This window comes from Geobacter sp. (assembly GCF_027327745.1).
In the GTDB taxonomy this organism is placed as follows: Bacteria; Desulfobacterota; Desulfuromonadia; order Geobacterales; family Geobacteraceae; genus Geobacter.
This window is the reverse complement of the sequence record NZ_DAHVYG010000002.1, coordinates 1-56,981: the sequence shown is the minus strand read 5'-3', so window position 1 is coordinate 56,981 and position 56,981 is coordinate 1. Positions and strand designations below refer to the sequence as shown.

Genomic DNA, 56,981 nt, shown 5'->3' with positions numbered 1-56,981 from the left:
TCGGCCAGATACTGAAGGAGGGGGATCCCATCGTGACGCTTCAGGCCCTGGACCCGATCTACGTCGACTTCACCCTCCCCCAGCAGCAGCTTCCCCAGCTCCACAAGGGGCTCGCGGCGCGGGTGACCACCGATGCGCTGCCGGGCGAGACCATCGAGGGTCGGATCACCGCCATCAATCCCCAGGTGGACGCCGAGACCCGTAACATCAAGGTCCAGGCGACGGTGGGAAACCGCGCCGAGAAACTCCGCCCCGGGATGTTCGTCAACGTGGCGGTGGGGCTGCCGGTACGGCAGCAGGTGCTCGCCATTCCGGCCACGGCGGTCCTCTATGCCCCGTACAGCGATTCGGTCTTCGTGGTGGAGAATGCAAAGGAGGGAAAGGGGAAGGTGCTTCGCCAGCAGTTCGTGCGCCTGGGGACCAAGCGCGGCGACTTCGTCGCCGTCACCGGCGGGCTGAAGGAGGGGGAGGCCGTGGTGAGCACCGGGGTCTTCAAGCTGCGCAACGGCCAGGCGGTGGTGGTGGACAACCGGCTCAACCCTCCATTCCAGCAGGCGCCCCGGCCGGAGAACAACTGAGACGCCATGAAGATCACCGACCTCTTCATACGCCGTCCCGTGCTCGCCCTGGTGGTCAACCTGATCGTCGTCATCGCCGGGCTCCAGGCGATCCGCACCCTGAACGTGCGTCAGTACCCCCGCAGCGAGAACGCGGCGGTGACCGTCTCCACCGTCTACACCGGGGCCAGCGCCGACCTGGTGCGGGGCTTCATAACCACCCCCCTGGAGCGGGCCATCGCCGCCGCCGACGGGATCGAGTACATGGAGTCCCAGAGCACCCTGGGGCTCTCCACCATCACTATCCGCCTGAAGCTGAACTATGACGGGACTAAGGCCCTGGCGGAGATCAGCTCCAAGGTGGATCAGGTGCGCCGCGACCTCCCCCCCGAAGCCGAGGTGCCGGTGATCAACATCGAGTCGGCCGACAGTCGGTTCGCCTCCGCCTACCTCAGTTTCTCCTCCGACATCCTGAAGCAGAACGAGATCACCGACTACCTCGTGCGGGTGGTCCAGCCGCGGCTCTCGGCGATCCCGGGGGTGCAGCGGGCCGACATCCTCGGCGCCCGCACCTTCGCCATGCGGATCTGGCTGAAGCCGGAGCGGATGGCAGCCCTGAACGTCACCCCCACTCAGGTGCGCCAAGCCCTGGCGGCCAACAACTTCCTGGCGGCACTGGGACGGAGCAAGGGGGCCCTCATCCAGGTGAACCTCACCGCCGACACCAACCTGCACACGGTGGAGGAGTTCAAGCGGCTGGTGGTGCGGGAGGAAAACGGCACTCTGGTGCGGCTCTCGGACGTGGCGGACGTGGTGCTGGGGGCCGAGGATTACGACTCCGAGGTCCGCTTCTCGGGGCAGACCGCCGTCTTCATGGGGATCTGGCCCCTCCCCAACGCCAACTCCCTGGATGTCATCAAGCGGGTCAGGGCCGAGATGGCGGCGATCCGGAAGGACCTCCCCACGGGGCTCTCGGCCCGCGTCGCCTACGATGCCACCAGCTACATCGACAACGCCATCCGCGAGGTGCTGAAGACCCTGGGCGATACGCTCATGATCGTCGTGGTGGTGATCTTCCTTTTCCTCGGCTCCTTCCGCTCGGTCTTCGTCCCGGTGGTGGCTATTCCCGTGTCGCTCATCGGCGCGGTCTTCCTGATGCAGGCCTTCGGCTTCACCGTGAACCTCCTGACGCTCCTGGCCGTCGTCCTCTCGGTCGGTCTCGTGGTGGACGACGCCATCGTGGTGGTGGAGAACGTGGAGCGTCACCTGGGGGAGGGGAAATCCCCTCAGGAGGCGGCGTTCATCGGCGCCCGGGAGCTGGTGGGGCCGATCATCGCCATGACCATTACCCTGGCGGCGGTCTACCTCCCCATCGGCCTCCAGGGGGGGCTCACCGGCTCCCTCTTCCGGGAGTTCGCCTTCACCCTGGCCGGCGCGGTGACCATTTCGGGGGTCGTGGCCCTGACGCTCTCGCCGGTCATGTCGGCGAAACTCCTGAAGCCGGGGAGCGAAGAGCACGGCCTGGCGGGACGCATCGCCCGCGGCTTCAGCCGCCTGAAGGCCGCCTACGACCGCCGGCTCGACAAGACCCTGGCCGCCCGTCCGGCGGTCTACACCGTCTGGATCGTGGTGAGCCTGCTGACCGTGCCGATGTTCATCATGTCGGCCAAGGAGCTGGCGCCGACGGAGGACCAGGGGGTCATCTTCGGCATCCTCGACGCCTCGGCCGATTCCACCCTCGACCAGACGAGCCGCTATGCGGCCGCGGCCAACAGGGTCTTCCTGGGGATACCGGAGACCGACTTCACCTTCCAGATCACCTTCCCCAGCTCGGGGTTCGGCGGGATGGTCACCAAGCCGTGGGACGAGCGGAAGCGGACCGTCTTCCAGATCATGCCCGAGGTGCAGCGAAAGCTCGCGGCGATCCCCGGCATCCAGATGTTCCCGGTGACGCCGCCGGCCCTTCCCGGCGGGGGACAGTTCCCGGTGGAGTTCATCCTCGCCTCCACGGCCGAGACCGGGGAGATCCTCCGGTTCGCCGACAGGCTCAAGCAGAAGGCGATGCAGAGCGGGATGTTCGCCTTCCCGCCGATTATTGACGTGAAGATCGACCAGCCGGAATCCCGGTTCGTCATCGACCGGGACAAGGTGGCGGCCCTGGGGCTGAGCCTCGAACAGGTGGGGGGCGATATCGGCGGGATGGTGGGGGGAGATTACGTCAACCGTTTCGACATCTCGGGACGAAGCTACAAGGTGATTCCCCAGATCGAGCGGGTCGGCCGCCTCAACCCGGAGCAGCTCAAGTCGGTCTACGTCACCGGCCCCGGTGGCCAGCTCATCCCCCTCTCCACCGTCGCCACCCTCCGGGAGACGGTGGTTCCCCGCTCCCTCAACCGCTGCCAGCAGGTGGACGCCGTGAAGCTGAGCGGCGTCGCCATGCGCCCCCTGGACGAGGCGCTTCGCTTCCTGGAGGGGGAGGCGGCAAAGATCCTCCCGAAGGGGTACGTCCTCGACTACACCGGCGAGTCGCGGCAGCTGCGCACCGAGGGGAACAAGTTCCTCCCCGCCTTCGGCCTCGCCGTGGTCCTGATCTTCCTGGTGCTGGCGGCCCAGTTCAACAGCTTCCGCGACCCCTTCGTCATCCTGGCCGGCTCGGTGCCGCTGGCGATGTTCGGCGCGCTCCTCTTCACCTTCCTCAAGATGCCCGACCCCAACGTCCCGTTCTGGACCAAGGGGTGGACCACTACCCTCAACATCTACTCCCAGGTGGGGCTCGTGACCCTGGTGGGGCTGGTCTCCAAGAACGGCATCCTGATCGTCGAGTTCGCCAACAAGCTGCAGCTCCAGGGGCTGTCAAAGCTGGACGCCGTGCGCCAGGCGGCCATGACGCGCCTGCGGCCGATCCTCATGACCAGCGCCGCCACCATCGCCGGCCACTTCCCCCTGACGCTCGTCACCGGCGCCGGGGCAGCGGCCCGGAACTCCATCGGCCTGGTGCTGGTGGGGGGGATGTTCGTCGGCACCCTCTTCACCCTCTTCGTCGTCCCCTCCATCTACATGCTGGTGGCAAAGGACCACGGCCGGGACCGGGAGCGCTCTGTCCCCGTGAATCCGTGAGGCCGGGGAACCCGCCTTCGCTCCGTCGGGCTCCCCGGCCCACGTATTCAGGTTTCCGTCAGGCTTTCGGCCAGCTCGCGGTAGACCGCTTCCATGACCCCGTACTGCTGCCAGTGACCGGCGAGCTTTCGGGCGCATTCCGCCATCCCCACGAGGCCAGCCGCCGTGCCGCAGGCGACCAGGACGGAGAGCTCACCGCTGGCGGCCATGACGATCCCGGCCACGAAGAGGCTCAGGCTCGACAGGAAGAGGGCCGTCTCCATGTGCCGCAAGGGGGACTGGAGCATCCGCCCCAGCCGGGCGTAGGCCCGGGCATGGGAGCGCAGGCGCCGCAGGTACTCCTCCAGCTCTGCGCCGTTAAACCGGGCGCAGGCCCTTACCTGAAGGCGGCGCAGGGCGTGCCGGCTGGATGAGGTGAGGCGCTCGCGGTAGTAGTGTTCAAGTTCCGCGTCGATTATGATAGTGTCCATGGTCGTCTCCTTACTTCACCTTCCCTTACCTTTTTGTATCGACACGGACACCGTTTTGTCGAGAAAATCTTGTAAAACGCCATTCTGACTCCCTCCGGGCACCGGACGGAGATTCCCGTGGCACCATCACGATGGCGGGAGGAAAACACCATGACCGCACCGTTCAAGAACTATTTTTCCGCCGGCTCCGACGCCTACCGGACCTTCCGTCCGGGGTATCCGCCGGAGCTCTTCTCCTGGCTGGCGGGGCTTGCGCCGCGGCGCGAGGCGGCGCTGGACTGCGGCTGCGGCACCGGCCAGGCGTCGGTGGCCCTGGCGGAGCACTTTGCAAAGGTTTACGCCGCCGACCCGAGCGCGGCCCAGATCGAAAACGCCCTCCCCCATCCCCGGGTCGAGTACCGGGTGGCACCGGCGGAGGCGACCGGCCTGCCGGACCGCTGCGTCGACCTGGTGATCGCCGCCCAGGCGCTCCACTGGTTCGACTTCGACCGCTTCTACCCGGAGGTGATGCGGGTGGCGCGGGAGGGGGCCGTCTTCGCCGCCTTCACCTACGGGCTCCTCACCATCGACGGGGAGATCGACCGGGTGATCGGCCGCTTCTACCACGACACCATCGGCCCCTGCTGGCCCCCGGAGCGGGCCCACGTGGACGCCGGCTACCGGACGATCCCTTTCCCCTTCCCGGAGATTGAAGCCCCCGCCTTCGCCATGACGGCGGAGTGGGAACCGGCGCACCTCCTGGGATACCTGGAAACCTGGTCGGCGGTGAAAGAGTACCGGCGGATCGTCGGAAGCGATCCCCTGGCCCTCGTCGCCGACGAGCTTTCCGCCGCCTGGGGGGACCCGACGCGGGTGCGCCGCGTCTCGTGGCCGCTGGTCCTGCGGGTCGGGACCATCCACCCGGAGCATCGTCCATGATCCGTCGGCTCACCTTCGTCCTTCTCCTGACGATCCTCGCCGCCCTTCCCGCCGACGCCACCTCGCTGGAGCGGGGGATTCTCGACGAACTGAATGCGGCGCGCACCGATCCCCGCGCCTACGCCGGGTACCTGGCAGAGTACCGCTCCCACTTCAGGGGGAGCTACTATCTCCTCCCCGGGAGCCGGACCCGGATCGTCACCCGCGAGGGGACAAGGGGGGTGGACGAGGCGATCCGCTTTCTCCGGCGCCAGAGGCCCCTCCCCCCCCTCAGCTGGTCCGACGGGCTCGCCCGCGCAGCGGCGGAACTCGTGCGGGAGCAGGAAGCAAGCGGCTCTACGGGTCACGGCAGCGGCGACGCAGGGATGCGGAAACGGATCGACCGGCAGGGGGAGTGGAAGCGGACCATCGGCGAGAATGTGAGCTACGGCCCCGACGACCCTCGCACCGTGGTGATACAGCTGATCATCGACGACGGGGTGCCGGGCCGCGGTCACCGGAAAAACATCTACTCCCCCGCCTTCGGCGTAGCCGGCGTCGCCTGCGCCCCCCACCCCGTCTACGGCACCGCCTGCGCCATCGACTTTGCCGGCGGGTTCAAGGAAGAGTGAGGTTGAACGGGCAGGGAATGTTTTTCTCCACGGCAACCGTTGCAATCGGCCCGGCTGCCGCTAGAATTGCCTGTAAGTTAGAGTTGTTCCCGGAAGATGCGATAAAAGAGTGGCGGATGCGGGCGCTTGCCGCGAACGGCCGGCGGCGGGCGCCACGGAGGGAGCAGGCCATGAACAAAGGGATCGTCATCTTTTCCCACGGCAAGGAAAGCAGCCCGGGCGGAGCCAAGATTACCGCCCTGTCCGATGTGGCCCGGGAGCGGGGCTTTGCGACCGAGAGTCTCGATTTCACCGACCTTCCCAACCCGGACGGCCGGGTGCAGCGTTTCGTGGATCGCTACGCCCATGAAAAAAGGCCGATAGTCCTGGTCGGCTCCAGCATGGGGGGGTACGTGGCCACCGTCGCCTCCAGCACCGTGCAACCGGTGGGGCTTTTCCTGATGGCACCCGCCTTCTACCTACCCGGCTACGCGGTCCAGTCCCCGGCCCCCGTCGCCCAGAAGACCGTCATCGTCCATGGCTGGAACGACGACGTGATCCCGGCGGAGCACTCGATCCGGTTTGCCGGCCAGCACCGGGCCGAGCTCTTCCTGGTGGACGGCGACCACTTCCTCGCCGGCCAGCTCCCCTTCCTGGTCGAACTCTTCGGGCTGTTCCTCGACCGTCTGAACGACTCCCCCCGTTACTCCCTGGGGGTCGTCCGCGCCCTGCACCGCGGCCACCGGGCCGTTGTGTGACCCCGCCGCCCTTTCGGGGGGCAACGCCATGGGGCGCCCCGCCTAACGGGCAAGCATCTTCTCCACCTCCCGGTCCATGGACCATTTCCCGCCACCGACCTCTTTGATCCGGTTCTTATCCATTGGTAACGGTAATCACATGGCGCCCCGTTGGCAACGACGAAGGAGCAGTCACTTGATTATCGTCAGGGGCCATTTAGAATTGTTTAATTGCAGAGAAGAACGGAGGTTATCCCCATGACCATTCGCGAGCGGATCGAGGCGATATTCCCCACGCCGGAGCAGCTTGCCGGCCGAAACCGCCCGGAGCCGGTGGAGGTGCGGGAGTACCTGGTAAACGGGGAACTCCTCCGGTGGGAGGGGCCGACCCAGGAGGTCTTCTCCCCGGTCTGCGCCATGAAGCCCGACGGCCCCGAGCGGGTCAAGATCGGCAGTTTCCCCCTCATGGCCGAGGCCGACGCCCTCTCGGCGCTGGAGGCGGCGGCGGCCGCCTACGACAACGGGCGGGGGAAGTGGCCCACCATGACGGTGGCCGGCAGGATCGCCCACGTACAGCACTTCGCCGCCCTGATGAAGGAGCGGCGCGAGGAGGTGGTGCGGCTCCTGATGTGGGAGATTGGCAAGACCGCCGCCGACGCCGGCAAGGAGTTCGACCGGACGGTGACCTACATCGCCGACACCGTCGACGCCCTGAAGGAGCTCGACCGGGTCTCCTCCCGCTTCGTCATCGAGCAGGGGATCATCGGCCAGATCCGCCGCGCCCCCCTCGGGGTCGCCCTCTGCATGGGGCCCTACAACTACCCCCTCAACGAGACCTTCACCACCCTCATCCCGGCCCTCATCATGGGGAACACGGTGCTGCTCAAGCCGCCGCGCCACGGGGTGCTCCTCTTCGCCCCACTGCTGCGGGCCTTCCGCGACTCTTTCCCGCCGGGGGTAGTGAACACCCTCTTCGGCTCGGGGCGGACCATCACCCCTCCGCTCATGCGGACGGGACGGGTCGACATCCTCGCCTTCATCGGGACGAGCGGCGCCGCCAACGCCCTTAACAAGGAGCACCCGAAGCCCCATCGGCTCCGGTCGGTGCTGGGGCTGGAGGCCAAGAACCCCGCCATCGTCCTCCCCGACGCCGACCTGAACGTGGCGGTGGAGGAGTGCCTCGCCGGAAGCCTCACCTTCAACGGCCAGCGCTGTACCGCCATCAAGATCATCTTCGTCCACGAATCGGTGGCGGACCACTTCCTCGCCCTCTTCTCCCGGACCCTCGCCACCATCGGCATCGGCCTCCCCTGGGACCACGCGGTGATGCTCACCCCCCTCCCCGAACCGGGGAAGACGGTCTACCTCGCGGGGCTGGTCGACGACGCCCTGCGCCACGGCGCCCGGGTCATGAACGAAGAGGGGGGGACCGTCACCGGCACCTACTTCCACCCCGCCCTCGTCTATCCCGTCACGCCGCGAATGCGCCTCTACACCGAGGAGCAGTTCGGCCCGGTGGTGCCGGTGGTCCCGTTCACCGATACGGCGGAGCCGATCCGCTATATCGAGGAGTCGGACTACGGTCAGCAGGTGAGCATCTTCGGCCGCGACCCGCAGCTTCTGGCGACCCTCATCGACCCGCTGGTGAACCAGGTCTCCCGGGTCAACATCAACAGCCAGTGCCAGCGGGGCCCCGACGTCTTCCCCTTCACCGGCCGGAAGGATTCGGCCGTGGGGACCCTCTCGGTCTCCGACGCCCTGCGGGCCTTCTCGATCCGGACCCTGGTGGCGGCCAAGGAGAGCGAGCCCAACAAGGGGATCATCTCCGACATCGTGCGGGAGCACCGCTCCAACTTCCTCTCCACCGACTTCATTCTCTGACCCGGACGGAGGATCAGCAGACGATGCCGGAAGAATCACCACTACAGCAACAGACGGAAGAGCTGGCCATGATCATCGACAGGGTCGCCGCCATCCTCGGAAGGGCAAGGGATGCCTTCTTCCGCCGGAAAGCCTTGCCGGGCGAGGATTTCGGAAAGGAGCTGCACGACCTGATCGAGGAGATCGCCTTTACGGCGGTGCGGGAAGACGAGCGGGTGATCGGAATGCCGGTCAGGAGCAGGGGGAGGACCTTCCGCTACCAGAGCATCCTCACCCACCTGCACATGGTGATCGCGACGATCGTCAGCCTGGTGGAAGAGCTGCACGAGCAGACCGGGGAGGGGACTTCGCTCTGCGAAAAGGCGGTCGAGGAGACGGATCTCCTACTCGCGCAGCAGGAGATGATCCTCTGCACCCTCGGGGAGGCGGTCAGAAGCGGTCATGGGGGCCATCTTCACGCCGTCTGCCGGGGGTGCCGGGAATTGCTCCGTATTTGCCGGAAGTCGGCCACCGCCCACGAACGGCGCGCTGCGGGAGGGCTCTGCCTCCCCGGCGAAGCCATGCTCTTCCTGACGATTCTCGACCGGATGCGCTCGCTTGTTCACCACGAGGAGGAGACCGTCAGGCTCCTGGTCCGCTGGAAGGGAACGGGACGGGCCCCTGCGGGCATCGGCTGAGATCGGTGCCGGCCCCGGCGCCTTTACATCGCGCCATCTTCACCTATACTTTTCCCGACAACGCCATTTGCGGGAGTCCCTTCGTGCGTGACGCCATCGAAAAACTGGGCGCCGTCACCCTCTTCGTCGTCCGCGAGATGGGGCGGATGCTGATCTTCATCCTCTACTCCCTTTACATCATCGTCCGCGATCCGGGGAAGCCGATCCACATCTTCAAGCAGGTCCATTTCATCGGCGCCAAATCCCTCTTCGTCATCTTTCTCACCGCCGCCTTCACCGGCATGGTCCTGGGGCTCCAGGGGTACTACACCCTGGCCAAGTTCGGCTCCGAAGGGCTCCTCGGCTCGGCCGTGGCTCTCTCCCTCATCCGGGAGCTGGGACCGGTCCTCTCGGCCCTCATGGTGACCGGCCGGGCGGGAAGCGCCATTACCGCCGAGATCGGGATCAAGAAGATCACCGAGCAGATCGACGCCCTCAAGACCATGGCGCTGGAGCCGTTCAAGTACCTCGTCTCCCCCAAGGTGCTGGGGGCGCTGGTGGCGCTGCCGCTTCTCTGCGCCATCTTCGACGTGGTCGGGATCTACGGCGGCTACCTCGTGGGGGTGAAGCTCCTGGGGGTGAACAAAGGGGCCTACTTCTACCAGATGGAGAAGAGCGTCGAATGGAAGGACGTCTGGTCCGGGATCGTCAAGTCGGTCTCCTTCGGCGCCATCATCTCCTGGGTCTGCTGCTACAAGGGGTATTACGCCGGTCACGGCGCCGAGGGGGTCTCCCGGGCCACCACCGAGGCGGTGGTGATGGCGTCGGTGCTGGTGCTGGTGTGGGATTATTTCCTGACCTCGGTGATGCTCTGACGGGGGCTCGGGACTGGGAGCCCGGGGCTCGGATCCACTTATGATCAAACTCGTTGAGGTGGAAAAGTCGTTCGGCAGCCAGGTGGTTCTCGACCGGCTCTCGGTGGAGATCCCGCCCGGGAAGATCACCGCGGTGATCGGCCCCTCGGGGGAGGGGAAGAGCGTGCTGCTCAAGCATATGATCGGCCTGCTGCAGCCCGACGCGGGAAAGGTCTACGTCGAGGGGGAGGACATCACCGTCATGCGGCGGAGGGAACTGAACCGGGTGCGGGAGCGGTTCGGGATGCTCTTCCAGAACGCCGCCCTCTTCGACTCCATGAGCGTCTTCGAGAACGTCGCCTTTCCGCTGGAGGAGAAGACCCGGCTCTCCAGCTACGAGATCCGCGACAAGGTCCACGAGGCGCTGGAGCATGTGGGGCTCAGGGGGGTGGATGACAAATTCCCCGACGAGCTCTCCGGCGGGATGAAGAAGCGGGTGGGGCTTGCCCGGGCGCTGCTCCTCAACCCGCGGATCATCCTCTTCGACGAGCCGACCACCGGCCTCGACCCGATCATCTGCCGCGCCATCCACCAGTTGATCAAGGATACCCACAGCCGGTTCGGCTTCACGGCGGTGATCGTCTCCCACGAGATCCCGGAGATCTTCGACATCTCGGACTACGTGGCGATGCTCTACCGCGGCAGGATCATCGAGATGGGGACCCCGGAGGAGATCCAGCGCTCCGAACACCCGGTGGTGAAGCAGTTCATCAGCGGCAGCCTGGAAGGACCGATCCACTTCGTGTGAGGCCGTTTTCTTCCGAAGCTGCCGGGAAACATAAGCTTCCAAAGGTAATCATGATACAGGTGCAGCCATGAAAAGAATCACCCTTGAACTGATCGTCGGGCTCTTCGTCCTCGCCGGCCTCCTCTGCCTCTCCTGGCTCTCCATCAAGCTCGGCAAGATGGAGCTCGTGGGGGGGGATTACTACGAGGTGAGTGCCGAGTTCGACTCCATTTCCGGGCTCAAGGACGGAGCGTCCGTGGAGCTGGCGGGGGTGGAAGTGGGGCGGGTCGACCGGATCGATCTCGACCAGAAGACCGACCGGGCCCGGGTCCACCTGAAGATCCGGGTGGGGGTCAAGCTCCAGGACGACACCATCGCCTCGGTCCGCACCCGGGGGATCATCGGCGACAAGTTCATCAATCTCTCCCCGGGGGGGTCCGACAAGATCATCGCCAACAACGGCACGATTCTCGACACCGAGTCGTCCGTGGACCTGGAGGAGTTGCTCAGCAAATACATCCATGGAAAGGTTGACTGACGGAGGGAGACCATGAAGATGAAAGCATTATCGGCACTTGTCTGCGGCATGCTCCTTCTCGGCGCCACGGCCGGTCGTGCCGCCGGGACCGACGGGGGAAAGCGCGTCCTCGACCTCAACGACTGCATCAGGAATGCCCTCACCGTCGCCCCGGAACTGGGGGAATCCCAGGCGGACATCGATCTGGCCGCATCGAAGCTGGCTGAGGCGAAGGCGCACCGTTATCCCCAGGTCGATTTTCTCGGGCTCATCGGTCCCGTCCCCCAGGCGCGGGGAAACCAGGTTTCCTCTCCCGACAGCATCAACCAGACGGACCGGCTCACCTGGTTCACCCGGGGTGACGCGACCCTGGTGCAGCCCCTCTACACCTTCGGCAAGATCAGCGAGAGCATGAAGGCCGCAAGCCACGGGATCGAGGTGGACCGGGCGAAGAAGGAACAGCGGCGCAACGAGGTGACGCTGCAGGTGAAGGAGTACTACTACGGCCTCCTCCTCGCCCGGGAGCTGAAAGAGGTGGTGCTGGAGGTGCAGGAGGACCTGGACAAGGCGAGGAAGAAGGCCCGGGAATACCTCGACAAGGGTTCCCCCAACGTGGACGACCTGGATATCTACAAGCTGGACGCCTTTTCCGGGGAGGTCGCCAAGTACCTGGAAGAGGCGCGGAAAGGGGAAGAGCTCGCCCTTGCGGCGCTGCGCACCCGGATCGGGCTCCCCCCCGACGCGCCGTTCGACATAGCGACCGGGCGGCTCACCCCCGACGAGACGGTGACGGCTCCCCTGCCGACATACCTCGATGCGTCCCGGACCCAGCGCCCCGAGTACCGGCAGGTCAGGGAAGGGCTCCTGGCACGCCAGGCGCTCGTGGAGGCGGCAAAGGCGGCCTACTGGCCCGACTTCTTCCTCGGCGGCTACCTCTCCGCGGCCTATGCCGAGAAACGGGACCGGGTCAGCAACCCCTGGGTCCCCGACCAGTTCAACCACCTCTGGGGTGGGGTGGCCCTGGGGCTCAAATGGAAGCTCGACTTCGGGATCACCGGGGCCAAGGTGGCGGCGGAGCAGGCCCGGTACGACCGGCTCCTGAGCACCAGGACCTATGCGGAGACCAATATCCCCCTCCAGATCAGGAAGGCGTACCTCGAACTGCAGGAGGCGGAGAAGAGCATCACGGCGACGCGGGATGCCTACACCAACGCCAAGAAATGGGTCGTCGCCGCCCTGGCCAACTTCGATTTCGGCATCGGTCCCGCAAAGGAGATCTTCGACGGCCTGGAGAACTACGCCAAGATGCGCGGCGACTACTTCCGCTCCATCTACAACCAGAAGATGTCCCGGGCGAACCTGGATTATGCCATCGGCGCCTCGCCGCTCGAACAGAGATAGGGGGGATACCATGTCCATGAAATGGTTGCTGCTGCCGCTCCTCTTCCTCGGTTTCACCATCGGCACCCCTGCCTTCGGCCAGGGTTCGCCCACGGAGGTCGTAAAAAAGACCGTCGACGAGGTGATCCGGATCGTCTCCGACAAGGAGCTGAAGAAGCCCCAGAACGAACAGAAGCGCCGCCGGGAGCTCAAGCAGGCGATCGGCGCCATCTTCGACTACGGCGAGATGACCCAGCGTTCCCTGGCCCGCCACTGGCGGCAGCGGAGCCCCGCCGAGAAGAAGGAGTTCACGGAGCTCTTCGAGACGCTGCTGGAGAACTCCTATGCCGGCAAGATCGAATCGTACAACCAGGAAAAGGTGGTCTACGGCAGGGAGATCGTCCAGGGGAACAACGCCGAGGTCCGCTCCACGGTCGTCACCCCCAAGCGCGACGAATACTCCCTCGACTACCGGCTCATGAAAAAGGGGGAGAAGTGGATGGTCTACGACGTGGTGATCGAAGGGGTGAGCCTCGTCGCCAACTACCGGACCCAGTTCAACAAGATCATCATGAGCGAGGGGTACCCCGCCCTGGTGAAAAAGCTGCGGACCAAGAGCGAGGAGATCAAGGCGCCGTAGCGGATACCGCTTCCCTTCGAACGCCTTGCATTAATATTCCCGTTGGGCTAGAGTGTGACTGTTGCAATTTCGCCACAGTCACGGACCCCCAATGGAACACGACCAGCACCAGCAGGCACCGCTCGTCCCACCCCCGGAACGGGAACTGAAGAAGCGGCGGCGGGAGGGGATCATCGTAGTCCTCTCGCTCCTGCTCATCATCGCCCTGACCTGGGGCGAGATGCACCTCTCCTCGCTCAGCTCCGACGCGCCGATGGGGAGCAACATCCTCATCTTCGGCATCAGCAACGTCATCATCCTCCTGATCATCCTCCTCATCTATCTCGTCTTCCGCAACGTGGCCAAGATGCTGATGGAGCGGCGGGGGGCGGCCATCGGGCGAACGCTCCAGACAAAGCTCGTCATCGCCTTCATGGGGCTGTCGCTCGTGCCGACCATGCTCCTCTTCTTCGTCTCGGCCTCCTACGTCAACATGAGCATCCGCAACTGGTTCAACGACCAGATCGAGAGCTCCCTCGCCGAATCGCTGGAGGTGGCCCAGACCTACTACAGGAACTCCGCCACCAACGCCCTCTACTACGGCCGGCAGATCAGCGCCATCGTCCACGACCGACGGCTCCTGAACGAGGAGAACCTGCCGACCCTAAGGGAGCTGGTCCGCCAGAAGCAGAAGGAGTACAACCTCGGGATCGTGGAGGTCTACTCGGCCCAGAACGAGGAGCTGGTCCGGGCGGCCAACCCGGGGATTCCCGGCGGGGAGTTCACGACCCCTTCGTCGGAGGATATCAAGGCGGGGCTCAACGGCAGGGAGCTCACCCGGGTCAACACCATCGGCAAGGCCGACCTGATCCGCGGCATCGTCCCGATCTACTCCACCTGGAAGGCCGACGAGGTGGTGGGGGCCGTGGTGGTGAACTACTACGTCCCTTACTCCCTGGTGGAGAAGATGCGGGAGATCACCGGCTCTTACCAGGAGTTTCGCCAGCTCAAGCTCCTGAAGAACCCGATCCGCACCGGCTACATCCTGGCGCTCTTTCTCGTGACGGTGGTGATCGTCTTCCTGGCGGTCTGGTTCGGCCTCCACCTCGCCAACAGCCTCACCACGCCGATCAAGGAGCTGGCGGAGGCGACGCGGCAGGTGGCCGAAGGGAACCTGGAGGTGCAGCTCGGCCAGCGGACGAACGACGAGATCGGGATGCTGGTTGCCGCCTTCAACAAGATGACCGAGGACCTGCGCCTCAACCAGGCGGCCCTCCACCAGACCAACGAGGAGCTGCTCAAAAGCAACCAGGAGCTGGACGAGCGGCGCCGCTACATGGAGATCGTGCTCCGCAACGTCACCGCCGGGGTGATCTCGGTGGACCGGGGAGGTATCCTCACCACGGTCAACAAGTCGGCGGAGCGGCTCCTGCAGATCGACACGGAGCAGGTGCTGGGGCACAATTTCCGCGAGGTCCTCAAGGCGGAGCAGCTCGACATCCTGAAAGGGCTCCTGCGCGACATGGTCATGGCCAAGCAGGACACCATCAGCCGGCAGATCACCGTCCCGGTCCACGACACGAAGGCGACGCTCCTCTTTAACCTGACGCTGCTGCGGGACGAGAGCGGGGAATTCCTCGGGACGGTGGTGGTCTTCGACGACCTGACCCAGCTCATCAAGGCCCAGCGGATGGCGGCCTGGCGCGAGGTGGCCCGCCGCATCGCCCACGAGATCAAGAACCCCCTCACCCCGATCCAGCTCTCGGCTCAGCGGCTGCGCCGGCGCTACCTCCCCCGCTTCGGCGAGGAGGACACGGTCTTCGACGAATGCACCGCCATGATCGTCAAGTCGGTGGACGAGCTGAAGACGCTGGTGGACGAGTTCTCCTCCTTTGCCCGGATGCCGGCGGCGACCCCCTCCCCCAATGACGTCAACGGGATCATCCGGGAGGCGATCGCCCTCTACCGGCAGGGGCACCGCGCCATCTCCTTCGATTTCCGCGAGGAGGAGCGGCTCCCCCCCCTTCTCCTCGACCGGGACCAGATCAAGCGGGTCTTCATCAACCTTCTCGACAACGCCGTGGCGGCCATCGACGGCGAGGGGCGGATCGAGATCGAGAGCAGGTACAACCCGGAACTGAAGATGGCGACAATCACCGTGGCCGATACGGGACACGGCATCCCCCCCGAGGACAAGCCGCGGCTCTTCGAACCGTACTTCTCCACCAAGAAGACCGGGACCGGCCTCGGACTCGCCATCGTCAATACGATCATCGCCGACCATCACGGTTACATCCGGGTCCGGGACCACGAGCCCCGGGGGACGAAGTTCGTCATCGAGCTGCCGGTGACGGCGTAACTCAACAATTCACACCGAGGTTTTCCCATGAACGAAACCATACTCGTAGTCGACGACGAGCAGGACATACGCACGGCGCTGGCCGGCATTCTGGAGGACGAGGGGTATCGGACCTCCTTTGCGAAGGACGGGGTCGAGGCCCTGGAGAAGGCGAGGAAGGAGCGCCCCGACCTGGTCCTCCTCGACATCTGGATGCCGCGACTCGACGGGCTGGAGGCCCTCCAGAAGTTGCGGGAGCTCCACCCCTCCCTCACGGTGGTGATGATGTCGGGCCACGGCACCATCGAGACCGCGGTCAGGTCGACCAAGCTCGGTGCCTATGACTTCATCGAGAAGCCCCTCTCCCTGGAGAAGGTCCTGGTCACCGTCCGCAACGGCCTCGACACCCGGCGCCTGCGGGAGGAGAACGACACCCTGCGCGCCCTCGCCTTCAAGGGGCACGAGATGATCGGGGAGACGCCGGTCATGCGGCAGCTCCAGGAGCAGATCCGGCTCGTGGCCCCCACGGGAGCGTCGGTCCTGATCACCGGCGAAAACGGCACCGGCAAGGAACTGGTGGCCCGCGCCATCCACCATGCGAGCCCCCGCCGCGACCGCCCCTTCGTGGAGATCAACTGCGCCGCCATTCCGGAGGAGCTGATCGAAAGCGAGCTCTTCGGCCACGAAAAGGGGGCGTTTACCGGCGCCATCGCCCAGAAGAAGGGGAAGTTCGACCTGGCCAACGGCGGCACCATCTTCCTGGACGAGATCGGCGACATGTCGCTCAAGACCCAGGCGAAGGTCCTCCGCATCCTCCAGGAGCGGAAGTTCGAGCGGGTCGGGGGGGCGAAGACCATGGAGGTGGATGTGCGGGTGATCGCCGCCACCAACAAGGATCTGCCGGAGGAGATCCGGACCGGCAACTTCCGCGAAGACCTCTTCTACCGCCTCAACGTGGTCCCCTTCCACGTCGCGCCGCTGCGGGAACGGGCCGACGACATCCCGCTCCTGGTGGAGCACTTCCTCGACCTCTTCGCCCGCCGGGAGGGGCAGGAGCGCCGGACCATGCTCCCGGAGACGGTGGAGGCGCTCAAGCGCTACGACTGGCCCGGTAACGTGCGGGAGCTGCGCAACATCGTGGAACGGCTCGTCATCATGACCACCGGGCGGGTGATCACGCCGGGGCACCTGCCGGAGTCCGTCGCCGCCTCCCCCCACCACGGTGCGGCGGGACGCCCCGGCGGCGCCATGGAGACCTCGTCGCTGCGGGAGGCGCGGGAAGGGTTCGAGAAGGAGTTCATCATCCAGAAGCTGGAGGAGCACGGCTGGAACATCTCCAGGACCGCCGAGGCGATCGAGCTGGAGCGGAGCAACCTCTACCGGAAGATGAAGAGCTACGGCATCGACATGAAGAAGTAAGCCTGAATACGTGAGGCCAGGGAGCCTGACGGATTCAGGGTAAGGAGAGTAGACCATGGACGGATCCACTCACCCGCCGGCCGCCAGAAACGTAACGGCGCTCCTGGCGACGCTGGTCTTCGCCGTCTCCGTGGCGGCCTACGCCATTACGCTGCGAAACGGCTTCGTCTGGGACGATGTAGGAACGCTGACGGGGGGCGGGACAGCCGCCGCGGCCGGTGACCTCTGGGGAGTGATCGTTCGGGGGATCGGCGGCCCCATCGAGGGGAGCGGCTATTACCGCCCCCTGATCGGCATCCTCCACACCCTGGTCCGGATCGTCTTCGGGGACGGGCCCTGGGGGTTCCACCTGCTGAACGTGGCGGTGCACGCCGGCGTCGCGACGGCGGCATTCGGGGTCCTGCTGCGACTTCTTGCGGGAAACGGCACCCCCACCATGCGGGGCGGGATCCTCTCCTGCGCCGGCGCCCTCCTCTTCTCCCTCCACCCCGTTCACGCCGAATCCGTGGCATGGGCCTCGGGAATAACCGATCCGGCCTTCTCTCTCTTCTATCTCACAGCCTTCTGGTGTTATCTCAAGGCCCTCGGAGAGAGGGCGCACCCCGCGCGCCGGACCCGCTTCACCCTCATCTCCCTAGCCTCGTTCCTCCTTGCGACCCTCGCCAAAGAGCCGGGCTTCACCCTGCCGGCGCTGCTGCTCGCCCACGATCTTGCTTTTCCGGAGCGGCTCCCGTCCCGCTCTCCCTCGGGGTTCCTCAGACGTCACCTCCCCTATCTGGCGGTGGCGGCCCTCTCCCTGCTGCTTCGCGCCCATGCCCTGTCGGGCCTCAAACTCGGAGGGGAGAGCCAGCGTCTGGCCCTGGCCGGCAGCGGCGCGACGCTCGACACCGCCGGGTACCTCCTGAACGCCTTCCCCCTCTTCGTGAAGTACATCGCCACCCTCATCCTGCCAACAAACCTCTCCGCCTATTACGAGGTCCCCATGGTCGGCTCCCCGGCGGAGCCGTGGGCCATCCTCGCGCTTCTCGCCGCGCTCTGCTTCGCCCTATCCCTGGGGATCGCATGGCGCAGAAACCGCCCCCTCTTCTTCGCCCTGGCCGCCATGGTGATTCCGCTGCTCCCGGCACTCAACTTCCGCGCCACCGGCACCACCTCTTTCGCGGAACGCTACCTCTATCTCCCTGCCTTCGGGTTCGTGCTCCTCCTCGTCTTCCCGGCGGCGGAACTGTGGCGAAAAAAAGCGGAGAGTGGACGGTACCTCGCCGCGGCCGGCGCCCTGCTCCTGGCCGGCTATGGGGCGGTGACCGTCCCGCGCGGCACCGTCTGGCGCGACAACTACACCCTCTGGTCCGACACGGCAAGAAAGTTTCCCGGCAGCGCCATCGCCCGCTACAACCTGGCCCACGAACTGAAGCAGAGAGGGGAGCTGCGGGAGGCCATCGCCCAGTACCGGGCCGCCATCGAGCTGAGTCCCGGCCTGGCCGACGCCCATATGAACCTCGGAAACATTTACGCCCAGACGGGGTTTCCGAACATGGCGATCGACGAATACCGGACGGCACTTCGGATCAGGCCGGACTACGGGGAGGCGTGCTTCAATCTCGGCAGGGCCTGCCTGGTCCAGGGAAAAACCGGGGAGGCCATCGACGCCCTCTCCCGCTCAGTGGCCGCCGCCCCGGACAACCCCATGGCGCGCAATGCCCTCGGCATGGCGTTCCAGCAGGCGGGAGAGCGGGAGAGGGCAGTGGAACAGTTCCGGGAAGCCGTCCGGCTAAGCACGGCAGACCCCCGCTACCGCATGAATCTCGACAATGCCCTGGCCCGGCGCCGCTGAACGGGGCTGCCGGCAGAAGGGATAAATAAAGGGCCGCCCCCGGGGAGACGGCCCTTTTTTTCGTGCGGCGCACTTTCGGTACTTACGGCCGTTCGACCGCGCAGTCGATCACCGCGTCGACGCGGCGGTTCATCGCCCTTCCCGCCGGGTCGTCGTTGTAGCCGACGGGACGGGTCTCGCCGTACCCCTTGGCGGAGAGGCGTGATCTCTCGATGCCAAATTTCTCCACCAGGTAGTTCATGACCGCCTCGGCCCGGCGCTGGGAGAGCTTCATATTGTAGTCGGCACCGCCGACGTTGTCGGTGTGTCCTTCGAGAACCGCGGTGGTGGTCGGATGCTTCTTCATAAACTCGGCCACCGTGGCGATCTTCGCGTCGTACATCGGCTTGATGACGGCCTGGTCGTGGTCGAACTCGATGTTCAGGGTGATGCAGAGGTACTTGGGAAGCCGTGCATACTGTTCGGCTTCGATAAGGGCGCAGTCGATGATCGCCTCCATCCGGCGGTTTTTCTGGCGCCCCTCTTCCGTGGCGTTGTCGGCGATGGGCCTGGTGTAGCCGTACCCCTTGGCGGAGAGGCGGGATCTCTCGATGCCGTACTTGTCGACCAGGTAGTTGACGACGCTGTCGGCGCGGCGCCGGGAAAGATCCATATTGTACTCGTAGGTGCCGACGTTGTCGGTGTGTCCCTCGATCACCGCCGTGGTGGTCGGGTAGGTCTTCATGAAGTCGGCGACCCGTCCGATCTCCTCGTGGTACTCGGGCCGGATGTCGGCCTTGTCGATGTCGAACTCGATCTTGAGCGGGATGCAGTACTTGACCATCTCCTTCGGTGCCGGAGCGGGTGCCGGCGCCGCCGCAGGAGCGGGAGCGGGGGCCGGCGCCGGAACGGGGGGCGGCACCGCCGCCTTGACCGCGGGTGCCTCGCCGCCGAACTGGAAGTTCACGCCAACGGTGTACTCCCAGTTGCTCGTGGAGTGGTCCGTGACCAGAAGGTGGCGGGCGTCGCCCCGCAGGGCGATCATGTCGGTCACGTAGTACTTGAGCCCGCCCCCCCAGCCGAAGACCGCGTTGGTCCGGTCGTTGTACGGCGAGCCGAGCCTCGACGGGTAGTCGACGGTGATCCCGCCGAAACCGAGGGCGACGAACGGCACGAACCGGCTCTCGGGCATGAAGTGATAGAGCCCTTCGAGGCGGTAACTGTAAGCCTTGGTGTCGTTATCCCCGGCAACCCGCGTCAGCTCCGTGGCGTTGTAGTGGAAAAGCCCTTCGAGCGCCAGATGATCGGTGAAGTTGTATCCTCCCCTCACCCCGTAGATCGGCCGGGTCCGCAGGTGCTCGGTCCCGTCGAAGGTGTAGCCCCCAACGAACGGCTCTACGTAGAAAGAGCCGGTCTTTACCTCGGCGAAAGCCGTGGTGGCTAGACTCGCCAGCAGCAACGCCGCGCCTGCTATGGCTATCTTTCTCATCTTCATGCCCTCCATGTAACGTCAGATGCTCCCCTTGTGACGATTAAAACGCGATAATACATCAAGCCTAACTGATTGCCGGCAGTTGTCAAACGCCGCACCGTTTCTCCGACGCCTCCCTTCAGGACGAAGGGCCGAAAGTGATTGACAAGGAGAGAACCGTTCCGGTATGAATGGCCACGCATCTTACATCAGAGCGCCGCGAAGGAGACCCGGATGACCCTTCTCGACACGATCCTCGACGCGAACAGGAAATTTGTCCGTCCCGGAGCGTTCCCTCCCCTTCCGAAGAACCCGAAGAGGCAGTTTGCCATCTTCACCTGCATGGACACCCGTCTCGTGGATTTCCTCGAACCGGCCATGGGGATCAGGCGTGGCGACGCCAAGGTCATCAAGAACGCCGGCAACACGATCATCGACCCCTACGGCGGGGTGATGCGGAGCCTTGTGGCAGCCGTCTTCATGCTCGGGGTCGAGGAGATCTTCGTCATCGGCCACCAGGACTGCGGCATGGCCTCCGTGGACGCCGTCGACCTGAAGCGGCGGATGATCGAGCGGGGAATCGATCCCCGGGAGATCGAAACCCGGGTCCCCGACCTCGCCCAGTGGATGGGGGCCTTTTCCTGCCCCGAGGAGAACGTCGCACGGGTGGTCGGCATCATCCGGGAAAATCCGCTGATCCCCCGGGACGTGCCGGTCCACGGCCTGATCTTCTGCCCCAACGACGGCCATCTGGACATCGTGGTACGGGGTTACTGAGGAGCGCCATGAGCACGAACGCCCCCCCTTTCCTCACGGCGGAACTGGAGCAGATTCCGCTTTTCCGGTTCGTTCCCCTGGAGTGCATCGAGGGGATCCTGGAGCATTGCACCGTCACGGAGCTCGACGGCGGCGAGCGCTACGAGCCGTCCCTGCCGCTGGACCGCGGCCTCCACCTCCTTCTTTCCGGCCGGCTGGCCCTCCACTACGACGTGCGGGAAACTGACGCCCCCCTCCACCTGGCGACGGGAGACATCGTCGGCGAGACCTTCGCCGCCGGCGAACCGGGAGTGCCGTGCCTGCTGGTGGCGGCCGGACCGTGCCGGATCATGGTCATGGAGGAGGATCTCATCTGGTCCCTCGCCCAGGCCTCCCATGCCGCCGCCTGCAACCTCCTCGGCGTCCTGCTCCGGCGCCGCCACGACGCGGAGCGCGAGAGCTTCACCGGCACCGTCCACGAATACGCCCTCCACGACCAGGGGATCGTCGACCCCCTCACCGGATTCCAGACCCGGCGCTGGCTCGAACGGGTCCTGGAGCGCCAGGTGGCCCGCGCTGAGGCGAGCGGCAGCCCCCTCTCCCTCGTAATGGTCGACATCGACCGGTTCCGCAGCTTCAACGAAGAGCACGGCCGCTTCGGCGGCGACCGGGCGCTCCACGCCGTGGCGAAGACCGTCCGCAACTACCTCCGCCCCACGGAACTCGTGGCCCGTTACAGCGGCGACACCTTCGCCATCCTCCTCCCCGAAACCGACTCCGACACGGCCGCCATGATCGCCGAACGGCTCCGCCGGCGGATGCTCGACACCGTCATCGACCTGCAGGACGGCCGGATGCTCCCCCCCCTCTCCATCTCCGCCGGGTATGCGTCACACCGCTCCGGAACGGAAAGCAGCGAGCTGGTCTCGGCAGCCCTGTCCGCCCTCGACCGGGCCAGGGCCGCCGGAGGGAACGCCGTCTCCCCCTGAGCCGTATACGCATTGGCTTATCCGGCGGCGCCGTGCTATACTCGGCTTTCTTCGCCTTCGGAATCACGGGCTTCCATCGGATTTCCCCGCAATCGACCGGGATTACGCTGCCATCTTCCTCCCCTGGCACGGGACCGAGGAAAAGGAGAGCAGATGAACGCTTCGCGCCTCATGGAGATCGAGCGCTTCGCCCAGGCCCTCGTCAAGGGTGCCGCCATGCAGCTTTACCTCACGCCGAAGCCGGGGCTCGTGGACCTTGCCGACTGCGGTTCCCACCCCGATCTCTCCCTGGCGAAGATGGAGCGCTCCCTCCACATCATCGGCGACTACCTGGCGGAGACGATCCGCTCCCTTGCCGACGGCGAACGGTTTCTCTGCCAGGCGGTCATCGGCCGCCGCGCCGAGCAGGTGATGTTCGACGAGCTCGGCACCAACACCCACAAGGGGTATATCTTCCTGAGCGGGCTCCTTCTCATCGCCCGCTGGCATGCCGGCTCCGACGACAGGGATCGCCTCGGCAGGGCCGTGGCCGCCATGGCGCGGGAGTACTTCGCCGTAAGCGAAGAGCAGGAGAGCAACGGCCGGACCGTGCGCAAGCGCTTCGGCGCCGGCGGCATCGTCCGGGAATCCCTTGAGGGGTTTCCCTCCCTCTTCTCGTGCGCCGTTCCGGCGTACCTCGACGCCATCGAACGTGCCGGCTGCTTTACCGCCGCCTCCTTCACCGTGCTTGCCCGCCTCATGCAGCGGGTCGAGGACACCACCGCCCTGCACCGCTGCGGCACCATGGGTCTTGCCCGGATCAGGCGGGACGGCCAGTTCCTGGAGAAGGCCATCGCCGAAGGGGCCGATTTCATGCCGATTCTCACGGAAATGAACCGCGAGTACGTCCGGATGGACCTCACCATGGGAGGGGTTGCGGACATGCTCGGCCTTGCCTACGGCTACCTGACCGCCACCGGGCTCCTGGCCGGCAACCCCGACAACTCCCACCGCCCGCGCCCCCTCACCCTGCACCGCTGCGCATCGGGCTCCTGACCGGCCCGCCCCCTCCGCACCATGCTCCTGAGGCTCTTCCTCCTCTTCTCCATCGTCCCGATCATCGAACTCTACCTCCTCATCAAGGTCGGGAAACTGATCGGGGCGCTCCCCACCGTGGCCCTCGTCCTTGCCATCAGCATGACGGGGGCGTGGCTCGTCCGCGCCCAGGGCTTCGCCATCCTCTCCCGCATCCGCGCCGACCTCGCCCAGGGACGCCCCCCCGCCGCCGGCCTCCTCGACGGGGCGCTGGTCCTCTTCGGCGGCCTTCTTCTACTCACCCCCGGATTCTTCACCGACTTCCTCGGACTCTTCTTCCTCATTCCGCCAACCCGCGCAATCATCAAGCAGTTTCTCGGCCTCTGGCTGCAGAAGAAGCTCGCCGGCGGCCAGTTCGTCATCAAGCGGTTCTGATCGGCCTCTTGGGCCTGAATCCGTAACGGCCAGGCACTTCCAAAATTATTCTTGTCATATAATAAAAAAGCGTTATACTGACAAAAAAGGCAACCACGTTGACGCATTGCACCCCCACGGCAATACCTACTACCTCCAATTCAAGATAGCGTTTTATTAGCTTTACCCCAAACCTCGGCAACAGAAGGCCATCTGGCGTGCCCCCTTTTCCCTTCCATTCATAATGCGAAGGAGGTTGCAGGATGTCGGATCGAGTCTCGTTTCTTGAAGCCCGGGTCGTGGAGTTGACCGCGGAGCTTCGCACCCTCACGGCGCGCGTGGACGAAATGGCGGTGCAGAGGGGAATGGCATCGTCGCCGACCGTGCAGACCCGGCAGACCCAGCCTGAACCAAGACCGGCCTTTGCACCCGAACCCGAGTCGGCCTCCGAAGAGATTCTTTCATGGGCCGGCAAGAAATCACTTCTCCCCCGTCTCTCCACTCTCTGCTTCGTGCTCGTACTTGCGCTAGTGCTCCGCACCCTCACCGACAGCGGCATCGTCGGCAAGCAGATCGGCTCGTTCATCGGGATGGGGTATGCCGTCATGCTGATCGGCTTCGCCTGCGCCCTGTATCTCAGAAAGAGCCCCCTGGCACCCGTATTCGCCATCAGCGGCCCGGCACTCCTGGCAACCATTGTTCTGGAGGTCCATGCCCGCTTCGCCTCGCTCCCCACCATGCCGGCCTACGGAGTCCTGATTGCCGCCGGCATCACAACAGCCGTCATCGGCCACATCTTCCGGGTCGCCATCCCGGTCATTGTCGGCACCCTCGGGCTCTGTCTGGCAGGCGCCGCCATCGACTACCCCAACCCCTTCTTCCCGATGCTTGGCATGCTGCTTCTGACGGCCAACCTTCTCGGCACCTTCGCAACGAGGCTCCATCGCTGCTCGTGGCTGCGCTGGATACTGCTGACCGTCACCCTCTTCATGCTGGTGCTCTGGGCGACCAAGCTCGGCATGGCACTCAGGGGAGCCTCACCCGTGCCGCCATCCCTGGCTGCCACCTGGTTCCTGCCGACCATCGCGCTCTTCATGGTCACCTTCGTGGCCACGTCGCTGCTCGGCATCCTGACGAGCGGCCAGGAAAAGATTTCCCGCTTCGACCTGACCCTGCCGACCATCAATGCGGTCTGGGTCTTCCTCTCCGCGGCGTATGTGGTTTCGTCCATGGGGAGAAGCCTTGCGGTCCACGGCGCTGTCGGCATAGCCGCAGCCCTCGGGCACCTGGGAGTCTGTGTCTGGCTGGCAGGGAAGTCTCCCGAACGGGCCCGCGGAGCAAGCGCCTTCGCACTGGCCGGCAGCGCCCTTCTGGTCATGGCTCTCCCCCTGGCACTCAACAGTTCAATCATTCCACCGGTCCTGCTGGCCGCAACGGCCTTCGGGCTGGCGTTCATATCCCACCGCTGGCAGCGGGGAGGCGTGCGTGCCGTTTCGTACTTTCTCCAGGGGCATGCCTGCTTTGTCTTTCTTGCGCTCTTCCGGGTAAAGCCCTCCGAAAGCCTCAGCATCGTCGCGACAGTCTCGGCAGCGCTGGTTTCGGTCATCGCCCTGGCCCACCACCGCTGGTGCCGAACCAGCGGGCCTCCGCAGGATTCCAAACTCTTCTCCCGATTCGACCGGCGGGACATCTCCGCATCCATTGTTCTCATGGGAGCGCTGACGGCTGCCTTCTGCGCCCTGCGTTCCGGAGCCTGGCTCGTACTCGGCGGCACGGCATCACCGGCATTCCACAGCGCCCAGACCGTCATCATCACCACCGCGGCAGCGAGCCTCATGGTCATGGGCTTTGTCAGACACGACAAGGAACTGCGAAACGTCGCCGTCATCGTCACCCTGGTGGCGCTGGTAAAGGTTTTCTTCCACGACTTCATGTCCATGAAGGGGATGCCGCTGGTCATCGGCATCTTTTCCTTCGGCATCGCGGCAGCGGTCCAGTCGGTGGTCCTGGGCCGCTGGCAGTCCCGCACCTCCCGGGAGGCCCATGCAGCCACCGACGGGGTTGCCCCACCCTCTCACCTCAAGGAGATCAAGGATCACTGATTCAGCAGGCTGTTGATACTTTTCTCCGCAGTACTGGATGCCCGCCCTCTGCTCCGGGCGGGCATCACCTTTTTGCTCCTTCCCTCTGCCTCCCCATTGCATCACCGTCGGATTGCGATACGCTTACTCCTGTCGGCCCAATCTTATCTTCGCGCTGGAGGACCACAGCCATGAAGGTTCTCGTTCTTTTCTACTCCATGTACGGCCATATCTACCGGATGGCCGAAGCGGCGGCCGAGGGGGTCCGGGAGGTCCCGGGGGCCGAGGCTTTGCTCCACCGGGTCCCCGAGACCCTGCCGTCCGACGTCCTCGAAAAGATGGGGGCCATCGAGCCCCAGAAGGCGTTTGCCCACATTCCCGTCGCCACGGTGGATGAGCTGGCCGCCGCCGATGCCGTGATCTTCGGCACCCCCACCCGCTTCGGCAACATGTGCGGCCAGATGCGCCAGTTCCTCGACGCCACCGGCGGACTCTGGATGAAGGGGTCCCTCGTCGGCAAGGTGGGAAGCGTCTTCACCAGCTCCGCCACCCAGCACGGCGGGCAGGAGTCGACCATCCTCACCTTCCACACCTTCCTCCTCCACCAGGGGATGGTGGTCGTGGGCCTTCCCTACGCCTTCGCAGGACAGATGCGCAACGACGAGATCACCGGCGGCTCCCCCTACGGCGCCTCCACCATCGCCGGCACCCGTGGGGAACGGCTGCCGACGGAGAACGAGCTCGCCGCGGCCCGCTTCCAGGGGAAGCACGTGGCAGAAATAGCGGCGAAGCTCAGAGGATAGGGGAAACAGGGAGGTTCCCCATGCCTTTCATCCGCTGGTTTTCAGAGATCACCATTGCCGACGTCCCCCTCGTGGGGGGGAAGAACGCCTCCCTCGGAGAGATGTACCGGGAGCTCCGCCCCCTGGGGGTGAAGATCCCCAACGGCTTTGCCGTCACCGCCGAGGCCTACCGGCACCTGCTCCGCTCCGCCGGCATCCTCTCGGAACTGGAACGGCTCCTCGCCGGGCTCGACAAGGGGAACGTGGCCGATCTGGCGGTCCGGGGAAGGCGCCTGCGGGAGCTCGTCTACGGCGCCCCCCTCCCCGCCCCCCTCGCCGTCGAGATCGCCGCCGCCTACCGCCGGCTCTGCGTCGAGTACGGCGAAGACTGCGACGTGGCGGTCCGCAGTTCCGCCACGGCCGAGGACCTCCCCACCGCCTCCTTCGCCGGCCAGCAGGAGTCCTACCTGAACATCCGGGGCGAAGCCCAGCTCCTGGACGCCTGCCGCCGCTGCCTCGCCTCCCTCTTCACCGACCGGGCCATCTCCTACCGGATCGACCAGGGGTTCGACCACCTGAAGGTCGCCCTCTCCGTCGGGGTCATGAAGATGGTCCGCTCCGACCTGGCAGCGAGCGGCGTCATCTTCACCCTCGACACCGAGAGCGGCTTTCGGGACGTCGTCATGGTCACCGGCGCCTGGGGGCTGGGGGAGAACGTGGTCCAGGGGGCCGTGAACCCGGACGAATTCACGGTCTTCAAACCGACGCTCCGCCAGGGGTTTCGCCCCCTGATCCGGCGCAGGCTCGGCGAGAAGAAGATCCGGATGATCTACGGCAGCGGCACATCCAAGGAGCTGACGAAGAACGTGGAGGTGCCGAAGGAGGAGCGGCGCCGGTTCTGCCTCACCGACGACGAGGTACTGGTACTCTCCCGCCAGGCGCTTCTCATCGAGGAGCACTATTCGAAAAAGAGCGGCCGCGACACGCCGATGGATATCGAGTGGGCGAAGGACGGGGAGAGCGGGGAGCTCTTCATCGTCCAGGCCCGCCCCGAAACGGTCCAGTCCCGGAAACGGCTCGACTTCCTGGAAACCTATATCCTGGAGCGCCGCGGCGACATCCTTTGCAGCGGCACGAGCGTGGGGGAGAAGATCGCCGCCGGCCCGGCCCGGGTCATCACCGACATTCACAGGCTGAACGACTTCCGGCCGGGGGAGGTCCTGGTGGCCGACACCACCACCCCCGACTGGGAGCCGGTCATGAAACAGGCGGCGGCCATCGTCACCAACAGGGGGGGGCGCACCTGCCACGCCGCCATCGTCAGCCGCGAACTCGGAATCCCCTCGGTGGTCGGCACCGGCGACGGCACCACCCGGATCGCCACCGGCAGAGAAATCACGGCAAGTTGTGCCGAAGGGGACGTGGGGCGGATCTACGACGGCATCCTCCCCTTCCGGGTGGAGCAGGTGGACCTCGCCGGGATGGAACGCCCCCGGACAAAGATCATGATGAACCTCGGGAACCCGGAGGAGGCGTTCTCCCTCTGCAGGATCCCCAACGACGGGGTGGGGCTCGCCCGGATGGAGTTCATCATCACCAACCACATCAAGGTGCACCCCATGGCGCTCGTCCATCCGGAGCGGGTGGCGGACGAGGCGCAGCGGCGCGAGATCGGAGAGCTCACGGCCGGTTACCCCGACATGCCCGCCTACTTCGTGGAGCGACTCGCCGAAGGGATCGGCACCATCGCCGCCCCCTTCTTCCCCAAACCGGTCATCGTCCGGATGAGCGACTTCAAGACCAATGAGTACGCCTCGCTCCTGGGGGGACGCGCCTTCGAGCCCGCCGAAGAGAACCCGATGATCGGCTTCCGGGGGGCATCGCGCTACTACGACGAACGCTACCGGGAGGGGTTCGCCCTGGAATGCCGGGCGCTGAAGCGGGTGCGGAAGGAGATGGGTCTCACGAATGTCATCCCCATGATCCCCTTCTGCCGTCGCGTGACGGAAGCGGAAAAGGTCCTGGCGGAGATGGCGAAAAACGGCCTCGTCCGGGGGGAGAACGGCCTCGAGGTCTACGTCATGTGCGAGATCCCCAACAACGTCATCATGATCGACGAGTTCTCCCAGCTCTTCGACGGCTTTTCCATCGGCTCCAACGACCTGACCCAGCTCACCCTCGGCGTGGACCGGGATTCTGCCCTGGTGGCCCACGTCTTCGACGAACGGGACCCAGGCGTCATGCGCCTCATCTCGCAAGTGGTGGAGGGGGGGCGCCGCAACCGCCGCCACAGCGGCATCTGCGGCCAGGCGCCGAGCGACTACCCGGAATTCGCCGCATTCCTCGTCAAGCAAGGAATCGACTCCATTTCGCTCAACCCCGACTCGGTCCTGAAGATCACCCTGCGGGTGCTGGAGATGGAAAAGGAACTGTCCCGAGAGCAGAAAGAAAGGAACCCGCAATGTCCCTGAAAGAAAAGAAGGTGGTGGTGATCGGCGGCAGCTCAGGCATGGGACTCGCCGTGGCGAAGATGGCAGCTGCAGAAGAGGCCGAGGTGGTGATCGCCAGCCGTTCCCTGGAAAAGCTCCGGCGGGCCGACGACGAAATTTCCCAGCCGGTGGAGACCCGCTCCCTGGATGTGACCCTGGAGCATGACGTCAAGGGGTTCTTCGCCGACATCGGCGAGCTGGACCATCTGGTCGTCACCGCGGCCACCGGGGTGGCGGGGAGGTTCCTGGAGCTCGACACCCCCTCCTTCCGGCAGGTCTTCGACAGCAAGTTCTGGGGGCAGTATTTCTGCGCCCGCTACGGGGCGCAGCGGATCAGGGAGGGGGGCTCCATCACCCTCTTTTCCGGCGTCGCGGCGGCGAAGCCGGTAGCAGGGCTCTCGGCCTACGCCGCGGTGAACGGCGCCGTGGAGGCTCTCTGCCGGAGCCTCGCCGTGGAGCTGGCGCCGCTGCGGGTGAACGCCGTCTCCCCGGGGATCGTCGACACCCCCGCCTACGCCGACATGAACCCCTTCGAGCGGAAGAAGATGTTCGACTCCCTGGCCGCCCGCCTCCCGTCCCGGCGGATCGGCCGCCCCGAGGACGTGGCCGCCGCGGTGATCGAGCTCATGAAGAACGGCTATGCCACCGGCTCCGTGCTCTGCGTGGATGGCGGGTACCGGCTGGTGTAGGACCGAACATCATGCACTGAAATTAAATTTCAGCACCACCCTTGACGTGTAATTACGGCTAGTTACAGTTAACGAGTTGACGCATTGTTTGATTTATAGGAATGCCGCCTGCAGGAAACAGGCATTTTTATTTCATGTGAGCCTTTGCGTCAGAGCATGCTTCGAAAAGAGGCTTTCAAGTGCCTGAGTTCTCAGTTGACAAGAGAGGCGGGTTTATTTCTGCACTCGAACGACTATTCCGCACCTATTTTCCGTTGAAGAGTAGGGGCGGAATCAGCTTTATTGCCATTGGCATGCGAGCGACTTTGCCGTACCGAAAATTGGGATTCCTTAGAATCTTGAAAAAATGTCTCCAGTTATCGCATTTACTACTCTTCAATCTTAGAGATTTTATCAGATTTGTTAAAGTAATTACCCTTACAAATGTCAAGTATCTTGTTTGGCATCACCCTGAAATTGTTTTATATTCCTTGTCAGATTCATATCTTGCGCTATCGCTTAACGCCAAATCCCGCCTGGCTATACTTCTTAATCTCGTGGCACTTTCAACCGCTCTGGCGGCCCAGATCGCCTTCACGGGGCAGCTCGTTCCGCAGCAGCTCAGCCAGCATGCCCTTTCAACCGCTCTGGCGGCCCAGATCGCCTTCACGGGCCTCCTCGCGGTGAAGTAGCCGCCGCTTCCGGTATAATATTCCTGAACACATCCGAGGTGCCCCGCGGTGACGATCCCAATTATCGCCCGATGCGGGGCACGCTCCACGAGAGGTACCCGATGGGATGCGGCAGCAACGGAAACGAATGGACCCTGATCGAAACGCTCATGCCCAAGGACACTAACCCGGGGGGGTCGATCTTCGGCGGGGTGCTGATGAGCCTCATGGACAAGGCGGCCGTCATCGCCGCCTGGCGCTACGCCCGACGCGAGGTGGTCACTGCCGGGGCGGAGGAGATCTCCTTCATCCGGCCAGTACGGGTGGGTGAGGTGGTGAAGGTCTGCGCCCGGGTGGTCAACACCGGCCGCACCTCCATCGACCTGGACGTGGTGGTGGAGGCCGAGGATGTCCAGGCCGGCGCGAGCGCCGTGGCGGCCCGGGGGTTCTTCACCATGGTGTCCCTGGACCGGGAGGGGAAGCCGACGGAGGTCCCGCCGTGGGAGCCCCGCACCGACGAGGAACGGCGCCGCCGCGACGAGGCCCGGGAGCGCCGCGCCCGGCGCCGGCGGAAGTAAGAGTGCCGGAGGCTCTCGACCATGACCCCCATCGCAACCGATGACATCAGGAATTCCGCCGTCCGCATCATCATCAGGCTCGCCCTCGGGAACTATCTCCTCCGGGGCCCGGGTGGCAACATCCTCGAACTGGAATCGCGGGTCGCCTGGGCAACCGCCGTCAATGAGCTGCAAAACGAAGGGTACCTCATGGTGACCCCGCAGGAGTACGCCGCCGCCAGCGGCCTTACCGAAGCGGAGGTCGTCGAGCAGGTCGAGGACGAAGGGAGCCTCTTTGCGCTTTTCTTCCCCTCCGAGGGGGAACAGGGGATGGTCGTGCCGCTGGAGCGGGAGGTGAAGGAGCACCTCGGCCCCCTCCCTCTCTGAAACCCACGAGCCATGTGCCTCATCCTCTTCGCCCTTGAGGCGCATCCCCGCTACCGCCTGGTGCTGGCCGCCAACCGGGACGAGTTCTATGACCGCCCCACCGCGCCGGCCTCCTTCTGGGACGATGCTCCACAGGTCCTGGCCGGGCGCGATCTGACGGGAGGAGGAACCTGGTGCGGGATAACGACGGGGGGAAGGATCGCCGCGGTGACCAACTACCGGGATCCGCGGACGTACCGTGAAGGAGCACCCTCGCGGGGGCGTCTCGTGGCCGATTTCCTGCGGGGGGAGATGACGCCCGCCGCCCTGCTGGAGCGGTTGCATCGGGAAGGGAACAGCTACAACGGTTTCAACCTGATTTTCGGCGACGGCAGTGAACTTCTCTACTTCTCCAACCGGGGAGCGCTCCCCGCCAGAGTGCCGGCGGGGATCCACGGCCTCTCCAACCACCTTCTCGACACACCGTGGCCCAAGGTGGCGCGAGGGAAGGAGGCGCTGGCGAAACTCCTGGCTGCCCGGGACGAACCCGCCCCCGACGACCTCTTCGCCATCCTCGCCGACCGCACCCCGGCCCCCGACCATCTCCTCCCTGACACCGGCGTCGGGCCTGAGCGGGAGCGGCTCCTCTCCCCCCTCTTCATCGCCACTCCCACCTACGGCAGCCGCTCCTCCACGGTGATCCTCATCGGCCGCGACAACACCTGCACCTTCGTGGAACGAAGCTTCAACGGCGCCGCCGACCACCCCCGGACCGTAAAGTTTCGCTTCACCATCGCGTTACCAGTGACCTTCCCGGTGAGGTGACGACGGCCGGCCCGTTCACTTCATCCCCGGCATCGCCGCCACCGGTCCCGTTTACATCCTCCACACATTGACGATGGCTAACAATACGTTATACTGGCCCAACGCAAAGGGTACTTAAGCGACTTCAAGGGAGCGGAAGCAAGAGGAGGGGACCGTCATGCGCTATGTTCTTCTTTCCGTGCTATTAGTCATGCTTGCTTGCCCGGTCCTGGCCGGGGAGATCAGTCTGCTCGGCGGTTACGGTGTGACGAACAATCCCACACAGAAAGCCAGTGCCTGGCAGGTGGAATACATGGAAGGGCTCGGCGAGCATTTCGCCTGGAGCCTTTCGTACCTTAACCAGGGGCATTTTGTCGAACACCACCGCGACGGCAACGCCGTCAATCTGTGGGTCCGCGCAAGCCCGTTCCACCCGCAGCTTTCCCTGGCCGCCGGAGCTGGAGCAGTGTTTTACTACGATACCATCATCCCTTCATCCGGAGCCCCCGCCTCTGATTTTCACGGGTGGGGAACCATGGTCAACGTTGCCGCGAACTGGTACACAAAGAGCCGCTTCATTTACGAGCTGCGCGGATCGTGGGTCAGGGGAGGACAGAGTTTCGACACACTGTCGGTGCTTGCCGGCATCGGCTACCAGCTCGATGCGCCGTCCACTCCGGGCCCTCTCGCCAAAGCTCCTCCGCAGACCGAACTAACAACAAACAACGAGCTGACGGTCTTTGGCGGCGAAACAGTCGTGAACATTCCCGCCCCTGCAGGCAGCGGGCGTTCCCGCGCCATCGCCCTCGAATACCGGCGCGGGCTCTGGCGGTACGTGGAGTTGACGGTAGGAGCCCTCTACGAAGGGAGAAACGCCCTGATCGACCGGTACGGGCTGACCACCCAGCTCTGGTTGGCAAAGCCCTTTCTTCATGACCACCTGGCTCTCGGAGCCGGCTTAGGCGGCTATTTCGCCGTCGACGGTCGGCGCGGCAACAACGGTCGCTACGGTGACGTATTTGTATCCGAAATAGCCTCGCTGACGGGGAGTTATCGAATCAGCCAACACTGGCACATCCGGGCGACCTGGGACAGGGTTATCTCCAGCTACGACCGGGACAGCGACATATTCCTGGGTGGCATCGGCTACCGGTTCTGAAGCTTGATGGCAGAAGTCCTCTATTGCGGATGGATGATCCGTGACAGTGGAATGTCGGCAACCTGCACCGCCAGGTGGAATCACCTCCCATCTTCAAATCTTCAGGGCCCGACCCGACAAGTTCTTTTCATTCGGTTTTCTCCTTGTCGCGCAAATAATATCATTGCAATTTCGGATTTACACTCCGATTTTACAATGATATTATTTTGCCATGATTACTCGTCCTCGTTATCTTGCCCAGGTTTCGGCCGCATTGCAGCGCTCGCCGGTGACAGCACTGCTTGGTCCACGTCAGTGCGGAAAGACCACGCTGGCGCGGATGCTTGCCGAGCAGCGGGAAGCCCATTATTTCGATCTGGAATCGCCCATGGACCGGCAGCGGCTGCAGAACCCGGAGCTTCTGCTCGGGGCGCTCTCCGGGCTGGTGATACTGGATGAAATCCAGCTGGCGCCGGAGCTGTTCGGCGTCCTGCGGGTTCTGGCCGATCGCCCCGGACAAGCGGCCCGCTATCTGATCCTGGGGAGTGCCTCGCCCCAGATTATCCGGAAGGTTTCGGAAACCCTGGCTGGCCGCATCGAATTTATCGACCTCACCGGGTTCGACCTAACGGAAATTCCTCCGAAAGACGGTGACCGGCTCTGGCTGCGCGGCGGCTTTCCCCGCTCCTTTCTCGCCGACAGCGAAACAGACAGTCTGGCTTGGCGGGAAGGATTCATCCGGACCTTTCTGGAACGGGACATCCCCCAATTGGGAATATCGATTCCGGCAACGGCCATGCGCCGCTTCTGGACCATGCTGGCCCATCTGCACGGGCAAACATGGAACGCCTCGGAACTTGGGCGTTCCATGGGGCTGTCGGACAAAACGGTCCGCCACTATCTGGACATCCTCTCCGGCACCTACATGGTCAGGCAACTGCAGCCCTGGCACGAAAACCTGAAGAAACGCCAGGTCAAGACCCCCAAGGTTTATCTGCGCGATAGCGGCCTTCTGCACAGCCTGCTCAGCATCGGCAGCCGGCATGATCTATTGGGGCATCCGCGGCTCGGTGCCTCCTGGGAGGGGTTCACCCTGGAACAGGTTTTATGTGTTCTGCGCCCCGTCGAGGCTTATTTCTGGGCCACGCAAGGCGGTGCGGAACTTGACCTGCTCTTTTTTTCGGGGGGGCAACGCTTCGGCGTGGAGTGCAAATTCAACGAGGCGCCCAAGGTGACCAAATCCATGCACAGTGCCTTGGCCGATCTCGGTCTGCGGCACCTCTGGGTTGTCTATCCCGGCGGCGTCCGCTACCGCGCCCATGAAAAGATCACCATCCTCCCCCTGACCGAGATCGCCACCTTGCCGGAGGAAATAACGATCGACTGAGGAGCATGCATAGGGCACAGCACCCTCAAGCCGCCACCCTCTACCGGTTTCCCCAGGCAATAATCTTCAAATCTTCAAAACCCGACAGATTTTCAAGGACTTGGAGAGGGAGATAACGATCACCTTCCGGGAAGCACTCCCTCCCTTTACCCGTCCCCCCGCACGAGCTCGATCACCGTCACTTCGGGCGGGGCGAAGAAGCGGATCGGGGGGCCCCAGGTGCCGGTTCCGCGGCTGACGGAGAGGAGTTCGCCGCCGGCGAGGCGGTGGAGGCCGTCCATGAGGGGGTAGAAGAGCCGGACGACGAGGCCGAAGGGGAAGAGCTGGCCGCCGTGGACGTGGCCCGAGAGCTGGAGGTCGAAGAGGCCGAGGGCGACGGGGTCGATCGTCGGCCGGTGCTTGAGGAAGAGGGTGAAGCGGTTGCGGGGAAACGCCGCCAGGAGCGCCCGCTCGTCGGCGCCGCGGAACTCGCCGAAGGACTTGCCGGCGGGGTCGTCGACCCCGACCACGTTCAGCACCCCCGCCACGGTCTCCCCTTCTCCCCGCAGGACGCGGAAGCCGGCGCGCCGGGTGAACTCCAGGGCCTGGCCAAGGCCAACGAAATACTCGTGGTTGCCGGTGACGGCGAACTTGCCGTAGCGGGGGTGGATGGAGGCGAAGAGGTCCATGAGGGGGGCGATGTCGTTCACTTGGCCGTCGACGAGGTCGCCGGTGCAGACGAGGAGGTCGGGGTTAGCGGCCCGGACGGCCGCCAGCATCCGGCGGAGACGCTCCTCGCGGACAATGAGCCCCACGTGGACGTCGGAGATCTGGGCGATGGTCAGCCTTTCGACGCCGGGGGGGAGCTTCGGGGTCCGGATCGTGATCCGATCGGTCCGGATGGCGAGAGCCTCGTGGTAGCCGTAGGCGGCGGCAAGAAGGCCGTAAGTCGCGGCGATGCCGAAGACCGGCAGGTGGGGGAGGCGGAAGGTTGCGAATTCCCGGCGGGCGACCAGCTCGCCGAACCGCAGCAGCAGGTGCCAGCAGTCGACCAGGAGCGAGCAACTGAAAAAGAGAAAGAGAAACCCCATCCAGCAGTAGCCGCTCCAGGCGAGGAGCCGGGCCGGCTGTTCCAGCCCCTGCCGCTCGGCGATCCGGACGAGGATCGGGGCGGCGGCCATGAGGACGAGGAAGAGGGCCAGGGGCACTCCCACCGCGGGACCGAAGCCGAAGACGGCCCTTGCCTTGGTGTAGAAATAGAGGTGGGTTCCGCCGTATATGAGGAAAAATGTAGCCAGGAAGATGGACATCGCTCTCTCCTCCCATTGTGCCCGCCCGGAAACTCTACCACATTGACGGTTTACTTGCGAGACGGCCGCGTGCTATAAGACATTCATCCTTTCTCATCACGGCATGGTGCGCACGTGAAAACTCCCCGCTACTCCCGCCGCTTCGTCGTCCCGGATATCCACGGCTGCAGCAGGACCCTCGACCGGCTCCTCGGGGAGGGGATCGGGCTGAACCGCCGCGACGACCTCTATCTCCTCGGCGACTACATCGACCGGGGGCCGGGGAGCCGGGAGGTCCTGGACATCCTCCGGGGGCTGGTCCTGAAGGGGTACCGGGTCTGGCCGGTGCGGGGAAACCACGAGGAGATGTTCCTGAACGGCTGCCACGACCGGGAGCTCTTCCGGCTCTGGATGCTGAACGGCGGCGGCGCCACCCTGGCGAGCTTCGGCGTGGAGGATCCCTGCGAGGTCCCTCCCGTCTACCGGCGCTTCGTGGAGGAGATGCCCTTCTACCGCCTCCTCCCCGATTTCGTCCTCGTCCACGCGAGCCTGAACTTCGCCCTCCCCGACCCCTTTGCCGACCGGGAGGCGATGCTCTGGAGCCGCTCCCTGGAGGTGCGGCGGGAGAAGATCGGCGGCCGCCGGCTCATCGGCGGCCACACCCCCATGACCCGGGAGGCAATCGCCCGGGGGCTCGCCACCGACCGGATCGTCCTCGACAACGGCTGCGTCTATGCCGGCGAGCCGGGGATGGGGAGCCTGACGGCCCTGGAGCTGGACGGCATGACCCTCACTTTCCAGGAGAACATCGACCTATGAAGCACTTCCGCAAGGAGCCGCCGGCGGCGTGAACACCCTCACCGCAAAAAATTTCACCATCTTCGTCATCCCCGCTGCGCTGCTGGCGGCGACCTTCTGGCTCATGCCCCGGGTGACGGAACTTCCCCCGGCGCGGCTGGAGCTCCTGGGGCACCTCCCCTACCTGGCGATCGCCCTCGGCACGATCCTCTCCCTCCACTTCCACCGGGGGCGCGCCTTCTTCGTCTTCCTTCTCCTAGCCCTTTCCTGCTGGAGCTTTCAGCGCCACCTCACGGGGGCACCCCGGGGGATCGAGGCGACGGTCCTCTTCCAGGCCGTCACCTTCCTCGTGCCGCCCAACATCGCCCTCTTCGCCCTGATGCGGGAACGGGGGATCGTCACGGTGGCGGGACGGATCCGCCTCGCCTTCCTGGCGGCCCAGACCCTGTTCGTCTGGTGGGCCATGGCGCCGGGACACGTGGCGGTGCAGCAGTTCCTGGCCTGGCAGTTCACCACGGGCGGTTTTCCTGCCGGCTCCCCCCTCCCCCAACCGGCCCTGCCGGCCATCGCCCTTTCCGGCGCCGTGGTGGCGGTGCGGGCAAGCCTGAAGCAGTCCCCCATCGACAGCTCGTTCCTCGGGGTCCTGGCCGCCTTCACCGTGGCGTGCAACGGGGTTGCCCACCCCTACGTCACCCCCGTCTTCATGACCGCCGCTGCCGTGATCCTGTCGCTGGGGGTCCTGAAGGATTCCTACAACATGGCGTTTCGGGACGAGCTGACCGGTCTCCCCTCGCGCCGGGCGCTCAACGAGCAGCTCTCCTGGCTCGGCCGGCGCTACTGCGTCGCCATGGTCGACGTGGACCACTTCAAGAAGTTCAACGACACCTACGGCCATGACGTGGGGGACCAGGTCCTCCGGCTGGTGGCGTCGAAGCTGCGCGGCGTCGGCGGCGGCGGAAAGGCCTACCGCTATGGCGGAGAGGAGTTCACCATCCTCTTCCCCCGCAAGGGGCGCGACGAGGTCATGGCCCACCTGGAGGAGCTGCGCGGCATCATCGCCGATTACCAGATGCGGCTGAGGGGAAACGATCGCCCCTCCTCCTGCCGGGAGGGAAAGAGGCAGCGCAGCAGCGCCCCCCCCCGGAGTCAGGGTACCGTCTCGGTCACGGTCAGCATCGGCGTGGCCGAGAGCGGCGGCGACCGGCGCCGTCCCGACGATGTCATCAAGGCCGCCGACCAGGCCCTCTACCGCGCCAAGGGGCGGGGGCGCAACCTGGTGAGCGTCTGACCTCCCTTCGCCGATTGCATTCACGCCCCTCCCAGCTATACTTTTCTGGTTGACGATCGTCACCGAGGCTTGACAACCAGCGGACCACGGAGGGGACCATGAAACGCAGCGTCATCGCACTGGCAACACTGGCGGCATTCACATTCACCACCCTCACGGGGTGCGTCACAGTCCCCGAGGAGCACAAAGGGGCGGCCAAGGGGGCCGGCTACGGCGCCGCGGCCGGGGCCATCGCCGGCGCGGTCCTGGCGGGCGAGGGGTCCAGGACGAAGGGGGCGGTCCTCGGCGGCCTCGCCGGCGCCCTCATCGGCGGCATCGTCGGCAACTACACCATCGACAAGAAGCAGACCGCCGAGCAGACGGCGGCCCGCTACAACTTCCAGCCCTCCTCCGGCACCATGGTCCGGATCGAGAACGCGAGCGTCACCCCCACGAGCGTCCGCCCCGGCGAGAAGGTGGAGATCCAGACCACCTACGCCCTCCTCATCCCCACCGCCAATGCCCAGACCAGCGTGACCGAATCGGTGGAACTGCGCCATGAGGGAGACCTCGTCGGCAACCCCCAAACGATGGTCACCCACGGGGGCGGCACCTATACTTCCACCATCCCGATCGTCCTTCCCCCTGACGCCAAGACGGGGACCTACCGGGTCACCGCCACGGTGAAGACCGAGTCGGCGAGCGACACCCGCGAGACGACCTTCACGGTCCGCTAGGAGTCTGTCGGACTTAGGGAATCGTAGCGAGAGAATGGCAGATCGAGGACAGATTTCCGGGAATTTGAAGGCGAATAGTGGTTCTATTCGTCAAGAATTCCCGGGAATATGGGCCGATTTGCCGTTCTCGCAGTAGATTCGTTCCTAAGTCCGACAGACTCCTGGCACTCCCGCTCCACGCGACTCTCCACCATCCGGCCGACCCGACGCCCCGCGCGCGAGGACAGCGGCCGCGCTGCTCCGTCACCGGCGCCAGTCGATCGCGCGCCGGCGCTCGGAGACGGCAAGGAGGTTCCAGCATGATTTCCTTTACGGTGAACGGCAAACGACAGCAGGTGAATGTCCCCCCCGACACCCCGCTCCTCTGGGTGATCCGGGAACAAATCGGCCTCACCGGGACCAAGTTCGGCTGCGGCAAGTCCCTCTGCGGGGCCTGCACGGTCCACCTGGACGGCCGGGCGATCCGCTCCTGCGTCACCCCGGTTTCGGCCGTGGCGGGGAAGAGCATCACCACCATCGAGGGAATCCCCGAGGATCACCCGGTGAAGCAGGCGTGGATCGCCGAGGACGTCCCCCAGTGCGGCTGGTGCCAGCCGGGGCAGATCATGGCCGCCACCGCCCTGCTGGCGGAAAACCCCAAGCCCGACGACGCGGCCATCGACGACGCCATGTCGGGGATCCTCTGCCGCTGCGGAACCTACCGGCGGATCAGGAAGGCGATCCACCGGGCCGCCGGGATGAAGGGGAAAGGAGGTACGCCATGAGCGGGAGCACTGCCATAAGCCGCCGCGCGTTTCTCAAGACCGGCGCCGTCCTGGGGGGCGGGCTGATCATCGGGGTGCACCTCCCCCTCGGCGCCGCCCTGGGAGTGCAGCCCCCCGAGGAGACCTTCGCCCCCAACGCCTTTCTCCGGATCGGCTCCGACAATTCGATCACCGTGATCGTCAACAAGTCGGAGATGGGACAGGGGGTCTACACCGCCCTGCCGATGATCGTGGCCGAGGAGCTGGAGGTCGACCCGGCGGTAATCCGGGTGGAGGCGGCGCCGGTGGCTCCGGCGTACAACCACGCCCTGTGGGGGATGCAGGTGACCGGCGGGAGCACGAGCGTGCGTACCGAGTGGGAGCGCCTCGCCCAGGCCGGCGCCGCCGCGCGCCAAATGCTGACCGCCGCGGCGGCCGGGACCTGGCAGGTAAAGCCGGCAGAGTGCCGGGCCGAAAACGGCCAGGTCATCCACCTTCCCACCGGGAGGCGCCTCTCCTACGGCAGGCTCGCCGACGCGGCCTCCCGGCTCCAGCCGCCGAAGAGCGTCACCCTCAAGGGGCCAAAGGAGCAGAAGGTCATCGGCCGGGGGGTGAAGCGCCTCGACACCCCGGCTAAGGTGAACGGCACCGCCCCCTTCGGCCTCGACGTCGCCGTCCCCGGGATGCTGACCGCCGTGGTGGCCCGGCCGCCGGTCTTCGGCGCGCGGGCGAAGCGGATCCGGGAGGACCTGGCGGAGAAGGTCCCCGGAGTGAAGCGGATCCTCCCCATCGACGCCGGGGTGGGGGTGGTGGCCGAGAGTCTCCCGGCGGCCCTGAAGGGGCGGGAAGCCCTGGAGATCGAGTGGGACGAGGGGCCCCTGGCGGGGCTAGACAGCGCCCGCCAGCGGGAAACGTACGCGGAGATGGCGAAGAAGCCGGGGGCCGTGGCGGCCAGCCGCGGCAACGCCGATGCCGCCCTGGAAAAGGCGGCGAAGCGGATTGACGCGGTCTACACCCTCCCCTATCTGGCCCACGCGCCGATGGAGCCCCTGAACTGCGTGGCGAGCGTCCGCCCCGACGGGTGCGACATCTGGGTCGGCACCCAGATGCAGACCGGCGACCGGGACGCCGCGGCAAAGATCACGGGGCTTCCCAAGGAGAAGATCAGCCTCCGGACCATGTTCCTCGGGGGCGGCTTCGGGCGGCGGGCGGTCCCCGACTCCCACTTCGTGCGGGAGGCGGTGCAGCTCTCCAAGGGGATCGGCAAGCCGGTGAAGGTGGTCTGGACCCGGGAAGACGACATCCACGGCGGGTGGTACCGCCCCTCCTCCTACAACGTGCTGGCCGCGGGTCTCGACCGGGCCGGGATGCCGCTCGCCTGGACCCACCGGATCGTCTGCCAGTCGATCATCACCGGGACCCCCTTCGAGGGGGGGATGCTGAAGAATGGCATCGACGAAACCTCCGTCGAAGGGGCCGCCGACTCCCCCTACGAGGTCCCCAACTTCCGCTGCGACTACCACATGGCCCCGGCCGGGGTGCCGGTCCTCTGGTGGCGCTCCGTCGGCCACTCCTTCACCGCCTTCGTCAAGGAGAGCTTCATCGACGAGCTGGCCCACGCCGCGGGGCACGACCCGTACCGCTACCGCCGCGCCCTCCTGGCGAAGCACCCCCGGGTCGCCGGGGTCCTCGACCTGGCGGCGGAAAAGGCCGGCTGGGGAAAACCGCTCCCGGCGGGACGGGGGCGGGGGATCGCCGTCCATGAGTCGTTCGGCAGCTTCATCGCCCAGGTGGCGGAGGTTTCGGTGAACGGGGAGGGAGAGATCAGGGTCCACCGGGTGGTCTGCGCCGTCGACTGCGGCCGGTTCGTAAACCCGGAGATCATCGCCTCCCAGATGGAGTCGGGGGTCGCCTTCGGCCTCTCGGCGGCGCTGCACGGCGCCATCACCTTCGCCAACGGCCGGGTCCAGCAGTCCAACTTCTACGACTATCCCATCATCCGGATGCGGGAGATGCCGGAGGTGGAGACCCACATCGCGAGAAACGGCGAGAAACCGGGCGGAATCGGCGAGCCGGGGGTCCCCCCCATCGCCCCGGCCGTGGCGAACGCCCTCTTCGCCTTGACCGGCGCGCGGCTGCGGACCCTGCCGCTGACGCCGGAGCGGGTACGGGAGGCGATGGGAAAAGGATGAGCGATCACGCCCTTTATCGGGAACTGATCCGGCTCGCCGAGGCGGGGGTGCCGGCGGCCCTGGCGACGGTGGTGGAGACGAGCGGGTCGAGTCCGCGCAAGGCGGGGGCGAAGATGCTCGTCCGCCACGACGGCACGACCCTCGGCACCGTGGGAGGGGGCCGGGTGGAGCTGGAGACGGTGGCGGCGGCCCTAGCGGCGATCCATGAGGGGAGGCCCCGGACGGTGGCTTTCACCCTCACTGAGGAGCACGGCCACGTCTGCGGCGGCCGGGTCCTGGTCTACGTGGAGCCGTCCGCCAGCCGGCCCCGCCTCATCATCGCCGGGGCCGGCCATATCGGGAAGGCCCTCGCCCGGGCGGCCTCCTTCGCCGGCTACCGGGTCACCGTGGCCGACGACCGCCCCGGCTACGCCGACCGGGAGGAGCTCCCGGGAGCCGACGAGGTGCTGACCGGCGAGTACGACGGGCTCTTCGAGCGGATCGCCGTCGACGGGACCACGGCGGTCGTCATCGCCACCACCGGCTTCGAGAAGGATTTCGCCGCCGTGCGGGGGGCACTCCGGACCCCGGCCCCCTTCATCGGCCTCATCGGCAGCGCCCGCAAGCGCGAGGCGCTCCTCCGGACCCTGGCGGACGAGGGGTATCCGCCGGAGGAGATCGGCCGCGTCACCATCCCGGTAGGGCTTGCCATCGGCGCCGAGACCCCCGAGGAGATCGCCGTCAGCATCGTCGCCCAGTTCATCGAACGAAGGAGGCTCCATGCAGGTATCGGCACTGCTCCTGGCCGCCGGGAACTCCCGGCGGATGGGGGTCTGCAAGCAGCTGCTGCAGCTCGCTGACCGCCCGGCGGTCGCCCACTGCATCGAGACCCTCGTTGCCGCCGGCATCGGGGAGGTCGTGGTGGTGGTCGGCTCCCGGGGAGACGCGGTGGCGGCGGCCGTGGCGGGATATCCGGTGACGGTGGCGGTCAACGTCGGCGAGGAGTGCGAGATGGCCGACTCGGTCCGCACCGGCCTCGCCCATCTAAGCGGCGGGACCTCGGCGGTGCTCGTGGCGCTGGCCGATCACCCCCTGGTCAGGCCCGACACGGTCCGCTCCCTCGCGAAGCTGCACCGGGAGGAGCCCGACGCCATCATCATCCCGGTGCACGACGGGGCCAAGGGGCACCCGACCCTCTTTCCCCGCGCCGTCATCGCCGAGATCGGGTCCCACCCCAACCTCCGGGAGCTCATCGCCCGGCACCGGGAGAAGGTCCGGCTGGTGCCGGTGGCCGACGAGGGGGTGGTGATGGACATGGACGTGTGGGACGACTACCTGGTCATGGCCGAGCGGTTCGGCGCCGGGATGTGATACGAAGGGCAGGCGGAAAAAGGAAAAGGCGGAACCCGGCAGCGCAAAAGCGCACGGTTTCCGCCTTTTTCCGTTCCGATGAGAGAGGGGGCTACTCGTACATATCCCGGCCCCAGGTGTCCTTGAACTGGATCCGCCGGAGGGTGTTCTGGGCCGAGACCTCGTCGATGATCTTGCCGGCCTCCTCATAGGTGAAGCCGACGCTCGGCCGCACCCCCATCCAGTGGGTGGTCTCCCCCGACGGGTTGTCGAGGGGGCGCGGCACCGCCGGCCCCGGTTTGTACTTGCCGTTCAGGAAAAGGGCCGCCTCGTACTGGCGCGGCCGCTTCACGAGGCGCACGTCGACGAGGAACCCGTTCTTGGTCTCTTTGGACAGGATCGAATCCAGGACATCCATGTCGCGGGGTACTTCGCTGAATTCAGGCATTGCTTCCCTCTCAGATGATGGTTTTTCCCCGGGGCGTTGCTCCCCCCTTTACTGATAATTATCGGCAGCGGGGGGATCTTCTTGAGCGGAAATTCGCCCGCCGTCAGCACTGCTCGAAGGCGACGAACCCCGCCGCCGGCACCGTCACCTCCACGGCATGGATGGAGTCGCCCATCCGTCGCACCGTCACCTTGCGGCGGAGCTGGGCCGGGTCGGTGGAATAGATGCAGGCAAAGCGGGCCCCCTCGGCGTGGAGGCTTCCGTCCACGAGCACCCAGGCGGTGCGAGGCTGGTCGGCATCGGTGTTGATGGCGAGGAGCATCTCCTCGTTGTCGAAGATGCGGGACCAGGGGACGACGGAGCGGATCTCGCCGCCGATGGCGAACGGCAGCCCGAACGTGACCCCGTCCCCCGAGATCTCCCGCAGGTACTGGCGCCCGCGCCGCAGCACCACCTTTTCCTTTCGCAGCGCCAGGATCTTCGCACATTCGCGGTAGACCGGGTTCTCCTCGTCGAAGAAGTGGACCCCGCTGGTGCGGAATGCGCCGAAGGGGCCGCCGAACATGCATTCGCGGAGATACCGGTCGTCCCCCCCCTCGCCGTCGAAGGCCTGCTCGGTCCCGTAGTAGACGCACGGGATGCCGAGGGTGGTGACGTTCAGGGCAAGGGCGTTCAGAACGAGCTTTCGCCACTTCGGGTCGCCGGCGCAGAAGCGTTCTTTCTTGGCGCCGCGGCAGACCTGGTCGTGGTCGTCGATCACCGTCACCACCTTGTCGCGGAACCAGACGTGGGACTCCTTGCGGACCAGGAGCGAGTTGCGGAAGAGACCGAAGTAGCCGGCCGGGTCGCTCCGCCCCTTCACCAGCTCCTCAAGCTTCAGGGGGATCTCGTCCACCCCCAGGGCGGCGTTGAGACCGGTGGACTCCAGGGTGTCGAAGGCAAAGGCCCGGCCGCCGGTGATCTCGCCGATGAGGTAGAAGTTCTCCTTGCCGATCCGCTGGGCGAACTCATGGATCGTGGAGGCGAAGAAGCGCGTCGCCCCGCCCCCCATGTGCTTCACCGTGTCGATGCGGTAGCCGTCCAGGTCGGCAAAGGCAAGCCAGTACTTGTAGACCTCGCACAGCGTCAGGAGCGCCGGTGACGGCCGGAAGGCGTCCACCTCCCCCTCCCCCAGGTGGATGTCCTTGAGATCGAAGAAGTCGCCGTCCAGGTACTCGTGGTAGCGGTCCCACTCCTGGATATGCCCCTTGCGGGTGAAGGACTCCGGCACCTGGAGCTCCCGGGGCCAGACCGCGCCGTTGGGCCAGGCCTCGGGGTGGGCCGCCAGATCGACGGGGGCGAAGGGGAGCGAAGGGGTGCCGTCCTTCCTCCGGAACCCCTGTACGGGATAGACGGTGCCGCCGTCGTAGGGGGTGTAACCCCGGTCGTAGGCGAAGACGTTTCCGGCGTGGTTCAGGATGATGTCGAGGATGACGTAGATGCCGTTGTCGTGGGCAACCCGCACCATCTCCCGCAGGTCGTCCCGGCTCCCGAAGTGGGGGTCGACGTCGAGGAAATCCTGGATGCCGTAGCCGTGGTAGGTGGGGACGAAGGGGCACTGCCTGAGGAGCGGGCTCACCCAGACGGCGGTCACCCCGAGCCGGCGCAGATACCCCATCTTCCCCGCGAGCCCCTTCAGGGTCCCGCCGCACCAGCGGGTGCCGGCGTCGCGCCAGGCCGCCGCCTCGGGCTCGGTGCCGATGGCGTTCCCCGCGTCGCCGGGGCGGTAGAGGGGTGTCGCCCCCTTGTTTACCCGGCGCCCCCGGTTGTCCCGGTACCCCGTTTCGTTCCCGTCGGAGAAGCGGTCGAGAAGCAGAAAGTAGAGCACCTCGTCCTCCCAGGCAGCGGGGGAGGGGTGAAAGGTGCGGTCGCAGAGGCTCTTCAGATCCAGGTCCCTGATTGATTGCGGTGCCGTCATGGCGCTCTCCTCCTTTACGAAAAAACCCCCTCCCGTGGAAGGAGGGGGCGATCGTCGCGTACCGTGGGGAGACTACGAGATCTTCAGCACGATCTTCCCGAAGTGTTTGTCCTCTTCCATCATCCGGTGGGCCTCCACCACCCGGTCGATGGGGAAGACCTTCTCGATGATCGGGACGATGGTCCGGTCGGCGAACTTCGGGAGGGCCGTCCGCGTGAACTCGGCCACGATCTCCCCCTTGTCCTTCACCGGGCGGGAGCGGAGCACGCTTCCGATGATCTGCTGGCGCTTCACCATCATGAGGGCCAGATTCAGCTCCGCCTTGATGCCGCTGATGACGCCGATGATGACGAGCCGCCCGGCGTAGGCCAGGGAGTTCATGTTGGGGGCGAGATACTTGGCCCCCACGTGGTCGAGGATGACGTCGACCCCCTTCTTGCTGGTGAACTCCTTCACCGCCTCCGAGAAGTCGGGGGTCTGGGTGAAGTCGACGACCAGGTCGGCCCCCAGCTCCTTCACCCGCTCCATCTTGCTCGGGTGGGCGGTGACGATGATCTTCGTGTTGGGGACCAGGGCCTTGCAGAGCTGGATGCCGGCGGTGTTCACCCCGCCGCCGCCGCCGTGGAGGATGGCGGTGTTGTTATCCTTTAAACCGCCGATCATGAAGACGTTCAGGAATGCCGTGATGTACGACTCGCAGACGCAGGCCGCCTCCTCGAAGCTCATGCTCCCGGGGATCCGCATCAGATGGCTGGCGTAGGCCACCGCGTACTCGGCGTAGCCGCCGCCACCGACCAGCGACATGACCCGGTCCCCCACCTGCCAGCCGGTCACTCCCGGCCCCAGCTCTTCGATGGTGCCGGCCACCTCCAGCCCCAGGATCTCGGAATCGCCCGGGGGGGGCGGATATTTACCCTCGCGCTGGACGAGGTCGGGACGGTTGACGGAGGTGGCCACCACCTTCACCAGCACCTGTCCCTCGGCAGGTTTCGGCCGCTCCGCCTCCCCCACCGTCAGTACCTCCACCCCGCCGAAGCCGTTGAGCAGAACCGCTTTCATACCGTTTCCTCCTTGCACGGAATAGTTTCAAAAAAATTGCCGCCACTCTAGCCAACAAACGGCGTTATGTAAACACAAAAGAGGCCGTGCAGCTCACCACTTCCAGAGATAGAGGAACTCCGTCGAGGAGAGCGTCTCCAGGAGGTCGCCGCCTAGCGACGCGAGTCCCGTTTCCGGTGCGGCGGCCTCCCCCGAGTAGATCGTCCCCCGCCAGTGGCCGGGACGGTAGTAGCTCACCACCCGGGCCTCCTCGATGCCGAGCCCCTTCTTCATCTCGGCAATGACGTCGTCCAGATATTCAACCCGGTCGATGAGCCCCGCCTGCAGCGCCTCGTCCGCCGTGAAGACCCGCCCGTCGGCAAGCTTCTCCAGTTCGGCCCGTCCGAGACGGTTACCCGTGCGGGCCAGCACCGTTTCCAGGAATCGACCCTGGAGCCGGTCGATGATCCCCTGGAGGATCTGCCGCTCCTCCGGCGTCATCTCCCGGAAAGGGGAAAGGATATCCTTCTTGTCCCCCGACTTGATTGCCTTCTCGGTGATGCCGACCTTCCCCATGAGTCCTTCCACGTTGAAGGCGCGGAGCATGACCCCGATGCTCCCGGTGACGGCGGTGGGATGGGCCGTGATCCGGTCGGCGGCGGCGGCGATGTAATACCCCCCCGAGGCGCCGATGCCGGTGATGCAGGCGGAAACCGGCACCTTCTTCCGCTCCCGGAACCCCTTCAGCTCGTGGTAGATGACGTCGCTGGCGGTGACGGTCCCGCCGGGGGAGTTGATCCGCAGGACCACGCCGACCACGTCGTCATCCTTCTCGGCCTTGCGGAGCGCCTCCTTCACCCGGGCCACCGTCGACGGCCTTGCCGCGGAGAGCCCTCTCCCCTCCCGTCCGACCTCGGAGATGATCCCGGTCACGTCCAGAAGGAGGATCTTCGGCCGCCCCTCCCCTTCGAGGACCGTCTCCTCCAGGGGACGGAGCGGCGGGGTAAGATTGGCGTTCACATATGCGCAGGCGTTCAGAAGGAACAGGGAGAGAACTGCGGCCAGACGAAGGGCGATTCTCATCATCCACCTCCTTGCGGGCGCTCTTAACCCTTGCGGCAGAGCACCGGCACCTTGGCCAGGGCGCGGGCCCGCTTCTCCGGATTGGCGGGGAGGGAGACCGCGTCCATCATGAAGCCGACGGTTTCGACGAAGGCAAACGCATCGCGGACCGCCTTCGCGCACTCGTCGGGAGTCGAGGGGTGTTTCTCGGGGGAGTAAACCAGGGTCTTGCGATCGGCTTCCAGGCTCCAGGCCACATACACCCGGAAGCCGGCACCGCGCTTCAGGGCGCAGATGTAGGCGCCGCAGCTCTGGGGCTTGTGACCTTCGGGCGAAATGGTCACCATGTTGAGGGTCTGGTGGAGTTCGAGCACCTCGTCGGCGCCGCCGTACTCGATGCAGTCGAGACTCTTGTCGAGGCGGAAGTGGGCAGGGGTTTCATCTCCGCCGGGAGCCCCGAAGGAGGTGAATCCGCCCCCCCCCATGAAGGCGAAGGGGTCCGCTTCCCCCCCTCCGTTCAGAAGGGCTTCGACGGCACTCCCCACCTCCCCGTCCCAGCCGGCCTTGAACACTTCGGCCCCCCCCTCCGCCGCAGCGGGGGGAGGGGGCACCGCCGCCCGGGCAGGAGGAGGGACACGCTCCGGCGGGGGCGGAGGCGGTGCCGCCTGCTCCGGTTTCGCCCCCTTCTGGGCCGAAAGCCGCGCCACCTCCGCCTGGAGCGCCGCAATCCGGGCCGCGGCGGTCTGTTCGTCGAGAGCCCTGGCCACCGCGAGCCGCTCCACTTCATCCTTCAGTGCCGAGACATCGGCCGCGGCCTTTGCCAGAAATTCGGCCGAAGCCCCCCCCTTGGCGGCAATCACCCGTTCGACCGCCGCCCGCTCGGCGGAAAGAAGCTCCGCCTCGGCAACGAGCCGTGCCAGCCGCTCGACGGCGGCGGCGCGGGCGGCCTCCAGCTCCGCGGAACGCCGGGCGACGACCTCCTCCAGGGCGGTGACGTCTGCCGCCAGCCGGGCCTCTTCCGCCGCCGCCGTCTCCGCAAGGCGCCCGGCCTCCGCCTCCAGCCCGGCGATCCGCTCGGCAGCGGCTTTCGCAGCCTGCTCCCTCGACGCGGTCAGCCTCCCGATCTCGGCGGTCAGGGCATCGATCCGCTCGCCGGCGGCCTTTTCCTCCGCCCCGGCATCGGCCTCGAGCTGTCTCTGCTCGCCCTCCAGACGCTCGACCTCGGCAGCCAGCCGTTCCCGGCTCCGCACCGCGGCCTCTCCCGCCTTCCTGACCCCGGCCTCAAGCATCGCCACTTCCCGGCGCAGCTTCTCCAGGTCGGGAGCCACGCCCCGTTCAACCTCGACCCGTTCCGCCGTCAGCCGCTCCACCTCTTTGCGCAGCTCCTCGGCCCGTTCGGCGGTCTCGCGCTCGGCTTTCTGCTTCTCGGCGGCCAGACGCGCCACCTCCGCCTCCAGGCGCTTCGACTCGGCCTGCAGCGTGTCACCCTCCACCTCGGCCAGCCGGAGCAGCTCATCCCGCTCCCTCCGGAGACGCTCGATCTCTGCCGCCAGCCGGGTCTGCTTCTCGGTCCACGCCTTTTCGGCGGCCTCCTTCTCGGCACCGAGCCGCTGGGCCTCGGCGGTCATCTCCGCCACGCGGGCGGCGGACTCCGGCGCCGCTGCCGTCACGGTGGCAGCAGCACTCTCTTTTGGAAGAGGAAGAGCTTCCGCCGGCAGCTCCGCCCCCTCCCCCACCACTGCCCGGTCCATGAGCGGAACCGCCGCCGGTTTGCAAATCACGCGGATATCGCGAATGACCACCTCGCGCATCGCCTTGCTGTATTTCAGGTTCACCTCGCGCAGCGAAAAGCCGAGTTCGGCGAGGAAGGCACCGGCCTCCCGGACAAGGCGGTCGACCGGCGCATTGGTCGGCGGCGGGGGATCGGGACGGTAGACGAACGACTTTTTCCGGTCGACCTGTTCGAGGACGGCGTAGACCTGAACTACGTCATTCCTGCGGATGACACAGAGGTAGGCGTTGCACGGCCGGGGAGGGAGTTTTCCCGGGCCGACGGGAAGGGGTTCATTGGAGCGGTGAATCTCGATGACATCGGCCTCGTCGGCCTCTATGCTGCCGAGGGATGTGTCGAGTACGAACATGGCAGACCTCGTCAGAGGGTGGGAATTCCGTTACACTCTACCCGATTTTCTCGGATAGGCAAACTGTTCCGGCGGGATGCGGGGCGGGGGGAGCCGACAGGTCTAAGGGAGTTCCACCGACAGGAGGTCGTCGGCGGAAACCTTGAGCTTCCGCTCGATCGTCTTGCAGAGGATGATCTTGCCGTCGTAGGCATCATCGCTCTCGTTGACGACCATGACCGCGAAGACCCCCGAAAGGCCGCTGGACGGGCTGGTGAGCTTCAGCTTCTTGACGGTCCCCGTCTTGTAGAAGGCGCCGATCTGCTGGGCCGTCGCCGGGGTGATGGCCGCCATGCCGAACTGCTCGAAGGAGCTGCCGATGGCGCTGTTCTGGATATGGCACGCGGGAAGGGTCAGGACGCCGGGGAGCCCCGCAGCGGCAGCGGCGGCCACTACGTCCCCCCTGTTCCTGCCCAGGGCCTCCAGCTTTCCCTTGGCGACGTTGAGGGAGATGGTTAGCACCTGGAGATTGATCGCCTTGGTGCCGAGGAGGAGGAGAAACGACTCTTCGAGCGGCTTGACGACGATGCGGCCGTCCTGGTAGCGCAGATCGACGAGGTCGAACGCCCCGGCACTGTTCCGCACCCCGGACCCCGGATCGGCCACGACGCCGGCGACTCCCTGGAGAATAGAGAGGTCGAACAGGGGAGGAAAGGCATGGGCCACCACCTCTCCGGCGGCACCGCATACCAGGCTCCCGATCACCCCCGGTACCGTGTTGATCTGCTGCAGGACATCATCCATCGTCTTGTCTGACTCCCCGTCCATGGACTCTCCGGCCGCCCCGGCGGCTACTTGCGCGCGGCGAAGGCGCTGCGGATGTCGGCCTCCACCTGGGCGAGGGGGCTCTCCGCCTTCACCGCGATGGAGATGTAGTGGTTCTTGGCCTCGAAGAGCAGTAGCTGGCTCCCTTTCCCGTAAACCGCGGCAGACCTGGTTTCGCCGAGACCGAAGAGGGTGCCGAGCCGGTTACCGATTCCCGCCAGGGCACCCCCTCTCCCGGCCAGCGCCTCCGCCTCGAAACTCTCGTCCTCCACCGTGGTGCCGTCACGCTTGAGGAGAACCGCATAGGAGACCCCCGTGATTTGCAGCAGCCGCTCCGCGATAGGGCTCATCCGTCGCCGGACCGTCGTCACGGCAGCCTCGTCGTTTCCCCGGGGAGGGATCATCCCGGCCTGTTCCTCGTCCATGAGCCGGTGGGCCTCCAGCAGCAGGTAGCTGATGCTCTGCTGGATCGTCCGGCTCGTGGTGGTAACCTTCGGCTGGATGGAGAAACGCCCCCCGGGCCAGCGGATGATCTCGTACAGGGCCGGTTCCCCCGCCCGTCCGTCCTGCTCCGCGTGGATGATCTCGCCGTCGCGGAAGAAGATCATCCCCTGCCGCTCGCGATATTCCACGCAGATGCAGCCGGAAAACCGGTTCTGCCCCTTGAGCTGGATCACGTCCGTCAGGGGGAGACCGGCCACGGAACCTTCGAAACCGCTGATTTTTTCGCGTTGCGCAATCTCTGCCGTCATGGCGCTACCCTCATTGGTAGATTATCGACACCGTTCAACAAGCACATTCCATGCCCTCTCCCTTCACGGGTGGGCATCAGCTATGTCGGTATGGCAGCCGACGCAATTCGCAACGAGTGTGAAGCCAAGTTCCCCTCCCGGCACCAGGTTATGACAGCCGCCTCCTTCGGGTGACAACGGCGCCAGACAGCCGTTGATGGTAACCGTCTGGCCGATAAAAGTAATGGTCTTACCGAGGCGCGTATGGTGCTTGGCCCCCAACCCCTCGTTGGAGCCGCCGTGGCAGACGCGGCAGTCGTCATTGCGCGATAGCGAGTTGTTGTCGAGCGTGGCATCGTAGGGGAGTACCTTCACCGCTCCGTGCTTCAGGTGAATGGAGGTCGTCCGCACGCGATTGATGAAAGCGGGGTCGATCGGCATCCCGCCCCGCTTGGCCCGGGAAGTCGAGAACCATTGCTGGAGCGGCTGAACGGGCCAGCCATTCTGAATCAGGGTGTTTCTCCCGGCGGCGCTCGTGTAGAGCTGCTGAACCGGGACGATGGGCCAACCGCCATGGCAGGAATAGCACATGACCGGGTACTTGATCGGGTCGAGCACGTGACAATCGAGGCAGGCAGGCCCAGCCCCCCCTTCCTTGGCTCCCATCAGGTTCACGCCGTGGCAGACCTGGCACTGTGTCACGTGCTCCTTGACCAGAATGCCGTCCATGAGAAGCTCGCCATTGGGCCCTCTGACGACGCGGGGATCACTGAAATCGAGCAAAGGATCGCGATGGTACGTAACCCACGTCGCCTCGTGGGCGTTGACCGAGGATGGCGCGTCCGGGTTGGGGGAATTCCCCCCGCCGCACCCGGCGAGGATCATGAGAAACAGGAAGAAAGGCCAGATAAACCTACGCATACATTCTCCGTCCGAGCCCCGGCACCCTAACCGTGGCACGGCTGGCAGGTCTGCGAAGAACGCGGATTGCCGTGACAGCGGTAGCAGGAGGTCGGATCGAGGCGCCCGTCGATCCGGTGGCGCGAAAGATAATCGCCCCGATGCTGCATCCGCCGGTAGTTCTCCGTCTCGTTCTTGATGGAAGGTTTGAGCTCGGTGCGCGAGACGTGGCAGTCGTTGCAGAAGCTCTGCTCGTGGCAGAGGGCACAGATCCGCTGGTCCTGGTAGGCGACGAGCCGGTGCGAGTCGGTGAAGAGGGGGGTATGGTTGTAGCGCTCGAAATCGACCGGCTCTTTCTTGTAGCCATGACACTTGGTACAGAACTCCCGGCGCTCTCCCAGCTCGTAGATTTGGGGATGCTTCACCGGAAGACGGTAACGTTTCTCCCCGGCACAGGAAGCGAGAAGACCGAAGGCGGCCATCCCGCAGAGAATCCTCAGGATCGTACCATGTGTCATGAAAAATGCTCCAAAACGGCGGTCGGCTCGGGCGCGGTCATTTCGCAAAGGAGTAGGAGGCGGAGATGATGCCGCGGTAGTCCTTGTCAAAGTAGGGATCGTTGCTGTAGTCGAGGGCCAGCTTGACATTGAGCGCCTTTTCCAGAAACCTGCCGCCGGCCCCGGCGGAGGCGAAAAATGCCGATCCCTTGCGGTAGATATCCTCATCGTAGTCGACGTACATCACGTCCCCGGTCACGAAGAACGGGGCAATGTCCCAGTAGACATACGCCCTCCCGAGGTAATAGCGGTTCTCCGGGATATCCCCCTCGACCCGCCCGAACTCGACGCCTACCTCCGAAAAGATCTTCCGGCGGACGGTGGCCAGGGCGGTGTACATGTCCGCCTTCCCGTACCGGCTGTCGTATTCGTAATGCTTATACCGGCCGCCGAACTCGATGTTCTCCGCCGGGTACCAGAACGCCTCGCTTCCCGCCACCGTCACCCGGTCGCCGAACCGGGAAAGGACGCGGAATGGATTGGCGCTGCCGGGATTACGGCTCAGAAAGTCGGCGTACCGGTACTTCTGGAAGAAAGGACGGATCTCGAAGGATGAAATCGGGATCCTCACCTCGTAGGAGTGCTCTCCCCAGCCAGCGGTAATCAGATTGAGGGTCGAGTGCCCGAAGACGGAGACGTTCCACGGTAAAAGCAGGGAGACGTCGGTGCCGAGGAGTTGCTCGTCGACGGAGCCGTTGTTCGCCGTGCGCTTGTAAGAGAGCCCCACATCGTAGCGGCCGGGAAGGGAATGGGCAACCCGGACGCCGACCATGCTGTCACCCCGGACCCCCCCTGTATCTTCCAGGTTGACCGGAAAGCCGGCGTAAGCCGAGAGAGTGACGGTCGGTACGATGTCGGTCTTGACGTAGGCGCCGTCGAGGCTCTCCCGCGTCACCCCCTCGAAGATGTACTGCCTCCCGAGCCGGAGCTGCCAGTCGCGGTTCGGATCGAGGTATTCAAGATAGGCGTAAAGGAGCTCTCCGGCAGTCGTATTGTTGGCGTAGTCGTCCCGCAGGTTGACCCTTCCCCAGCCATAGGCGTGAAAAGATAGCCCCGGCGTCCGGAGGTTGCCGTAGTCAAACCTCATGAACTCGTAGGCAGGGAGGAGGGAGCGGGACCGCCCGTCCCGATCGTCGCGCTCCAGCTGCCGAACGATGGTATCGGAGCTGAGGCCGAGTTCCAGCGCCGGCGCACGGTAGGGCCAGAGCAGAAGGATGGCGAGCACCCAGAGCTGTATGGCACGGCCTCGATAGAACGTCACGCACTACCCCTCTTCATGGTCACTGCATCGAAAACGTTCCCCCTCCCCCCTTTTCAGTGCCGGGAGGAGAGGAACGGACAGTCTAAAGTCTCAGCGCTGGCGCACCGGCGGATTGTGGGCATCCTGGTGGCACGTCAGGCACTTGGGGAACCGCTCGTGGAGCTGTTTGCTGTGGGGAAGCCCGTGACAGTCGGTGCACTTGGGGATCAGGCCGTGCTTCGTGTGGCAGACCGCACAGTTGACCTTGCCGTGGCGGCTCGGGCTCTTGGACCAGGTGGCGTAGACCTTGTCGTGACAGGAGCCACAGGTACGGGCACCGGCATCCTTGGTATAGCGGATCTGAGTCGGCATATGGACCGGATGGCACTCGCTGGCGCAGGTCTTGAACCCCTGACCTTCGTAGTGGGGCTTGTGGCACATGCTGCACGACGGGATCAGGCCGTGGGCCGTATGGCAGTCCGCGCAGGAGAGGCTGGTATGCTTGCTCGGATATTTCTTCAGTTCCTCCGGCGGTCCGGCGTGGCATCCGGCGCAGGAGGAGAGGAGCTTCTGGCTCATCGGCACCTTGGCCGCGGCGTGAGGATTCTGGTGACATGCCGAACACTCGGTGAACGACGGACCGTGGGGAAGCGTATGGCAGGACGCGCACTTGGGCATGATCTCGGCCCAGTTCCCCTTGATCGGGTTGTAGCTGTGGAAGGTCTTGTGACAGTTCTGGCACTGGAAGGTGTGACGTCCGCCATCGTTCTTGATGTTCTGGTAGACACCGGGGTGGCACTGTCCGCACTGGACCACGGTCAGGGGAGGAGGTTCGGAGGCATAGAGCTCGGGCTGCCTCGCTATCTGGACCGTTGCTACGGGAGGACGATCCTTCTTTGCCGCGGAGCGCTCTGCGGCGAAAGAGTCCCCTCCCCGGAGGAAGAGCGCGCCGGCCGCGAAAGAGACAAGGAGCGCAACCACCTGAAGATACACAACCATTCGTTTTTTACCTGACAGTTTCATCGGTCATTTCCCTCTGGCAGAATTCGTTATCACAACCGCCGACTCGGTCATTTGGCGGCAAAATCCAGCGAATTAGCGTATATTAATAGCGTCTATAAGGCCCGCTGTCAATCGCAAATCGGCCCGCGACCGGCCTGCAACGGGCAATCTGATCATGAGATCTGGAAATTTTGCCGGCGCCGAGCGAAAAAACAGCTAAAGAAAATGGTCCATCGTCCGAAAAAAAGAGTAATTGCAGTGTTGCCGGAACAACCCCCACCCGATGGATGAAAATGACGATCGAAACCTTGTACAACCGTATTCTGAGCTACTTCGAAGACGAGCTCTCTTCCACCAGGAGGCGTCTGGAAGAAGGGGCGTTCGCAAGCTTCAAGGATCAGGTCCTTGCCGCCCGCAGGATCACCGAGGCGCTGACGCTCCTCTCACCCTACTCGCGGCGGGACCGGCGCGCACGACTGCTGACGAGAAGCGGCGAGGAGCTCATCCGCGAACTCATGTCGGTGCGTGAGGTGATCCGCAGGAAGGGTACGTCGGCCGGGCGGCAGACGCTCCTCATCTCACAGATCATGCCTGAGAAGGAATACCTCCAGTAGCCCTACGGCTGCTCCCCCCTCTCCCCTTCCGCGGGCGCCACGCTGGCCCGCAATCCCTCCTCCAGCGAGGGATACCGCAGTTCAACCCTGAGCTTTTCCAGCATCTTGCTGTTGTCCATCCGCCGCGACTCGGTGACGTACGAGAGCATGAGCGGCGTCATTACCTGCCGTGCCCCCGCCATGGTCACCTGGCGGGGTCGGGGAAACCCCAGTGCGTCGGCGCAGGCGTTGAAGTATTCGGTCATGGTGCCGGGGTGGCCGTCGCTCACGTTGAAGATGTCGTCGTCTCCGCGGTCGGCGGCGGCGACGCAGACGCGCGCCAGGTCCTCGGAGTGGATCCGGTTCGTCAACCTTGCCTCACTCTCCAGCAGGACCGGCTGACCGCTCGTCAACTGCTGAAGCGGAAGCCGTCCCGGACCGTAGATCCCGGTGACCCGCAGGATCACCACGGCTATCCCCCGCTCTTTCCCCCAGGCGCGCAACGCCGTTTCGGCATCCAGGCGCCGCCTTGCCCGGGCGGTCTGGGGATTGACCGGCGTCTCCTCGGTGACCGTTTCATCGCCGCAGTCGCCGTAGACGCCGCTCGTGCTGATGTAGACCAGCTTCCGGGGCTCGTCTCCCGGCGTCACCGCCGCGCAGAAATTCCTGACGCGCGTATCGACGTTCCCGCCTCCCGGGGGAGGTACGAAATAGAATACCACCGCGCCGCGTGTCGGCAAGCCGGGCAGGGTATCCGGATCGTCGAGGGTCCCCTCCACGGTGGCGATCCCGAGCTCTCGGAGACGGGCTGCGCTCTCCTCCGAACGTACCAGGGCGGTCACCGCACCCCCCCGTTCCATGACGAGCCTTGCCACCCTTCTGCCGATATCGCCGCAGCCAACGATAAACACCGGTTCCATCACCGTCTTTCCCTCCCCTGAAGCTCACTGCCGGCTCGTCGTCTGAGCACCGCGCGTCCGGAGCGCCCACGTTCATACACCCATAGGGAAACGGTGTCAAGACATGGAAGCGGCCTTTCGCGCCCAGACCACCACGTAATGTACCCCCGAAACCACCGCGGCAAGAAACGACACCGCCATGAGCGGAGGGAGCGCCCGCCGCAGCCCCGCCACACCCGCCCCGTGGGCAATGACGACGAGGATCAGGACGATCTGGACGGCGGTGCTGATCTTGCTCGGGAGGCTCGGCTCCATCTCCAGGCGCCCGGTGCGAAGCCAGAAGGCGATGGCCCCGGAGACGATGACGACATCGCGGGTGACGAGAGTCACGGCCAGCCACCAGGGGAGACGTCCCACGGCAGCCAGGACGATGACCGATGAGAGGACGAGGAACTTGTCGGCCGCGGGATCGAGGAACGAGCCGAGACGGCTCTGCTGGTTGAAGCGTCGGGCAATGAAACCGTCGAAGGCATCGGTTACGCCGGCGATGAAACAAAGGGTGAGGGCCGTACCGAACTCTCCGCGCGCCAGCATGACCACGACGGCCGGAACCAGGGCAATTCGCAGCATTGACAGGACGTTTGGCACGGTCAGAACATCGCTCATCGAAAAATGATAGCGGAAAATCGGCCGGCGTCCACTGCTGCCGGCGACGCCGGGTTGACAGCACTCCTCCCCGCGCTAGACTTCCAGTCACACACCCCCAGGAAAGGAGACACGACGATGGCATGTTCACCGGAATTGCACCTGATGCACATGTGCGCCCTCAAGGCCCAGGGGGCGGAAGACGAGATTGCCTGCCTCTCCGCCTCGCCGACCGTGAAGTGCGGCAACTGCGGCGCTCTGTCCAACTCCCCCGAAAACGTCTGCAACCCCGTCCCCCTCGACTGACGGGGAAATGCCGTTTTCTGATGATTCCCGAGGTTCGTGACCCCCGTCGCGGGCCTCTTTTTCCGTCAGCCTCCCAAACGGTCC

The 56,981-nt window shown here is 65.4% G+C and carries 54 protein-coding genes (1 of these 54 running past the window's edge); 38 read left to right on the top strand and 16 right to left on the bottom strand.

Going from position 1 to position 56,981, the window contains the following annotated elements; all coding sequences use genetic code 11:
- Window positions 1-578: the 3' portion of an efflux RND transporter periplasmic adaptor subunit gene (locus M6689_RS00355; protein WP_298266524.1), read on the top strand. It extends 541 nt beyond the left edge of the window; 578 of the gene's 1,119 nt are visible here — the last part of the coding sequence; its start codon lies beyond the left edge, outside the window; the stop codon is at window positions 576-578.
- Between the two features lie 6 nt (window positions 579-584).
- A complete protein-coding gene (locus tag M6689_RS00350; RefSeq protein ID WP_298266522.1) occupies window positions 585-3,674 on the top strand; it encodes an efflux RND transporter permease subunit in 3,090 nt (1,029 codons plus the stop codon).
- A gap of 47 nt (window positions 3,675-3,721) precedes the next feature.
- Here the strand turns inward: M6689_RS00350 and M6689_RS00345 are convergent, their stop codons facing one another.
- Window positions 3,722-4,144, bottom strand: a complete 423-nt coding sequence (locus M6689_RS00345; protein ID WP_298266520.1) for a GSU0071 family protein — start codon at window positions 4,142-4,144, stop codon at window positions 3,722-3,724.
- A 150-nt stretch (window positions 4,145-4,294) separates the two neighbouring features.
- Between M6689_RS00345 and M6689_RS00340 the strand changes: the two genes are divergently transcribed.
- From M6689_RS00340 to M6689_RS00280, 13 genes are all read left to right on the top strand, one after another.
- Window positions 4,295-5,062: a class I SAM-dependent methyltransferase gene (locus M6689_RS00340; protein WP_366949708.1), complete on the top strand. Its 768-nt coding sequence runs from the start codon at window positions 4,295-4,297 to the stop codon at window positions 5,060-5,062.
- Entirely contained in the window at window positions 5,059-5,673 is a 615-nt protein-coding gene (locus tag M6689_RS00335; RefSeq protein ID WP_298266516.1) for a CAP domain-containing protein, read from the top strand. Before M6689_RS00340 ends, M6689_RS00335 begins: the two co-directional genes overlap by 4 nt.
- A 170-nt stretch (window positions 5,674-5,843) precedes the next feature.
- Window positions 5,844-6,410, top strand: a complete 567-nt coding sequence (locus M6689_RS00330) for a YqiA/YcfP family alpha/beta fold hydrolase (RefSeq protein WP_298266514.1) — start codon at window positions 5,844-5,846, stop codon at window positions 6,408-6,410.
- 237 nt (window positions 6,411-6,647) lie between these two features.
- Window positions 6,648-8,270 carry an NADP-dependent glyceraldehyde-3-phosphate dehydrogenase gene (locus tag M6689_RS00325; protein WP_298266512.1) on the top strand — a complete coding sequence of 541 codons (1,623 nt, stop codon included), beginning with the start codon at window positions 6,648-6,650 and terminating at the stop codon, window positions 8,268-8,270.
- Window positions 8,271-8,293: 23 nt separating this feature from the next.
- Complete coding sequence (locus M6689_RS00320) at window positions 8,294-8,947, top strand: hypothetical protein (protein ID WP_298266510.1); 654 nt, start codon at window positions 8,294-8,296, stop codon at window positions 8,945-8,947.
- A 137-nt stretch (window positions 8,948-9,084) separates the two neighbouring features.
- Entirely contained in the window at window positions 9,085-9,801 is a 717-nt protein-coding gene (locus M6689_RS00315; protein WP_366949707.1) for an ABC transporter permease, read from the top strand.
- Between the two features lie 40 nt (window positions 9,802-9,841).
- Window positions 9,842-10,588, top strand: a complete 747-nt coding sequence (locus tag M6689_RS00310; RefSeq protein ID WP_298266507.1) for an ABC transporter ATP-binding protein — start codon at window positions 9,842-9,844, stop codon at window positions 10,586-10,588.
- Window positions 10,589-10,655: 67 nt separating this feature from the next.
- Window positions 10,656-11,105 (top strand): outer membrane lipid asymmetry maintenance protein MlaD, encoded by a 450-nt coding sequence (gene mlaD, locus M6689_RS00305; protein WP_298266505.1) that lies wholly within the window; start codon window positions 10,656-10,658, stop codon window positions 11,103-11,105.
- Between the two features lie 12 nt (window positions 11,106-11,117).
- A complete protein-coding gene (locus M6689_RS00300) occupies window positions 11,118-12,485 on the top strand; it encodes a TolC family protein (RefSeq protein ID WP_298266503.1) in 1,368 nt (455 codons plus the stop codon).
- A 16-nt stretch (window positions 12,486-12,501) separates the two neighbouring features.
- Window positions 12,502-13,104, top strand: a complete 603-nt coding sequence (locus tag M6689_RS00295) for an ABC transporter substrate-binding protein (RefSeq protein WP_366949706.1) — start codon at window positions 12,502-12,504, stop codon at window positions 13,102-13,104.
- A 91-nt stretch (window positions 13,105-13,195) separates the two neighbouring features.
- Complete coding sequence (locus M6689_RS00290; protein WP_298266499.1) at window positions 13,196-15,442, top strand: ATP-binding protein; 2,247 nt, start codon at window positions 13,196-13,198, stop codon at window positions 15,440-15,442.
- Window positions 15,443-15,469: 27 nt separating this feature from the next.
- Window positions 15,470-16,840 (top strand): sigma-54 dependent transcriptional regulator, encoded by a 1,371-nt coding sequence (locus M6689_RS00285; RefSeq protein ID WP_298266497.1) that lies wholly within the window; start codon window positions 15,470-15,472, stop codon window positions 16,838-16,840.
- A 55-nt stretch (window positions 16,841-16,895) separates the two neighbouring features.
- Complete coding sequence (locus tag M6689_RS00280) at window positions 16,896-18,674, top strand: tetratricopeptide repeat protein (RefSeq protein WP_298266496.1); 1,779 nt, start codon at window positions 16,896-16,898, stop codon at window positions 18,672-18,674.
- 82 nt (window positions 18,675-18,756) lie between these two features.
- On the opposite strand, the gene M6689_RS00275 is transcribed toward M6689_RS00280, so the two are convergent.
- The gene (locus tag M6689_RS00275) at window positions 18,757-20,142 is read right to left on the bottom strand and encodes an OmpA family protein (protein WP_298266494.1); all 1,386 of its coding nucleotides are present in this window, start codon (window positions 20,140-20,142) and stop codon (window positions 18,757-18,759) included.
- A 216-nt stretch (window positions 20,143-20,358) separates the two neighbouring features.
- On the opposite strand from M6689_RS00275, the gene M6689_RS00270 reads away from it, so the two are divergent.
- The 14 genes from M6689_RS00270 to M6689_RS00205 all read left to right on the top strand — a co-directional run bounded on the left by M6689_RS00270 (window position 20,359) and on the right by M6689_RS00205 (window position 34,240).
- Window positions 20,359-20,901, top strand: coding sequence for a carbonic anhydrase (locus tag M6689_RS00270; protein WP_298266492.1), 543 nt, complete (start codon window positions 20,359-20,361; stop codon window positions 20,899-20,901).
- A gap of 8 nt (window positions 20,902-20,909) precedes the next feature.
- Window positions 20,910-21,869, top strand: a complete 960-nt coding sequence (locus tag M6689_RS00265; protein ID WP_298266491.1) for a diguanylate cyclase — start codon at window positions 20,910-20,912, stop codon at window positions 21,867-21,869.
- 153 nt (window positions 21,870-22,022) lie between these two features.
- Window positions 22,023-22,904: a triphosphoribosyl-dephospho-CoA synthase gene (locus M6689_RS00260; RefSeq protein WP_298266489.1), complete on the top strand. Its 882-nt coding sequence runs from the start codon at window positions 22,023-22,025 to the stop codon at window positions 22,902-22,904.
- Between the two features lie 21 nt (window positions 22,905-22,925).
- Window positions 22,926-23,318: an FxsA family protein gene (locus tag M6689_RS00255; RefSeq protein WP_298266488.1), complete on the top strand. Its 393-nt coding sequence runs from the start codon at window positions 22,926-22,928 to the stop codon at window positions 23,316-23,318.
- Between the two features lie 242 nt (window positions 23,319-23,560).
- Window positions 23,561-25,399: a hypothetical protein gene (locus M6689_RS00250; protein ID WP_298266486.1), complete on the top strand. Its 1,839-nt coding sequence runs from the start codon at window positions 23,561-23,563 to the stop codon at window positions 25,397-25,399.
- A gap of 170 nt (window positions 25,400-25,569) precedes the next feature.
- Window positions 25,570-26,181 (top strand): NAD(P)H:quinone oxidoreductase, encoded by a 612-nt coding sequence (wrbA, locus tag M6689_RS00245; RefSeq protein WP_298266484.1) that lies wholly within the window; start codon window positions 25,570-25,572, stop codon window positions 26,179-26,181.
- A gap of 20 nt (window positions 26,182-26,201) precedes the next feature.
- Window positions 26,202-28,631, top strand: a complete 2,430-nt coding sequence (gene ppsA, locus M6689_RS00240) for a phosphoenolpyruvate synthase (RefSeq protein ID WP_298266482.1) — start codon at window positions 26,202-26,204, stop codon at window positions 28,629-28,631.
- Window positions 28,622-29,338, top strand: a complete 717-nt coding sequence (locus M6689_RS00235) for an SDR family oxidoreductase (RefSeq protein WP_298266481.1) — start codon at window positions 28,622-28,624, stop codon at window positions 29,336-29,338. Before ppsA ends, M6689_RS00235 begins: the two co-directional genes overlap by 10 nt.
- A gap of 536 nt (window positions 29,339-29,874) precedes the next feature.
- Window positions 29,875-30,009, top strand: coding sequence for a hypothetical protein (locus tag M6689_RS00230; RefSeq protein ID WP_298266479.1), 135 nt, complete (start codon window positions 29,875-29,877; stop codon window positions 30,007-30,009).
- A gap of 101 nt (window positions 30,010-30,110) precedes the next feature.
- A complete protein-coding gene (locus M6689_RS00225) occupies window positions 30,111-30,566 on the top strand; it encodes an acyl-CoA thioesterase (protein ID WP_298266477.1) in 456 nt (151 codons plus the stop codon).
- A 21-nt stretch (window positions 30,567-30,587) separates the two neighbouring features.
- Complete coding sequence (locus M6689_RS00220; protein WP_298266475.1) at window positions 30,588-30,932, top strand: hypothetical protein; 345 nt, start codon at window positions 30,588-30,590, stop codon at window positions 30,930-30,932.
- Window positions 30,933-30,944: 12 nt separating this feature from the next.
- The gene (locus M6689_RS00215; protein ID WP_298266473.1) at window positions 30,945-31,736 is read left to right on the top strand and encodes an NRDE family protein; all 792 of its coding nucleotides are present in this window, start codon (window positions 30,945-30,947) and stop codon (window positions 31,734-31,736) included.
- Between the two features lie 190 nt (window positions 31,737-31,926).
- Window positions 31,927-32,874 carry a hypothetical protein gene (locus tag M6689_RS00210; protein ID WP_298266471.1) on the top strand — a complete coding sequence of 316 codons (948 nt, stop codon included), beginning with the start codon at window positions 31,927-31,929 and terminating at the stop codon, window positions 32,872-32,874.
- A gap of 211 nt (window positions 32,875-33,085) precedes the next feature.
- Complete coding sequence (locus M6689_RS00205) at window positions 33,086-34,240, top strand: ATP-binding protein (protein ID WP_298266469.1); 1,155 nt, start codon at window positions 33,086-33,088, stop codon at window positions 34,238-34,240.
- A 146-nt stretch (window positions 34,241-34,386) separates the two neighbouring features.
- Here M6689_RS00205 and M6689_RS00200 read toward each other — a convergent pair whose 3' ends face one another.
- The gene (locus M6689_RS00200) at window positions 34,387-35,529 is read right to left on the bottom strand and encodes a metallophosphoesterase (RefSeq protein ID WP_298266468.1); all 1,143 of its coding nucleotides are present in this window, start codon (window positions 35,527-35,529) and stop codon (window positions 34,387-34,389) included.
- 114 nt (window positions 35,530-35,643) lie between these two features.
- On the opposite strand from M6689_RS00200, the gene M6689_RS00195 reads away from it, so the two are divergent.
- From M6689_RS00195 to M6689_RS00165, 7 genes are all read left to right on the top strand, one after another.
- Window positions 35,644-36,327 (top strand): metallophosphoesterase family protein, encoded by a 684-nt coding sequence (locus M6689_RS00195; RefSeq protein ID WP_298266467.1) that lies wholly within the window; start codon window positions 35,644-35,646, stop codon window positions 36,325-36,327.
- A gap of 28 nt (window positions 36,328-36,355) precedes the next feature.
- Window positions 36,356-37,594, top strand: a complete 1,239-nt coding sequence (locus tag M6689_RS00190) for a diguanylate cyclase (protein WP_298266466.1) — start codon at window positions 36,356-36,358, stop codon at window positions 37,592-37,594.
- A gap of 98 nt (window positions 37,595-37,692) precedes the next feature.
- Complete coding sequence (locus M6689_RS00185; RefSeq protein WP_298266465.1) at window positions 37,693-38,310, top strand: glycine zipper domain-containing protein; 618 nt, start codon at window positions 37,693-37,695, stop codon at window positions 38,308-38,310.
- Window positions 38,311-38,609: 299 nt separating this feature from the next.
- The gene (locus M6689_RS00180) at window positions 38,610-39,074 is read left to right on the top strand and encodes a (2Fe-2S)-binding protein (RefSeq protein ID WP_298266464.1); all 465 of its coding nucleotides are present in this window, start codon (window positions 38,610-38,612) and stop codon (window positions 39,072-39,074) included.
- On the top strand, window positions 39,071-41,245 hold the full coding sequence (locus M6689_RS00175) for a xanthine dehydrogenase family protein molybdopterin-binding subunit (RefSeq protein WP_298266463.1): 2,175 nt from the start codon (window positions 39,071-39,073) through the stop codon (window positions 41,243-41,245). The genes M6689_RS00180 and M6689_RS00175 overlap by 4 nt, the downstream gene beginning before the upstream one ends.
- Window positions 41,242-42,084, top strand: coding sequence for an XdhC family protein (locus tag M6689_RS00170; RefSeq protein ID WP_298266461.1), 843 nt, complete (start codon window positions 41,242-41,244; stop codon window positions 42,082-42,084). Before M6689_RS00175 ends, M6689_RS00170 begins: the two co-directional genes overlap by 4 nt.
- Window positions 42,005-42,595, top strand: coding sequence for a nucleotidyltransferase family protein (locus M6689_RS00165; RefSeq protein ID WP_298266459.1), 591 nt, complete (start codon window positions 42,005-42,007; stop codon window positions 42,593-42,595). The genes M6689_RS00170 and M6689_RS00165 overlap by 80 nt, the downstream gene beginning before the upstream one ends.
- Before the next feature lie 91 nt (window positions 42,596-42,686).
- Here the strand turns inward: M6689_RS00165 and M6689_RS00160 are convergent, their stop codons facing one another.
- From M6689_RS00160 to M6689_RS00110, 11 genes are all read right to left on the bottom strand, one after another.
- Entirely contained in the window at window positions 42,687-43,022 is a 336-nt protein-coding gene (locus M6689_RS00160; protein ID WP_298266457.1) for a hypothetical protein, read from the bottom strand.
- A gap of 103 nt (window positions 43,023-43,125) precedes the next feature.
- Window positions 43,126-44,979, bottom strand: coding sequence for an alpha-amylase family glycosyl hydrolase (locus tag M6689_RS00155; protein ID WP_298266456.1), 1,854 nt, complete (start codon window positions 44,977-44,979; stop codon window positions 43,126-43,128).
- A 72-nt stretch (window positions 44,980-45,051) separates the two neighbouring features.
- Window positions 45,052-46,038 (bottom strand): NAD(P)H-quinone oxidoreductase, encoded by a 987-nt coding sequence (locus M6689_RS00150; protein WP_298266454.1) that lies wholly within the window; start codon window positions 46,036-46,038, stop codon window positions 45,052-45,054.
- Window positions 46,039-46,131: 93 nt separating this feature from the next.
- Complete coding sequence (sppA, locus tag M6689_RS00145; protein WP_298266452.1) at window positions 46,132-47,100, bottom strand: signal peptide peptidase SppA; 969 nt, start codon at window positions 47,098-47,100, stop codon at window positions 46,132-46,134.
- Window positions 47,101-47,123: 23 nt separating this feature from the next.
- Entirely contained in the window at window positions 47,124-49,220 is a 2,097-nt protein-coding gene (locus M6689_RS00140; protein ID WP_298266450.1) for a hypothetical protein, read from the bottom strand.
- A 102-nt stretch (window positions 49,221-49,322) separates the two neighbouring features.
- A complete protein-coding gene (locus M6689_RS00135; protein WP_298266448.1) occupies window positions 49,323-50,027 on the bottom strand; it encodes a roadblock/LC7 domain-containing protein in 705 nt (234 codons plus the stop codon).
- 23 nt (window positions 50,028-50,050) lie between these two features.
- The gene (locus M6689_RS00130) at window positions 50,051-50,776 is read right to left on the bottom strand and encodes a DUF4388 domain-containing protein (protein ID WP_298266446.1); all 726 of its coding nucleotides are present in this window, start codon (window positions 50,774-50,776) and stop codon (window positions 50,051-50,053) included.
- A gap of 63 nt (window positions 50,777-50,839) precedes the next feature.
- The gene (locus tag M6689_RS00125; protein ID WP_298266444.1) at window positions 50,840-51,676 is read right to left on the bottom strand and encodes a hypothetical protein; all 837 of its coding nucleotides are present in this window, start codon (window positions 51,674-51,676) and stop codon (window positions 50,840-50,842) included.
- A gap of 26 nt (window positions 51,677-51,702) precedes the next feature.
- On the bottom strand, window positions 51,703-52,173 hold the full coding sequence (locus M6689_RS00120) for a cytochrome C (protein ID WP_298266442.1): 471 nt from the start codon (window positions 52,171-52,173) through the stop codon (window positions 51,703-51,705).
- A gap of 37 nt (window positions 52,174-52,210) precedes the next feature.
- On the bottom strand, window positions 52,211-53,473 hold the full coding sequence (locus M6689_RS00115) for a hypothetical protein (protein WP_298266440.1): 1,263 nt from the start codon (window positions 53,471-53,473) through the stop codon (window positions 52,211-52,213).
- 90 nt (window positions 53,474-53,563) lie between these two features.
- Window positions 53,564-54,451 (bottom strand): cytochrome C, encoded by an 888-nt coding sequence (locus M6689_RS00110; protein ID WP_298266438.1) that lies wholly within the window; start codon window positions 54,449-54,451, stop codon window positions 53,564-53,566.
- 296 nt (window positions 54,452-54,747) lie between these two features.
- On the opposite strand from M6689_RS00110, the gene M6689_RS00105 reads away from it, so the two are divergent.
- Window positions 54,748-55,068, top strand: a complete 321-nt coding sequence (locus M6689_RS00105; RefSeq protein WP_298266436.1) for a hypothetical protein — start codon at window positions 54,748-54,750, stop codon at window positions 55,066-55,068.
- 2 nt (window positions 55,069-55,070) lie between these two features.
- Here the strand turns inward: M6689_RS00105 and M6689_RS00100 are convergent, their stop codons facing one another.
- Window positions 55,071-55,967 carry an SDR family oxidoreductase gene (locus M6689_RS00100; RefSeq protein ID WP_298266434.1) on the bottom strand — a complete coding sequence of 299 codons (897 nt, stop codon included), beginning with the start codon at window positions 55,965-55,967 and terminating at the stop codon, window positions 55,071-55,073.
- A gap of 96 nt (window positions 55,968-56,063) precedes the next feature.
- Window positions 56,064-56,612, bottom strand: a complete 549-nt coding sequence (locus M6689_RS00095) for a CDP-alcohol phosphatidyltransferase family protein (protein ID WP_298266432.1) — start codon at window positions 56,610-56,612, stop codon at window positions 56,064-56,066.
- 117 nt (window positions 56,613-56,729) lie between these two features.
- Between M6689_RS00095 and M6689_RS00090 the strand changes: the two genes are divergently transcribed.
- A complete protein-coding gene (locus tag M6689_RS00090; protein WP_298266430.1) occupies window positions 56,730-56,897 on the top strand; it encodes a hypothetical protein in 168 nt (55 codons plus the stop codon).
- Window positions 56,898-56,981 lie beyond the last annotated feature (84 nt).

Bases quoted from the DNA above. Each gene is read 5' to 3' on its own strand.
- M6689_RS00350 (WP_298266522.1), top strand. From the start codon at position 585: ATGAAGATCACCGACCTCTTCATACGCCGTCCCGTGCTCGCCCTGGTG.
- M6689_RS00345 (WP_298266520.1), bottom strand. From the start codon at position 4,144: ATGGACACTATCATAATCGACGCGGAACTTGAACACTACTACCGCGAG.
- M6689_RS00340 (WP_366949708.1), top strand. From the start codon at position 4,295: ATGACCGCACCGTTCAAGAACTATTTTTCCGCCGGCTCCGACGCCTAC.
- M6689_RS00335 (WP_298266516.1), top strand. From the start codon at position 5,059: ATGATCCGTCGGCTCACCTTCGTCCTTCTCCTGACGATCCTCGCCGCC.
- M6689_RS00330 (WP_298266514.1), top strand. From the start codon at position 5,844: ATGAACAAAGGGATCGTCATCTTTTCCCACGGCAAGGAAAGCAGCCCG.
- M6689_RS00325 (WP_298266512.1), top strand. From the start codon at position 6,648: ATGACCATTCGCGAGCGGATCGAGGCGATATTCCCCACGCCGGAGCAG.
- M6689_RS00320 (WP_298266510.1), top strand. From the start codon at position 8,294: ATGCCGGAAGAATCACCACTACAGCAACAGACGGAAGAGCTGGCCATG.
- M6689_RS00315 (WP_366949707.1), top strand. From the start codon at position 9,085: ATGGGGCGGATGCTGATCTTCATCCTCTACTCCCTTTACATCATCGTC.
- M6689_RS00310 (WP_298266507.1), top strand. From the start codon at position 9,842: ATGATCAAACTCGTTGAGGTGGAAAAGTCGTTCGGCAGCCAGGTGGTT.
- mlaD (WP_298266505.1), top strand. From the start codon at position 10,656: ATGAAAAGAATCACCCTTGAACTGATCGTCGGGCTCTTCGTCCTCGCC.
- M6689_RS00300 (WP_298266503.1), top strand. From the start codon at position 11,118: ATGAAGATGAAAGCATTATCGGCACTTGTCTGCGGCATGCTCCTTCTC.
- M6689_RS00295 (WP_366949706.1), top strand. From the start codon at position 12,502: ATGAAATGGTTGCTGCTGCCGCTCCTCTTCCTCGGTTTCACCATCGGC.
- M6689_RS00290 (WP_298266499.1), top strand. From the start codon at position 13,196: ATGGAACACGACCAGCACCAGCAGGCACCGCTCGTCCCACCCCCGGAA.
- M6689_RS00285 (WP_298266497.1), top strand. From the start codon at position 15,470: ATGAACGAAACCATACTCGTAGTCGACGACGAGCAGGACATACGCACG.
- M6689_RS00280 (WP_298266496.1), top strand. From the start codon at position 16,896: ATGGACGGATCCACTCACCCGCCGGCCGCCAGAAACGTAACGGCGCTC.
- M6689_RS00275 (WP_298266494.1), bottom strand. From the start codon at position 20,142: ATGAGAAAGATAGCCATAGCAGGCGCGGCGTTGCTGCTGGCGAGTCTA.
- M6689_RS00270 (WP_298266492.1), top strand. From the start codon at position 20,359: ATGACCCTTCTCGACACGATCCTCGACGCGAACAGGAAATTTGTCCGT.
- M6689_RS00265 (WP_298266491.1), top strand. From the start codon at position 20,910: ATGAGCACGAACGCCCCCCCTTTCCTCACGGCGGAACTGGAGCAGATT.
- M6689_RS00260 (WP_298266489.1), top strand. From the start codon at position 22,023: ATGAACGCTTCGCGCCTCATGGAGATCGAGCGCTTCGCCCAGGCCCTC.
- M6689_RS00255 (WP_298266488.1), top strand. From the start codon at position 22,926: ATGCTCCTGAGGCTCTTCCTCCTCTTCTCCATCGTCCCGATCATCGAA.
- M6689_RS00250 (WP_298266486.1), top strand. From the start codon at position 23,561: ATGTCGGATCGAGTCTCGTTTCTTGAAGCCCGGGTCGTGGAGTTGACC.
- wrbA (WP_298266484.1), top strand. From the start codon at position 25,570: ATGAAGGTTCTCGTTCTTTTCTACTCCATGTACGGCCATATCTACCGG.
- ppsA (WP_298266482.1), top strand. From the start codon at position 26,202: ATGCCTTTCATCCGCTGGTTTTCAGAGATCACCATTGCCGACGTCCCC.
- M6689_RS00235 (WP_298266481.1), top strand. From the start codon at position 28,622: ATGTCCCTGAAAGAAAAGAAGGTGGTGGTGATCGGCGGCAGCTCAGGC.
- M6689_RS00225 (WP_298266477.1), top strand. From the start codon at position 30,111: ATGGGATGCGGCAGCAACGGAAACGAATGGACCCTGATCGAAACGCTC.
- M6689_RS00220 (WP_298266475.1), top strand. From the start codon at position 30,588: ATGACCCCCATCGCAACCGATGACATCAGGAATTCCGCCGTCCGCATC.
- M6689_RS00215 (WP_298266473.1), top strand. From the start codon at position 30,945: ATGTGCCTCATCCTCTTCGCCCTTGAGGCGCATCCCCGCTACCGCCTG.
- M6689_RS00210 (WP_298266471.1), top strand. From the start codon at position 31,927: ATGCTTGCTTGCCCGGTCCTGGCCGGGGAGATCAGTCTGCTCGGCGGT.
- M6689_RS00205 (WP_298266469.1), top strand. From the start codon at position 33,086: ATGATTACTCGTCCTCGTTATCTTGCCCAGGTTTCGGCCGCATTGCAG.
- M6689_RS00200 (WP_298266468.1), bottom strand. From the start codon at position 35,529: ATGTCCATCTTCCTGGCTACATTTTTCCTCATATACGGCGGAACCCAC.
- M6689_RS00185 (WP_298266465.1), top strand. From the start codon at position 37,693: ATGAAACGCAGCGTCATCGCACTGGCAACACTGGCGGCATTCACATTC.
- M6689_RS00180 (WP_298266464.1), top strand. From the start codon at position 38,610: ATGATTTCCTTTACGGTGAACGGCAAACGACAGCAGGTGAATGTCCCC.
- M6689_RS00175 (WP_298266463.1), top strand. From the start codon at position 39,071: ATGAGCGGGAGCACTGCCATAAGCCGCCGCGCGTTTCTCAAGACCGGC.
- M6689_RS00170 (WP_298266461.1), top strand. From the start codon at position 41,242: ATGAGCGATCACGCCCTTTATCGGGAACTGATCCGGCTCGCCGAGGCG.
- M6689_RS00165 (WP_298266459.1), top strand. From the start codon at position 42,005: ATGCAGGTATCGGCACTGCTCCTGGCCGCCGGGAACTCCCGGCGGATG.
- M6689_RS00160 (WP_298266457.1), bottom strand. From the start codon at position 43,022: ATGCCTGAATTCAGCGAAGTACCCCGCGACATGGATGTCCTGGATTCG.
- M6689_RS00155 (WP_298266456.1), bottom strand. From the start codon at position 44,979: ATGACGGCACCGCAATCAATCAGGGACCTGGATCTGAAGAGCCTCTGC.
- M6689_RS00150 (WP_298266454.1), bottom strand. From the start codon at position 46,038: ATGAAAGCGGTTCTGCTCAACGGCTTCGGCGGGGTGGAGGTACTGACG.
- sppA (WP_298266452.1), bottom strand. From the start codon at position 47,100: ATGAGAATCGCCCTTCGTCTGGCCGCAGTTCTCTCCCTGTTCCTTCTG.
- M6689_RS00140 (WP_298266450.1), bottom strand. From the start codon at position 49,220: ATGTTCGTACTCGACACATCCCTCGGCAGCATAGAGGCCGACGAGGCC.
- M6689_RS00135 (WP_298266448.1), bottom strand. From the start codon at position 50,027: ATGGACGGGGAGTCAGACAAGACGATGGATGATGTCCTGCAGCAGATC.
- M6689_RS00130 (WP_298266446.1), bottom strand. From the start codon at position 50,776: ATGACGGCAGAGATTGCGCAACGCGAAAAAATCAGCGGTTTCGAAGGT.
- M6689_RS00125 (WP_298266444.1), bottom strand. From the start codon at position 51,676: ATGCGTAGGTTTATCTGGCCTTTCTTCCTGTTTCTCATGATCCTCGCC.
- M6689_RS00120 (WP_298266442.1), bottom strand. From the start codon at position 52,173: ATGACACATGGTACGATCCTGAGGATTCTCTGCGGGATGGCCGCCTTC.
- M6689_RS00110 (WP_298266438.1), bottom strand. From the start codon at position 54,451: ATGGTTGTGTATCTTCAGGTGGTTGCGCTCCTTGTCTCTTTCGCGGCC.
- M6689_RS00105 (WP_298266436.1), top strand. From the start codon at position 54,748: ATGACGATCGAAACCTTGTACAACCGTATTCTGAGCTACTTCGAAGAC.
- M6689_RS00100 (WP_298266434.1), bottom strand. From the start codon at position 55,967: ATGGAACCGGTGTTTATCGTTGGCTGCGGCGATATCGGCAGAAGGGTG.
- M6689_RS00095 (WP_298266432.1), bottom strand. From the start codon at position 56,612: ATGAGCGATGTTCTGACCGTGCCAAACGTCCTGTCAATGCTGCGAATT.
- M6689_RS00090 (WP_298266430.1), top strand. From the start codon at position 56,730: ATGGCATGTTCACCGGAATTGCACCTGATGCACATGTGCGCCCTCAAG.